The following is a 57,671-nucleotide window of genomic DNA, read 5'->3' as shown; positions in this document are numbered from 1 at the left end:
CGGCTTGGCGGTCTTCAACGCCACCGGCACCACCCGCTCCAGCACCTTGAAGGCGTCGAACGAGTGCGCGGCGAACTGGCTGCGGCTGTTCGGGCCATACTTGGCTTCATAAGCCGAGTTGAGCTCGAGGCCGGGCTTCTTGGTCAGCGCGCTGGCATCCTGACCTTCCGGATCCATCACCGGACCCGACGCCATCAGCACGCCCTCCGCCGCCTTGCCGGCAATACGGATGAAGTCCATCGAGGCCGCACCGTGGGTCTGGTAGATCAGGCCCTTGTAGCCGCGCTCGCGCAGCGTGGTCTGCGGCAACGCCGCGGCGGTGCCGGAGGCGCCGACCAGGATCGCATCGGGATTGGCGGCGACCAGCTTCAGCACTTGCCCGGCGACCGACGTATCCGGACGGGCAAAGCGCTCTTCGGCGACGATCTTCAGACCCATCGCCTCGCCCTGCTTCTTCAGGTCGTTGAACCACAGGTCGCCATAGGAGTCCGAATAGCCGATGTAGCCGACGGTCTTGATGTTGTTCTTCTTCATGTGCTCGTAGAGCACCTTGCCCATGATCGGGATCGGCTGCGGCATCGCCACCGACCACTTGGCGCGCTCCGGCGTGATCGGCAGCGGCGCCAGAGCGATGTGCGGCACCTGCGCTTCGTTGGCGACGTTGGAGACCGCCACGGTCGGCGGCGTCACCGACGAGCCCATGATCACGTCGGCCTTGGACTCCGTGACGAAACGCCGCGCGTTGGTGGTGGCGGCAGTCGGGTCGCCGCCGTCGTCGAGCACGATCACCTTGAGCGGATGGCCGCCGATTTCCTTCGCCACGAATTCGAGCGCGTTGCGCTCCGGAATGCCGAGCGCAGCCGCAGGTCCCGTAGTGGTGACGGTGATACCGATGGTGATTTCGTTGGTTTCGGCAAGAGCGGCACCGGACAATCCCGGCAACGCGAGGGCCACGGCGATCGCCGTAGCGGATAGCTTGAACTTGGTCACGTTCTCCTCCTCCCTCTGTTATGGCATCGGCCGTGTTCGGCGCGATCTTGTCGTCTTGTTTACGGCATCACCGGCGGCGAGTCAGCCCCGCATGAATTTCGCCTTCACCTCCTCGGGCACCGGCACCGACTTCAGCCGGCTTGGATCGTCCGGATGGCGGCCGACCATCACCCGCGTCTCGAAGCCTTCGAGCGCCAGCTGTTCGCCCTTGAAGAGCTTGTGCACCACTTCGAAGCTGGAACGACCAAACCGCTCGATCCGGCTTTCGATGCTGATCACGTCGCCATAGGTCGAGGGGATGTAGAACTTGGCGCGGGTGTCCACCATCGGAATCCCGGCCAGACCATAGACCTTGATCAGGTCGCGCTTCGAGCATCCGGCTGCGACAAAAAGCGCCGAGGTGGAATCGTCGAACATCGCAAAGTAACGCGGGTAGTAAACAATATCCGCCGGGTCACAATCGCCCCACTGGATCTGCACCTCACGGCGGTTGGTGAACATGTCGCCTTAATCCCAAACGAGAATATCCAAGTTCGTCATTCCGGGACGCGCCCCTTGGCGCGGGCCCGGAATCCATATCCCCTGACGGTGGTTATGGATTCCAGGCTCGCCGCTGCGCGGCGCCCCGGAATGACGAACGCTGAGTTTTGATCCTACTCCAGCGCGATCACATGCGCGGGCGGCGGGTCTGCGTAGAGGTCGGCGATCAGCGCGGCACGATATTCCAGCACGGCGCGCTGGTTGACCGAACCCTTGTCGGTGATCTCACCCTTATCGATCGACAGCGGCTCGCCGAGCAGCACGGCGCGGGTGACGCGGTTCGACGAGCCGGTCGCCTGCGTCAGCAGCGTGGCGAAGCGCTTGCGGAACGCCTCGCGGATCAGATGATCGGCCGCCATTCCGGCCAGATCCTCCAGCGGCAGCGTGGCGTTGATCAGCTTGCAGCCGTCGGGATCGAGGATCGCCAGCGCGGTGACGTAATCGCGGTCGAGCCCGGCGATCACCACGTCGCGCACCAGCGGTGCGCAGGCAGCGATGAACTTGGCACGCAGCGGACCGACGCTGACCCAGGTGCCCGACGCCAGCTTGAAGTCCTCCGAGATGCGGCCGTCGAAATCGAAGCCTCTCGAAAGATCGTTCGGATCGACCGGCTTCAGCGCGTCGTTGAGCTTGTAGAAGCCCTCCTCGTCGAACGCCTTCTCGCTCAGTTCTGAGGCTCGCCAGTAGCCGGGCGTGATGTTCGGCCCCTTGGCGCGGACTTCGAGCTTGCCGTTGTTCGGCACCAGCTTGGCCTCGTTGCCCGGCACCGGCAGACCGACATGGCCCGACCGCGATGTCTGCGGCGTCACCGACATGAAGAACGGCGCAGTCTCCGTCGCCCCTAGGCCAGTGAGCATCGGCACCCGCGCGCCGGTCTCCGCCACCGCAACCTCGTCGAGCCCGCTCCAGACGTGCGCAGCGAGGCTGGCGCCGGAGAAGAACATCGCGTGCAGGCGGCTGAAGAACAATTTGCGGAGCTGCTGGTCTTCGCGCAGCACCGGCAGCAGCGACTCGTAGCCCTTCGGGACGTTGAAATACACCGTCGGCGCGATCTCGCGCAGATTGCGGATGGTGGCAGCGATCCCGGCCGGCGTCGGCTTGCCGTCGTCAATATACATCGAGCCGCCGTTGAACAGCGTCAGGCCGATATTGTGGTTGCCACCGAAGGTGTGATTCCATGGCAGCCAGTCGACGATCACCGGCGGCTCGTCTTTCAGGAACGCCATCGCCTCGCGGATCATCACCTGATTGGCGCAGATCATCCGCTGGGTGTTGATCACCGCCTTCGGATTACCGGTCGATCCCGAGGTCAGCAGAAACTTCGCAATGGTGTCGTGGCCGATCGCCTCGTGCTTGGCGGCCAGCTCAGGATGCTCCGGCGTCGCCAGCAGTTCGGCGAGCGACGTCACCTTGCGCCCCTTCACCGCGCCACGCGTGGCAGCGAGTTCAACATCCTCCGGCACGGTGGCGAGGATCGCGGGCGCGAAGGCGGTGATGTCGTCGGCGAAGATCAGGCCAGGGGTCAGCAGCCCGACGATGTGGCGCAGCTTGCCGTAATCCTTCGACACCAGCGAATATGGCGGCGACACCGGACACATTGCGACGCCCGCATACAGCGCGCCGAACATCACGATCGCATGGTCGATCGAGTTGCCGGACAGAATCATCACCGGCCGCTCGGCCGACAGTCCGCGCGCGATCAACGCCGAGGCTATGGTCTGCGCGGCGCGCAACATCTCAGCATAGCTGATCTTGCGCCAGCCGCCCTCGCCGTTGCGCTCGGCCATGAACACCCGGTCCGGCGCAATCTCGGCAAAATGATGCAGCCGATCGGTGATCCGCACCGGATAGTCGGTGAGCGTGGTAGTCGAGCGCACGTAGATCGTGCCGTCCGGCTTGCGCTCGGTGGCGATGCCGATCTCGCCGAACGAGATGTCGCGCAGCGGGTGAGCCGCGTCACGCCCGTCGGCAGTAGCGGCGAATGCAATGGGATCGGTCATGGCGTCCATCACGGCTCCGTTCAGCTCGGCCGAACCTTGGCTGTCTTGTGATCGAGGAAAGCGCGTATCCGCGTTTTGGCTTCCTGGTCGCTCTGCGCCACAGTCGCCATCAGCGATTCCATCAACAGACCGGTCTGCGGATTGGCCTCGGCGATCATCGGCAGCGCCTGCAGCACCGCGAAATTGGTCAGCGGCGCGTTCTGCGCGACGCGATTGCCGAGCTCCAGCGCCTTGTCGTAGGCCGAGCCGCTGTCGATCAGATATTGCGAGAAGCCGTGCATGACGCCCTCGGCGGCCGAATACACGCGGCCCGTGAGCATCATGTCGGCCATCCGGGCAACGCCGATCAGCCGCGGCAGCCGCACCGAGCCGCCACCGCCGACGAAGATGCCGCGGCTACCTTCGGGCAGCGCGTAGTAGGCAGACGCCTCGGCGACGCGAATATGCGCCGCGCAGGCGAGTTCGAGCCCGCCGCCGATCACCGCCCCCTTCAGCGCCGCAATCACCGGCACCCGGCAGTACTGGATCTTGTCGAACACCCGGTGCCAGGTCTGCGAATGCACCAGCCCTTCGGTCGCGTCGCGTTCGCGCAGTTCGGAGAGGTCGAGGCCGGCCGAGAAGTGATCGCCGATGCCGTGGATCACCACCGCGCGGATCTCATCCGGAATGTCGGTGAGGCAATCCTTCAGCGCCGCCATCAGCCCGTCATTGAGGGCGTTGCGTTTCTTGGGGCGATTGAGACCGATCGTCAGCACGGGGCCAACGGTGTCGACGACAAGCGTCGACGGGTCCGCGAGGGTCGCGGCCTGAGCGTTTCCTGTGAGCACTTATTACGTCCTGTGCAGAATAGTTATAGATCATAACAATCACTTGAGCCCGGCGTCAATCGGCATTGCGAGCGTCGCTCAGCGATCGGCTCCAATTCTCGCCGGGACTAGCAGCCAAGCATGGCGCGCTTCCTCGCCCCGCCCTTGCGGGGAGAGGGTTGGGGTGAGGGGCAGCTATCCGCGAATCCCTGCGGCTCGGCCGCTTGGAAGCGCCCCCTCACCCGGATCAGCGCTTCGCGCCGATCCGCCCCCCCGCACGCGGGGAGAGGTTAGGAAGGAGGCTTCACAGCACCTGATGCACGTCGATCACGACGCGATCGGCGTGGCGGGCGGCGGAGCCGATGAACAAATGCTGCATCAGCCACTGATAGTTCGGGTGGCCGGTCTCGAATCGCGGTCGGGTGCGGAAATAGATCAGCTTGGGGTCGACCGGCTCGCCGCGCTTCAGCTTCTGCAGCAATTCGACCGGCCCGAACCGGATGCCGATGTTCTCGACATAGACCACCGCACCGTCATCGGTCTCGAACGCATATTTGGCTTCCAGCTCGATCAGCTCGTTCGGCCGGATGATCTGGAAATCGGCGCCGAACGGCAGCACTTGGCCGCTGATCCCCTCGCCCTTCACCTCGCCGCCAAGGATCGGAATGATCCGGCGCACGCCGCTGCCGATCTCGCCGGCCGACGTCACCTCGCCGATCCGCGCCGTGATGGTGAAGGCGTATTTGGTTTCGAGGGTCGGGGTCATCGCATACATCCACGGTGATCACCGGGACGAGCCCGGCCATGACGAGGTCTTCGAACTACCCAATCATCCGCATCGGCAGCCACAGCGCGATGATCGGGAACGCGATCAGGATCACCAGCCGGATCAGATCGGTGACGACGAACGGCAGCACGCCGGCGAACACCGTGGACATGCTGACGTCCTTGATCACACTTTTGATCACGAACACATTCATGCCGACCGGCGGGTGGATCAGGCCGAGCTCGACCGTCATCACGATGATGATGCCGAACCAGATCGGATCGAAGCCGAGTGCTGTGACCACCGGAAACACGATCGGCACGGTCAGGATCACCATCGCCATCGCGTCCATCAGGCAGCCGAGCACCAGATACATCAACAGGATCAGCGCCAGCACGCCGTAAGGTCCGATGCCGAGCCCTGTTAGGAATTCGGTGACGACTTGCGGCGTCTGGGTGATGGTGAGGAAGTAGCCGAAGCACAGCGCGCCGATCAGCACGGTGAACACCGCGGCCGCGGTGCGGGTCGCCTGCAGCAGCGACTGCAGGATGCCCTCGCGGTCGAGCTTGCCACGCAAGATGCCGATCAGGAATGCGCCGACCGCCCCCACTGCGCCCGCCTCGGTCGGAATGAAGAAGCCGCCATACAGCCCGCCGATCACGAACAAGAACAGCAGCAGCGGCGACCACACGTCGCGAAACGCCGCGAGGCGGTCGCCCCACGAACTCTTCGGCCCCGCCGGCAGGAAACCCGGCCGCGCCACGCCGATGATCCAGATCGTGATCATGTGCATCACGATCGCCAGCAGGCCCGGCAGGATGCCGGCGATGAACAGCTTGCCGATGTCCTGCTGGGTGATGATGCCGTACACCGCCAGCACGGTCGATGGCGGCAGCATCGCGCCGAGCGTGCCGCCGACCGCGATCACGCCGGTCGAGAACGACTGCGGATAGCCGAACCGCCGCATCTCCGGATAGGCCACCGCCGAGAAGGTCGCGGCGGTCGCGACCGACGAGCCGGAGATCGCCGCAAAGCCGCCGCAGGCCGCGATGGTGGCGATGCCGAGCCCGCCCTTCCAATGGCCGACGATGGTGTTGCCGGCGCGGAACAGTTCGCGGCTGATGCCCGACGCCGACACGAACGCGCCCATCAGCAGGAACATCGGAATCACACCGAACGAATAGTCGGTGACGGTGCGCATTGTGGTCTGGCCGACGAGCTTCAACGCCGGCTCGAAGCCGGTGAGATAGCCGAAGCCGGTGACACCGACGAGGCCCATCGCCATGCCGACCGGCACGCGCAGCAACATCAGGACGAACAGGCTGACGAAGCCGATCGCGGCCACGGTCTCGTTGGTCAGCATCGCTAGCTACTCCACCGGCTTCATGCGCACTTCGCGCATCTGCTCCGGATGGAAGATCAGCCGGAAGGTTCGAATCGCGATCAGCAGCACGGCGGAAACGTCGCCGATCCACGACACCAGATAGAACGGCCAGATCGGGATCTGCAGGTCCATGGTGACGATGTGGTCGGCCTTGGTGGTCACCACCTTGTCGAACAGCGTGTAGGTCTGCACGCTGACGACGAACAGCAGGACCAGAGTGGCGAAGATATCGATAATCCGCTGCCAGCGCGGCGACGCCGCCGCCCACACCAGATCCACGGTGATGTGCGAGCCGCGGTAGGAAGTGGCGGCAATACCCCAGAAGATCAGCACGCCGAGCATAAACTGACCGAAATTGTAGTAGTCCGGGATCGTCACCGAAAAGAACTTCCGCATGAACACGGCCAGAAAGGTGTTCAGCGCGACGATGCCGACGAAGAACGCCGCGATCCACTCGATCGCGTCGATGAAGCGGTCCATGCCGTTCTTGGAAAAGCGCCGCGTCGTCAGCGCGCCAGGCAGCCGGTCGCGGAGCTTGTCGTCGGGAGGAGAACTCATCGGGGCTCGATCGTTGGTATTGCGTCAATCACACTGAAAAAGTCATTCCGGGGCACTCGCGTAGCGAGCGAACCCGGAATCTCGATCGTGCGGCCGCGAGATTCCGGGTCTGCGCGCGATGCGCGCATCCCGGAATGACACGGAGAGGCTCACAACCCCGCGTCGTACTTCTTCAGGGCGTTCTGCAGATCAGCCTCGACCGCGGCTGGATCACTGCCGGACTTCTTGACCTGCTCGGCCCAGCTGTCACGCAGCGGCTTGGTCGCCTTCTTCCATTCGGCGAGCTGCGCGTCCGTCAGCGGATAGACCTCGTGGTCCTGCAGCGCCTTCATCTTGACGCGGCCGTTGGCTTCGAAATCGGTCCAGGGATCGGTGACCTTGGAGGCCCATTCCGGCGTGCAGTGACCGTCGATGATCTTCTTCTGCGCGTCCGACAGTGCGTTATAGGCCTTCAGCCCGATGTTGTAGGTGAACACCGTGGTGTAGAGCGGTACGTCCATGTGATACTTGACCACCTTGTCGATGCCGAACAGGAACACCGAGCCCCACGGGAAGGTGATCTCATCCGCAACGCCGCGCTCCAGCGCGTCGCGCGATTCCGGCGCCGAGGCTTGCACATTGGTGCCGCCGAACAGCTTCACCATTTCGCCGATCGTCGATTGTGCCGGCCGCACCTTCAGGCCGCTCATGTCGGACGGCAGCAGCACCTTCTTCTTGCCGTGCAGCGCGCCCGGATCATGGATGAAGGCGAAGCACAGCTTGGTGTCCTTCATCTCGGTCGGCGCGTATTTGTGGTACCACTCGTTCAGCGCCAGCGTGCCCTTCTTGCCGTCCTTGAACACGAACGGAAGCTGGCCGGCGGAGACGATCGGGAAGCGGCCGGGCTGATAGCCGGGATTGACGTAGGTGACGTCGGCGATGCCGTCGCGCGCCATGTCGTAATGGTCGAACGCCTTGCCGAGCTGCTCGGAGGGGAACACGGTCATCCGGATGCTGCCGCCGGAAGCCTTCTGAATGTCCTCGGCCCACGCCTTGGTCGCCGGCACCAGCGGATGCGCCGGCGGCACCCACAGCGAGACTTTCCAGTTGACGGTTTTGTCCTGCGCAAGCGCGGGCGTCACGCTGGCGGCAAGCAGCAGCGCGAGCAGAGTCTTCCTCATCGAGCTCTCTCCCTTGGTCGGCTTCAATCGGCCTTTGGGCCGCATTGTTATAGGTTATAACCATCATTGCAAGTGACGGCCGCGTAATAGCTGCTAGACACCGGACGGCGGCTAGACGGCTTCGTGACGGTCCCGTAACGAGGCGACAACATCATCGGGGGAACGACCATGCGGACACAAGTGGCCATCATCGGCGCGGGTCCGTCCGGACTGCTGCTCGGCCAGCTGCTGCACAAATACGGCATCGACGCCGTCATCGTGGAACGCAAGGATCCGGACTACGTGCTGTCGCGGATTCGTGCCGGCGTGCTCGAACAGGGCATGGTCGATCTGCTCGACGAGGCCGGCGTCTCCGCCCGCTTGCATCAGGAAGCGCTGGTGCACGATGGCTTCGAGATCGCGTTCGCCGGCAAGCGGCATCACATCGATCTGAAGGGCGCGACCGGCGGCAAGAGCGTCACCGTGTATGGCCAGACCGAGGTCACCCGCGACCTGATGGAAGCGCGCAATGCCGCCGGCCTACCCACGATCTACGATGCCGCCGACGTCAGCCTGCACGACTTCGAAGGCGCCCACCCCAAGGTGCGCTACGTCAAGGACGGCACCACGCGCGAGATCGTGTGCGATTTCATCGCCGGCTGCGACGGCTTCCACGGCATCAGCCGGCAGAGCGTGCCGGCCAGCGCAGTGCAGTCGTTCGAGCGGGTGTATCCGTTCGGCTGGCTCGGATTGCTGTCCGACACCCCGCCGGTGTCGCCCGAGCTGATCTACGTCAACCACGACCGCGGCTTTGCGCTGTGCTCGATGCGCTCGATGCATCGCAGCCGCTATTACGTGCAATGCCCGCTCACCGACGACGTGGCCGACTGGAGCGACGACCGGTTCTGGGACGAGCTGAAGAACCGGCTCGATCCGGAGACCGCCGGCAAACTGGTCACCGGGCCGTCGATCGAAAAGAGCATTGCGCCGCTGCGCTCGTTCGTCGCCGAGCCGATGCGGTTCGGCCGGCTGTTCCTCGCCGGCGACGCCGCCCATATCGTGCCGCCGACCGGCGCCAAGGGCCTCAACCTCGCCGCCAGCGACGTATACTACCTGTCGCGCGCCATGCGTGAATACTACGCCGAGAAGTCGCAGGCCGGCATCGATGCCTATTCGGCCAACGCGCTGCGCCGGGTGTGGAAGGCCGAGCGGTTCTCCTGGTGGATGACCTCGCAGCTCCACCGCTTCCCCGACAGCGACGCCTTCTCCCAGCGCATCCAGACTGCCGAACTGGACTACCTGGTCACCTCCAAGGCCGCGATCACCTCGCTGGCGGAAAACTACGTCGGCCTGCCGTATTGAGCTCTCTCAGGAAGCCGCCATTGCGAGCCAGCGGGTCGGCGCGTAACGCCCCCCGATGACAGGCGCCGCGAAGCAAACCATAAGCTCCGTCCGCTGAACTGGATTGCTTCGTCGCTTTGCTCCTCGCAATGACGACCACAGTTTGTCATTCCGGGGCGCGCCGTCAGGCGCGAACCCGGAATCTCGAGCTGTGGCGAACGCCTGCAAATGACGTCGAGATTCCGGGTTCGCGAGCTCCGCTCGCGCCCCGGAATGACGAAGCATGGAGTCACGTCGCCCCGTTTCAAACACCCTCTCAAACCACGCTTCAAACTTTGTCGGCGTTGCGGACGATGCTGCGGTGCGGTCTAAAGGTGGTCGATGCAGTAAGGCGACCGACGCGCATGACGACCGAACCGGATCAGAACTCCATCCCAGCGCCTGACAGCATTCCTGACGGCTTCGTGCGCCACAGCCGTTCGAGCCCGCTCACCGCGCCGTGGGAGCCGCTCTACGCCAAGACTACGACGGATGCGGTGATGCTCGGCCTGCGGATTCGCGAATGCCACACCAATTCGCGCGGTCTCGCCCATGGCGGGCTGATCACGGCACTGGCCGACAACGCGATGGGCTACAGCTGCGGACTCAAACTCGGCGGCGGCGCGCGGCTGTTGACGTCGTCGCTGGCCATCGACTTCATCGGTCCCGCCAAGATCGGCCAATGGCTGCAGATCGAGCCGGAGGTGATCAAGGTCGGCGCCAAGCTGTGCGTCGCGCAGTGTTTCGTCACCGCCGACGGCACCCGCTGCGCCCGCGCCAATGGCACGTTCAGCGTGGTGAAGGCGAAGGAGTGAGTTAGCGGCTCGTGGCCGTCTAGCACCGTCGTTCCGGAGCGCGCGGAGCGCGAACCCGGAACCCCGAGCTGTTCTGCGCCGCCAGCCTTCGTCACAACCTCGGGATTCCGGGTTCACGCGCTTCGCGCGCGCCCCGGAATGACGAGCGGTGATGATGTCGCGCTTGCGCCTTGCTCACCCCAGTATCGGCAGCTCCACCACGTCATAGCCATGGCGGATGACGCGGCCGAGCACGGGATCGTCGATCTCGAATTCGAACCGCGACGCCGGGCGGATGCCGCCCTTGGCGGCGAAGGTGCCGCCGAATAGCACGCAGCCATCGGGCAGGCTCGCGCCATCAAAGCCGCGGGCGATCAGCTCGCGCGCCGGCAGCATCGCATCGAGCGTGCCCTCCTGGTACAGCACGCGCGTCCCGCCGATCGTGGCGTAGGAACGCAGCACGATGCGATCCCAATGCGGCTCGACCTCGCCGAACTCCCACAGCTCCGGCGCCACCGGCTTGTCGCACATCTGCTTCGACACCGTGACGCCATAGGCTTCGACCTTGCGGTCGGTGTGATCGGAGCCGACGCCGACCAGGATGCGGCCCTGATGGCCGATCAGCACGAACTCGACCTCGCCGGACGAGTCGCCACCGGACACTTCGATCGCCGGCGCAGTGGTGAGCCGCGCCGCGGCGACACGGTAATAGATCGGCGTCGACGCCGGCCGGGCGATGCCAAGCGCTTCGAGTTCGGCAATGTGGTGGTCGCGCGCCACCGGATCGCGCCCGGTCCAGCCGGCGATCACCGCCGTCGTAATCGGCAGCGTCAGTGGGGTACAGCTGCCGGCAGCGGCGAGCGTGAAGGCAAGATCAACCACGGATCACCGCCTCCATGCCGGCCGCGACTTCGAAGATTTCGCGGTCGGTGCCATTGACGCCCGCCAGCATCAGACCGATCGGCGGCTCGCCGTCCCGATGGCACGGCAGCGAGATCGCGCAGCCGTCGATCATGTTGATCAGCGTGCAATTCCGCAGCGTCAGCAGATTGGCCTTGGTGAACGCCTTGTCGTCGGCCAGCTCCACAATGGTCGGTGCCGCGATCGCGGTGGTCGGCATCGCCACCGCATCGTAGGGCGCGAGCCGCGCCGAGGCGCGCGCGATCAGCGATTTGCGCGCATTCACCAGATCAACGTAGTCGGCAGCGCTCTGGGTCTCGCCGCGCAGGATGCGCTCGCGCACCCGCGGATCGTAAACGTCGCCCTGCGCCACGATCAGATAGCGGTGCCAGGCGTAGCTCTCGGCAGCGGCAAAACCGCCCTTGGCTCCGAGCGGGGCCACCTCGGCGAATTCCGGCACCTCGATCTTCTCGATGATCGCGCCGTGGCTCGACAGCGTTTTCAGCGCGCGGTCGAACGCAGCGGTGACCGCGGCATCGAGATCGTCGAGCGCCACCGTGGTCGGCACCGCGATCCGCATGCCTTTCAGCGGGCGCGCAATCAGCGGCCCGACCGGTTGGTCGGCGAGGATCGCATCGAGCGTGGCGCAGCATTCGACGCTGCGCGCCAACGGGCCGATACTGTCGAGCGAGAACGACAGCGGCACCGCGCCGTCGCGCGGCACGCGGTATTGCGACGGCTTGTAGCCGACGATGCCGTTGAAGGCCGCGGGGATGCGGCACGAGCCGCCGGTGTCGGTACCGAGCCCGGCATGTGCCATGCCGTCCGCCACCGAGACCGCAGCGCCGGATGACGAGCCGCCCGGCACGTGGCCGACGTCGCGGCGATAGGCGGCTTTCGGCGTGCCGTAATGCGGGTTGATGCCGATTCCCGAATAGGCGAACTCGGTCATGTTGCTGCGGCCGATCACCACGAAGCCGGCGCGCCGCAGCCGCGCCACCGCAGGCGCGTCGCTGTCGGCGGGCGGATTGTCGTCGAGCGCGCGCGAGCCGGCGCGGGTCACCTGGCCCTTGATGTCGAACAGATCCTTGATCGAGATCGGAATGCCGGCGAACGGCGACGGCGCCGCCTTGGCGGCGCGCAGCTTGTCCATAGCGTCCGCCGCCTGCAGTGCCGCGTCGCGGTCGACGTGAATGAAGACGCGCGCGCCCTCGCCGGCCGGATCGGCGATCCGCGCCAGACAGTCTTCCACCAGCTTGCGGGCGGTGGTTCGGCCGGCTTCGAGATCGGCCGCGAGCGCGGCGAGTGTAGGATGTCGGGTCATGCTGTCCATTCCGATGGGAAGCCGATCGTCACGCACGTGGGCGGCGCGTCTCGATCACGCAGGAAACATCATCGGCTTATTCAGTAGCGCGGAAAGTGACCCTTTGCCATCCGCCGCCGCGGCTGCTCCGGCCCCGCGCTGAGCGCATCGCTCGGGCTCCGCGATTGTCCGCTTTGCGGAATACAATTCCTGCACATGGCTCCGCGCCCTGCGCGTGTTGACGCTGGCGGGCCGATATCGCATCAAGACCGCACAACCGATGGGCCCACGAGCCAGCTCAGGGAGAAAACTAAGACATGGCTGAACCCGCACGCGCACGTCCCAAGATCACTCCGGAAACCCAGCACTACTGGGACGGCGCCAAGCAAGGCGAACTGCGGCTTCAGCGCTGCGATTCCTGCGCCCACGCGTACTTCCCGCCCCGCCCGTTCTGCCCGAAATGCGGCTCGCGCGAGGTCAGCGTGTTCAAGGCCTCCGGCAACGGCACCCTGTATTCCTACGTGATCAATCACCGCCCGCTGGCGGCCGGCTTCACCGAGCCCTACGCGATCGCGGTAGTCGAGCTCGAAGAGGGCCCGCGGATGATGAGCAACATCCTGGAGTGCCCGCAGACGCCCGAGGCGCTCGAGCTCGATATGAAGCTGGAAGTCACCTTCCAGAAGATCGACGACACCCTCACCCTTCCGCAATTCCGTCCGGCGAAGGGGTAAGCATCATGCGTCGTAATCAGGTTGCTATCGTCGGCGCCGCCGAAACCACCAAGCTCGGCGTCATTCCCGACATGTCGCAGATCCAGCTCCACGCCGACGCCGCGCTCAACGCGATCGCCGACGCCGGGCTGAAGCTGTCGGACATCGACGGCATCGCCACCGCGGTCGAGACGCCGCAGCAGATCGCCCACTATCTCGGCATCACGCCGACGTGGGTCGACGGCACCTCCGTCGGCGGCTGCTCGTTCATGCTGCACGTCCGCCACGCCGCCGCGGCGATCGAGGCCGGCCTCTGCAAGACCGTGCTGATCACTCACGCCGAGAGCGGCAAGTCGATGATCGGCAAACTGCCGCGCTCGATTCCCGCCGACAGCCTGCAGGGCCAGTTCGAAGCGCCCTACGGCATCTACGGGCCGCCGAGCCAATTCCCGATCCCGGTGCTGCGGTTCATGAAGACCTACGGCATCACCCACGAGCAGATCGCCTCGGTAGCGGTGGTGCAGCGCGAATGGGCGGCGAAGAATCCGCGCGCGATGATGAAGGACCCGATCACCGTCGAGGACGTACTGAACTCGCGGATGATCGCCTATCCGTTCCGGCTGCTGCAGTGCTGCCTCGTCACCGACGGTGGCGGCGCGCTGATCATGACCTCGGCCGATCGCGCCAAGGACTTCCCGCACAAGCCGGTCTATGTACTCGGCACCGGCGAGAGCGTGGAAACGCCGATGGTCAGCCAGATGGAGACCTTCAACTCCTCGCGCGCCTTCAAGGTGGCGGGCCCGACCGCGTTCCGCGAGGCTGGTATCAAGCACAGCGACGTCGATCATTTGATGATCTACGATGCGTTCGCGCACCTGCCTCTGTTCGGCCTCGGCGACCTCGGCTTCATGCCCTATGAGGAGACCGGCCAATTCATCGCCGACGGCAACACCCGCCCCGGCGGGAAGCTGCCGCTCAACACCAACGGCGGCGGCCTGTCCTACATGCACTCGGGCATGTACGGCATGTACGCGTTGCAGGAAAGCGTCCGGCAAATGCGCGGCATCGCGCCCGCGCAGGTGCCGAACGCGAAGATCTCGGTCTGCCACGGCGTCGGCGGCATGTTCGCCGCAAGCGGCACGATCATCTTCACCAACGAGAAGTAACGTCGACGTCGCATCGTTGTTGTCGTCATTGCCGGGCTTGACCCGGCAATCCATCTTCTTCGCGAAGAGGATGGATGCGCGGGTCGAGCCCGCGCATGACGCTGAAGTAAGTGGCATCGCCTCAGTTAAACAAAGAAGGAAGAAACAATGGCCAAGGCACTGGACGGCAAAGTCATCATCGTCACCGGCGCAGGACGCGGCATCGGCCGCGAGATCGCACTGCTCGCGGCGCGCGAAGGCGCCAAGGTGGTCGTCAACGATCCGGGCGTCGCGTCCGACGGCTCGGGCACCGACGCCGCGCCGGCCGAGCAGGTCGTCGAGGAAATCAAGAAGGAAGGCGGCACCGCGGTCGCGAATTTCGAGACCGTCGCCGAGGCGATTCCCGCCAGCAAGATCGTCAAGCAGGCGGTCGATACCTACGGCAAGCTCGACGGCGTGGTGAACAACGCCGGCATCCTGCGCGACGCGATCTTCCACCGCATGAGCATCGACGCCTTCGAGCAGGTGATCAAGGTGCACCTGATGGGCACGTTCTACGTCTCGCACGCTGCCGCCCGGCTGTTCCGCGAGCAGGAGAGCGGCTCATTCGTGCACTTCACCTCGACCTCGGGGCTGATCGGCAATTTCGGCCAGGCCAACTATGCGGCCGCCAAGCTCGGCATCGTCGGCCTGTCGAAGTCGATCGCGCTCGACATGCAGCGCTTCAACGTCCGCTCCAACTGCGTGTCGCCGTTCGCCTGGTCGCGCCTGATCGGCACCATCCCGACCGAGACCGAGGCCGAGAAGGCCCGCGTCGCGCGGATGCAGCAGATGGGCCCGGAGAAGATCGCGCCGCTGTCGGTGTATCTGCTCGGCGACGCCGCCAAGGACGTCAGCGGCCAGATCTTCGCCGTGCGCATGAACGAGATCTTCCTGATGGGCCAGTCGCGTCCGATCCGCTCGGTGCACCGCGACGGCGGCTGGACCTGCGAAAGCCTCGCCGAGCACGGCATGCCGGCGCTGAAGGGCTCGTTCTACAAGCTCGACCGCTCCGCCGACATCTTCAACTGGGATCCGGTGTAAACTCGGTCAGCTCCACGACGACGATCGGTTAAACACCAGCACGTCATTCCGGGGCGCGCCGCCAGGCGCGAACCCGGAATCCGGAGCTGTAGAGCCCCCGGCCGTCGCTACCAATTCGGGATTCCGGGTTCGCGAGCTACGCTCGCGCCCCGGAATGACTCGAATAACTAACAGCCCCCGCAGTTTACACACACAGAAAAGCCCGCCTTGCAGCGGGCTTTTCCGTCGGGTGAAGCACCTTGGAGGGGGAGTTACTTCACCACGAATTCGATCCGCCGATTCTGCGCCCGGCCTTCGGCGGTGTCGTTGCTGGCGATCGGCTTGGCCGAGCCGTAGCCTTCCGCCACCAGCTTGACCGAGCCGATCCCAGACTTGGTCAGGCTTGCCACCACCGCTTCGGCGCGGCGCTTCGACAGCGCGATGTTGGCGGACTTCTTGCCGGCGCCATCGGTGTAGCCGGCGACCTCGATGGTCACCGCCGGGCACTGCTTGATCGCGGCGGCAAGCTTGTCGAGCAGCGGCTGCGATGCCTTGTCGATCACAGCGCTGCGGCGTTCGAAGTTGATCTTCTCGGCAGAAGCCAGAGCCGACACCCGCCCCTGGCAATCCTGCGCCGGGCTCGCCGGCAGCGCGCCGGTGGCGTTCGCAGTCTTGATCTCCGCGGGCGCAGCGGCCGGCTTGGCGGCTGCCTGCTTGGCCGCGTCATCAGCCGCCTTCTTCGCCGCCTCATCGGCAGCAGCCTGCTTGGCGGCCGCTTCCGCCGCGGATTTGGCTGCGGCTTCCTTGGCGGCGGCTTCCTTTGCAGCAGCTTCCTTGGCGGCTGCTTCAGCGGCGGCCTTCGCAGCTGCTTCCTTCGCCTCGGCGTCAGCCTTGGCCTTGGCGGCAGCATGCTTCTGCGCCGCATCCTTGGCGGCCTTGGCGGCAGCCTCCTTGGCGGCGGCTTCCTTCGCGGCCGCCTCGGCCTTGGCCTTCGCCTCGGCTTCAGCCTGCAGCTTCGCCACCGTCTTGGCGGCCAGCGCCGCGCCACTCAGGTCGTCGACATCGGCAACGCGGCGCACGCCCGGCACCTTCAGGATCTGCTCGCCGAGTGCGGCCCGCACCTTGTCGCTGCCGAGATCGGCCGGCAGCAACACGTCGCGCCCGGCGACGTCGAAGTTCAACGGATCGGCGCCGGCTTCCTTCACCACGTCGGCGACGCGCTCGCGCAGATCCGGCTCCAGCTTCGGCAGCGTGGTGATGCCGAACACCGCCAGGATCAGCCCGGTCGCGAACAGGCCGACCCACCAGCCTTCGAACCGCACCGGCAGCAGGCCCGGCGCGATGCCGCCGGCCAGCCCGCCGACGAAGTAAGCAATCACCAGCCCGACGCCGGCTTCGAGCAGCAGCTCGGCCTTGCCGGAGGCGAGCTGCGCGGCGACCAGCACCAGCGCCACGGCGAGCACGACGCCGACCCGGCTCACCCAGTAATTCTCGAGGTCGGCCGCCCAGCCGAATTTCTGCGCGAGCAGCGGCGTGACGGCGCCGACGACGAAGACCGCCGCCAGCCAGATCCAATAATGAGTGACAAGATACAGCATCGGACGCCCCTTCTCCGCCGCGATCGGGCCGCGCGCCGGGGCATTCAATCAACGAAGCCGAGCCGGCATGGCACAGCGAACGCGCGTTCGCATTGTCGAACCGTCCCCGCGATCGCCTGATCCGTCGGCGGGGTCGGTCGTCAACCAGTTAGCGCCATCGGTGCGCCGGCCACCATCCTGACAAAAGTTTGACCTGTCGCGTGATGTGCTTACTAACTAAGCAGCCACGCCGTCATTTTTGGCACGCAACTAACTACCCCTCTACCGGACTGTAGCAGGATACAGCACCCGCGGTATCGGGATGCAAAGTCGGAGGATCGATTCGGCTCGGCTTGAAGCGACGCGGCAGATCGCAGTGCCGAAATTATCCGCGCGCGTTTCAGCGAACCCGCGCCAGCGAAGCTGGCGCTCTAATGCGCCGACACGTTCGAGAAGAAATTGATGATGCCGACGCCGGCGATGATGAACGCGATGCCGACCATCGCTGCGGCGTCCAAGGCCTGGCCGAACCATAGCCAGCCGACCGCCGAGATCAGCACGATCCCAATCCCGGACCACAGCGCATAGGCAACGCCGACCGAAATGCTGCTCAGCGTCAGCGACAGGAAATAGAACGCCGCGCCGTAACCGACGACGACCAGCACCGACGGCAACAGCACCGTAAACCCCTGCGACGCCTTCAGCGCCGACGTGCCGGCGACTTCAGCCACGATCGCGATCAGAAGATAGAGCCACTGCATGGTGGACGTCCTCGGTGTCTGCGGCTGCTCGCCCGCTTCAGCATCGCCGCCAATCTAACAGGCGCGTCTTTCCACCGGCTAAATGAGCCCAGACCAATCCAGCTGCAGCCGCCCTCACCCGCTATTCCGCAGCCCCGCCGAAATCCCGTTGATCGTCAGTTGCACGCCGCGGAGCACCTGTTCGTCTGGGTCGTGGGTGCGGTGTTCGCGCAGCAGCTGGACCTGGACGTGGTTCAGGGGGTCGAGATACGGGAAGCGGTGGCGGATCGAGCGTTCGAGCAGCGGGTTGCTCTGCAGCAGGCGGTCCTGCTGCATGATCGCGAACAGATACTCGATCGAAGAATCCCATTCGGCGCGGATGCGGCCGAAGATGCGCTCACGAACATCGACATCCTCGACCAGCTCGGCATAGCGCGAGGCGATGCCGATCGAGCTCTTCGACAGCACCATGTCCATGTTCGACAGCAGCGTCCGGAAGAACGGCCACTCCTGATACATCTTTTGCAGGAAGGCGATGCCCTTCTCGGGATGCGCGGTGACCCAGGCCGACACCGCGCTGCCGAAACCGTACCAGCCCGGCAGCATCAGCCGGCACTGCGCCCATGAGAATACCCACGGAATCGCGCGCAGGTCCTCGATCGCGCGCGTTTTCTTGCGCGAGGCCGGACGGCTGCCGATGTTCAGCGTCGAGATCTCGTTGATCACCGTTGAGGCCCAGAAGTAGTCGACGAAACCGTCGGTCTCGTACACCAAGCCACGATACGCCTTGAAGGCCAATGCGGAGAGCTGCTCCATCGCTTCGAGATAGTCGCGATGCGGCGCCACCCGCTTCGGCTGCAGCAGGCTTGCTTCCAACGTCGCGGCGGCGAGGATCTCCAGGTTGTTGCGGCCGACTTCGACGTTGGAATATTTGCTGGTGATGATCTCGCCCTGCTCGGTGATGCGGATCTGGCCGTTCACGGCGCCGCCCGGCTGCGCCACGATCGCGTCGTAGCTCGGGCCGCCGCCACGGCCGACCGAGCCGCCGCGGCCGTGGAACAGCCGCAACCGCACGCCATGGTGCTCGAAGATCTCGATCAGGCCGATCTCGGCCTTGTACAGCTCCCAGCCCGAGGTGACGAAGCCGCCGTCCTTGTTGCTGTCGGAGTAGCCGAGCATCACCTCCTGCACCGACCCGCGACTGTCGACCAGCCGGCGATATTCCGGGATCGACAGCAGCCGGTCCATGATCTTGGCGCAGGCCTGCAGGTCCTCGATGGTCTCGAACAGCGGCACCACGTTGATGGCGCTGCGCCCGGACGGATCGATCAGCCCGACCTCCTTGAGCAGCACCGCGACTTCGAGCAGATCGGAAACGCCCTTAGTCATCGAGATGATGCATTGGGGGATCGCCGCCGCCCCGCAGGTCGCGTGCGCCTTTGCGGCTTCGCGGAACACTGCAAGCTCGCCGACCGTCTCGTCGCTGTATTTGACGAACATCGACGTCAGAGGCCGGGTGCTGCGCAGCTCGCTGATCAAGAGCGCGATCCGCGCTTCCTCGTCGAGCATCGCATAGGAGGTGCCGGGCCGCGCGGCGTCCATCAGCTCGGTAATGGTGCGCTCGTGCACCGCCGAGTTCTGCCGCATGTCCAGACTGGCGAGATGGAAGCCGAAACAGTCGATTGCGCGGCGGAGCTGACGCAGCCGGCCGCGCGCGATCACGCCGGAATTGTGCTTGGTGAGCGACAGATGGATGGCGTCGAGATCGGCCTTGAAGTCCTGCGCGCTAGCGTAAGGCTCGGCCTCACCGACCGGTGCGCGGAGGTTCTCGACCTCGAGCTTGAGCGCAGTGGCGGCGAGCCGCGCGTAGATGCCGGACACCGCGAGGCGATAAGGCTCGTATTTGCGATGCGGCGAGGTGTCGGGCGAGGTCTCGGCCAGCGCCTTGACGGTGTCGGTGGTGCCGGCGAGATGCGAGGCCAGCGACAACTCCGAGCCAAGCTCGTGCAACTCGTCGAGATAGTAGCGCAGCACGCGGGTGCTCTGCAGCTTCAAGGTGCCGTGCAGCACCTCGGCGGTGACGAACGGATTGCCGTCGCGGTCGCCGCCGATCCAGCTTCCCATCCGCAGGAAGCTCGCCAGCTCGCCTTCGCTGTTGACGCCTTCGGCCTTCGCCGCATCGGCAAGCCGGTCTTCCAGCGCACTGTGCAGCCGCGGCACCTCGCGCAGGAAGGTGTAGTCGTAGAACGACAGGCCGTTTGTGACTTCGTCCAGCACCGTCAGCTTGGTCCGGCGCAGCAGGTTGGTCTTCCACAGCGTTTCGACCGCGCGGCGCAGCCGTTCCTCGTTGTCGGCCCATTCGTCGGCGGTGAGCTGAACGCGGTCGCGCTGATCGAGCAGCGAAGCGATCTGCATCTCGCGGTCCATCGTGCTCTTGCGGCGCACTTCGGTCGGGTGCGCGGTCAGCACCGGGCTGACCAGCGCGGTGGCAAAGAACTTGCGCAGCTCCGCCGCGTCGATCCCCTCCTGCCGTGCGTGCGCCAGCGTCTTGGCGAGCAGTCCGGCGCGCGGCGCCGAGCCCGCGGTCGAACCGGCGCGCATCTGGCGGATGTTGTTTTGGTCCTCGGCGATATTGGCGAGGTGCGAGAAATAGCTGAAGGCGCGCACGATCCGCATCGTGTCGGGGATCGACATCCCGTCCAGGATGGCTTCGAGCTCGGCGCGCGCGGTCTTGTCGTCGTCGCGGTGGAATCGGATCGAGGTCTGGCGGATGTTCTCGACCAGATCGAACACGGTCTGGCCTTCCTGCTCGCGCACAGTGTCGCCGAGGATCCGGCCGAGCAGCCGGATGTCGTTGCGCAGCCGGGTCTCGGCCTCGATCGCGGCCGCGTCGTCAGGACGTTCGGAAACCGGCTCGGCACCGGCGGACAGGTTCAACGACGACATCGCAGCACTCCAGGATCAGATCGGTATCCTGAAGGATTTTGTGCACCGCACGCAAGATCAAGAATCGGCGGTGCACGTCTGGGGGCGGTCGAAGCGTAGTTAGCGCGCGCCCGAGATGTTGCGGACGTTGTCCGGCGGCGTGTCGCTGTCGGGCGGCGGCGGCGAGGCCGGCTCGGCAGCGCTGGGCGTCGGGGCCGGCGGCGGCGCGACCGGCATCGGGGCCGCGACCGGCGTTTCGTACAGCGGCGGCTGCGGCACCGGCCGCGCGCTGGCCGAGGTCGGCGGCGTGGTGGTGCGGGTGAACGGCGGCTGGAATAACGGCTCCGAAGCTGGTGCAGGCCGGCGCTTGGCCCAGACGAACGGCACCACGATGGCGATGATCAGGCCGATCACCAGCAGGATCAGCAGCGCCGATTGCTGCAGAAAGGCAATCGCCGGGACGCTGACGCCGAGGATGACACCGACCACCGCGATCTTCCAGGCGCGGATATGCAAACCGGCCGTAAAGGTGCCGAGCGCCAGCAGGGTCAGCACGCCGAGCGCGGCGGCAAGGCCGCTGAGCTGGCGCGTCACCTGCAGCGACATCAATTCCATGGTCAGCAGCACGGCGCCCCAATGCAGCACCTGCGACACCACCAGATAGACGTGCTGATCGGCGGCGCGGGCTTCACGCCAGCGCGATACCACGCAGACCAGGCCGATGAACGGGGCCAGGATCACCCAGTAGATGCTGGTTTCGGAGAAGCTGGTGTAAGCGACGCCGAACAGCGCCAACAGCAGCATCAAGAGATACGGCCACTCGGTGGCAACGAAGCCGCCAATGCCGGAATGCCATTTCGCACGCGACGGGTCTGAATGCAGGTCTGTCATGATCGATCCCCTTCAGCGTGCCCCTGTGTAGCATGGAACCCGCGGACGCGCTGTGACGTCCTGTGCGGATCTCCTGCTTTGGTAAGCAAGCTGCCAACCGGCGTCCGCACGCGTCGGACCTTGGCAACGATCCGGTGCAGCGGCGGTTCCAGAGAGAAGGGACCCTGGGTGGAGGCCGCCAACAGATTAATCGATTAAATCGATTGCTTTGAAAATAACAATCTGTTTGATTGATTGATCTGGAACCGCAATGGATTGGCCAACAAGGAGCCGATCCATGAGCCTGATCACAGATGCCCAACCGAATCCGCACCCCCGCCATCCTCGCGCCGCCCACCTCGGGCGACATCTTGCGGCGATTGCCCCAGGGGTGGCGGTGACCGCCGCAATCGCAACCGCCGCCGTCGGCCTGCATGCCATTCCGGGTATGCCCGGTATCAGCCCGATGCTGCTGGCAATCCTGATCGGGATCGTCGGCCACAATGCCATCGGCACGCCGTCCTGGGCGGTGCCGGGAGTCACGTTCAGCCTGCGACGGGTGCTGCGCTTCGCCATCATCCTGCTCGGCCTGCAGCTCACCACCGCTCAGCTGATCGAGGTCGGCGGCGCAGGCCTTGCGATCATCGCCGCGACGCTGCTCGCCACCTTCTGGTTCACGGTGTGGTTCGGTCGCGTGCTCGGCGTCGACCGCAAGCTCGCCGAACTGATCGCCGCCGGCACGTCGATCTGCGGCGCCTCTGCGATCATCGCCACCAACACCGTGACCCGCGCCGATGACGAGGACGTCGCCTATGGAGTCGCCTGTGTCACCGTGTTCGGCTCCTTGGCGATAGTCGGCTATCCGCTGCTGCAGGCGACGTTCAATCTCGATGCTCACGGCTTCGGGCTATGGAGCGGCGCCTCCATCCACGAGATCGCCCAGGTGGTGGCGACGAGCTTCCAGGGCGGCCAGCGCGCCGGTGAATTCGGCACCATCGCCAAGCTGGCTCGGGTGATGATGCTGGCGCCGCTGGTGATCGCGCTTGGCATGCTGGCCCGCTTCCGCGCCAAGCATCAGCCCGCCGGCGACCACGCCGCAACGCCACCGATGCCATGGTTTGTGCTCGGCTTCGTGGCGATGATCGGCGTCAACCAGTTCGTCGCCATCCCGCACGAGGTCAAGAGCTGGATCGTGGCGATCACCGGTTTCCTTTTGTCGATGGCGCTGGCGGCAATGGGACTGGAGACCGATTTGCGCAAACTTGCCGCGCGCGGCCTGCGGCCCGCCCTGCTCGGCCTCACCGCGTCGCTGTTCATCGCCGGCTTCTCGCTGGCGCTGATCAAACTCACAGGATGGCACGGATGACACTGGAACAACTCCGCATTTTCATCGCGGTCGCAGAACAACAGCACATGACCCGCGCCGCGAGCGGACTGAACCTCACCCAATCGGCCACCAGCGCGGCAATCGCCGCGCTGGAAGCACGTCACGGGGTCAAGCTGTTCGACCGCATCGGCCGCGGCATCGTGCTCACGCAAGCCGGTCGCGACTTCCTCGGCGAAGCCCGCGCCGTGCTTGCCCGCGCCCGCGCCGCCGCACAGGCGCTCGACGACATCGCCGGGCTGAAGCGAGGTTCGCTCAGCGTCGCCGCCAGCCAAACCGTCGCTAACTACTGGCTGCCGCAGCGGCTGCTGCGCTTCCGGCAGCGTTATCCCGGCATCACGCAGCAGCTCACGATCGCCAACACCGAACAGGTCGCCGCGGCGGTGCGCGAAGGCCGCGCCGATCTCGGCCTGGTCGAAGGCGAGGTCGCCGATCCGCTGCTGAATGTCACGCCGATCGGCGGCGACGATCTGGTGATCGTGGTCGGACGCGACCATCCGTGGCGCACACTGCCGCGGCTGACGACCGCCAAGCTCACCACCACCGGCTGGGTGCTGCGCGAACGCGGCTCGGGCACGCGCGCGATGTTTGAAGCTGCGCTGCAGCGCGGCGGACTGGCGCTGTCCGATCTCGATGTGCGGCTGGAATTGCCCTCTAACGAAGCGGTCCGCGCCGCAGTCGAAAGTTCTGACTGCGCCACCGCGATCTCTGCGCTCGTCGCCGCGCCATCACTGGCCGCCGGCACGTTGCACAGCCAGCGATTCGATCTGCCGCATCGCGCGTTTCATCTCTTGCGTCACAAGGAACACAGCCCCAGTCAGGCCGAGAACGCACTACTTGCTGAATTGTCCGATCCGCCCGCGAGCTGATCTGGATTTGGATACCAAAATCGCCGCTGCTAATTCCCGGTTCCCGCCACATGAACTCACAACTCTGTAACTATCCAAAGAAAACTTAGCTTATTTGCCTCGCATCGTTGCGGCGCTGCCGAAGCCATGCCTAGGGTTACAACCTAGGAGGGTGGCACGTTGCGCAAGGGGCTGACGCTTTCGACCAGACTGGCGATCTTGGTGATGTCGACGGCAATGCTGACCGCAATCGGGGTCGGCTATCTCGGCTATCGCAATATCGCGCCGGTGGCGATTGAGCGGACGCTGGCCGGACTCAATGCCAATGCGAGCTGGCAGGCGCGAGAGCTGTCCCATCTCGTCAACGGCGCCACCGCCGACCTGATGGGCTTCCGCCACATTATTGGCATTGACGAGCTGATCGAACTCAGCCTCGACCCGTCGAAGACCGTTGCCGGCGGCGAGAACCTGCCACAATGGCGCGAACGCATCGGCCGCCGCCTCGCGCTAGAACTGGAGAACAAGCCGGACTTCGCACGCTACCGCCTGATCGGCGTCGCCAACCAGAGCCGCGACATCGTCCGTGTCGAACGTCTGGCCAACGGCAAGATTCGTATCGTTCCCGACGACCAGTTAGCATTCGCCGGCGGCCGCGAGATTATCGAGCTCGGCATGTCGGCCAAAGACGGCGAGATGCTGATCTCCACTGTCGAGTTCGAGCTTATCGAGGAGCCGTCCGCCAAAGCTCCACAGCAGGACGCACCGGCGCTGCGTCCCATCATTCGCGTCGTCACCCCGGTGTTCAGTGACGAAGGCGCGCGGTTCGGCGTTCTGGCCGCGACGATCGACCTGAGCAGGCCGTTCGAGCGGCTGAAAGACCCGGTACTGGCGGCGTCGAAGATCTATGTCGTCGACGACAAGGGACACTACTTGTTCCACCCGGACGCTTCTCGGGGCGGCCTAGCGATCGGCTTCTCCTCCACCTTGGAGCAGGATTTTCCCGCGCTGGCCGAGGCGCTGGCGACCGACCGCTGGACTCCGGCCGTGATCGAGAGCCGCGACGGCCGTCGGTTCGGCGTCGCCTATCAGCATGTGAACGCCGGCACCGAGACGCCTTTGGCGCTGGTTGAAGCGATCGCCGAGCACGACATGATCCGCGGCCCGATGCTGGCGTGGGGGAAGTCCACCCTTGTCGGTGGCAGCTTCGCCGTGCTGGTGGCGATCGTGCTGGCGGTGACGTTCGCCCGCAGCTTGGCGCGGCCGCTCTCGGAGATGACCCGTGCGGTCGAAAGCCTCAGTGGCGGCGGGCCGCTCACGCTGCCGCGCAACGCCGGCGGTGAGATCGGAGTGCTGGCCCAGGCGTTCTCTTCGACGATGCAGGAGTCGCGCGAGAAGACCGCGGCGCTCCGCCGCGAGAAGGAGATTTTCGAATCGATCATGAATGCGATGGCCGAGGCCGTGCTGCTGGTCGATACCGAAGGGGTGATCGTCTATGAGAACCCCGCCGCGGTAGCGCTGCGCACCTCGCCCACCGGGATCACGGGCCCGACCTGGGAGACTTCGGTCGAGTCGTTCCTCGCCGACGGCGTCACGCCGCTCGAGGTGGATCAGCGTCCCGGGCGGCGGGCGATGCGCGGCGAGCCGATCGATCGCTTCGAGTTCGTCGTCCATGTGCTCGGCAGCGACAAGATTGTCGATGTCTCCGGCAACGCGCGGCCGATCCGCGAAGCCGACGGCACGATCAGCGGCGCGGTCGTGGTGTTCAGCGACGTCTCCGAATTGAAGGAGACCGAACGGCGGCTGCACCAATCGCAGAAGCTGGAGGCGATCGGTCAGCTCACCGGTGGCGTTGCGCACGACTTCAACAATATGCTGACGGTGATCAGCGGCACCGCCGAGATCTTGCTCGAAGAGCTGGCCGACCGGCCCGACCTCGTCACCATCGCCAAAATGATCGACCAGGCCGCCGAGCGCGGCGCAGACCTCACCCGTCAGCTGCTCGCCTTCGCCCGCAAGCAGCCGCTGCAGCCGCGCAACATTGACGTCAATACCGTGGTGTCGAACATCAAGCAGCTGCTGCGGCCGACCATCGGCGAGCACATCGACATCGACGTTCGGCTCGATCCGGCGGTCGATCCGGCGCTGATCGATCCGTCGCAGCTATCGTCGGCACTGCTCAACCTCGCCGTCAACGCCCGCGACGCGATGCCGGGCGGCGGCAAGCTGCTGTTCGAGACTGCCAACGTGATGCTCGACGACGACTACGCCGAACATCACCCCGAGGTGAAGCCGGGCCGCTATGTGATGATCGCAGTCAGCGACTCCGGCGCCGGCATGACGCCCGACGTTCTGGAGAAAGCATTCGAGCCGTTCTTCACCACCAAGAGCGTCGGCAAGGGCACCGGCCTCGGGCTGAGCATGGTGTACGGCTTCGTCAAACAGTCGAACGGCCACATCCAGATCTACAGCGAGGAACAGCACGGCACCACGATCCGGCTGTACCTGCCCCGCGCCGATTCCGACGTCGATGCCCTGCCGTCGATCACGCCGATCGAAGGCGGCACCGAAACCATCCTGCTGGTCGAAGACGACGAACTGGTGCGCAACTTCGCACTCGCGCAGCTTCGCGGCCTCGGCTATCGCACCATCCCGGCCGCGGACGGCACCGCAGCGCTGGCGGAAGTGCGGCGCGGTACGCCGTTCGATTTGCTGCTCACCGACATCATCATGCCGGGCGGCATGAACGGCCGGCAGCTCGCCGACGCGGTGGCGCGGCTGCGGCCGGTGAAGGTGCTGTACACATCAGGCTACACCGAGAATGCCATCATGCATCACGGCCGGCTCGACCCCGGCGTGCTGCTGCTATCGAAGCCGTTCCGCCGAGCCGATCTGGCTCGCCTGGTCCGCGCCGCCCTCGGCCGCGCCGATCATCAGCCGGCCGAAGACGAGGCCGGCCCTGAACGCAAGAGCGCCGCGAGCTAGACTCGTCTCATGTCGGTGAACTTGGAGCTCCGCCGCCAAGGCGCAACACGGCGGAGCCTCATGGCATGGCGGCGCAACGCGCCGGCCGGATTCCGTCAGAGACAGAACTGCTGCTAGATCACCCGGCCGGCGTTCGCCCAATACGGATCGCGCAGGCGGCGCTTGAAGATCTTGCCGGAATCCTCGCGCGGCAGCTCCGGCATGATCTTGATGTGCTTGGGCACCTTGTAGTCGGCCAGCGCCAGCTTGAGCTGCGAGCGGATGAAGCCTTCGTCGAGCGTCACGCCAGGCTGCGGCTCGAGCATCGCCATCAGCGCTTCGCCGAACTCAGCATCCGGAATGCCGAACACCGCGCAATCGTGCACACCCTGCACGGCGTGCAGCGCCGCCTCGATCTCGGCCGGGTAGATGTTGACGCCGCCGGAGATCACCATGTCGCGCTTGCGATCGCAGATGAAGACGTAGCCGTCGTCGTCGAGATAGCCGACGTCGCCGGAGGTGATGAAGCCGCCACGGTCGATCTCGGCGCGCTTCTCAGGCTTGTTGTGATAGGTGAAGTCCGGATTGCCGGCGATCCGCGAGAAGATCTCGCCGATCTCGCCCTGCGGCACTTCGTTGCCGTCATCGTCGATGAATTTCAGTTCAGCGCCGTGCGCAATCTTGCCGACGGTGCCGGGCTTGTTCAGCGCGTCTTCGGACGTCGCAAACGTCACCGCACCGGATTCAGTCGAGCCGTAGAACTCATAGATCACCGGCCCCCACCACTCGATCATCGCGCGCTTGACGTCGGCGGGGCATGGCGCGGCGGCGTGGATGACATGGCGCAGCGACGAGACGTCGTACTTGGCACGCACCTCCGCCGGCAGCTTCATCAGCCGAATGAACATCGTCGGCACCATGAATACGGTGTCGATCTTGTGCTCCTGCACCAGCGCCAAGAACTCTTCGGGGTGGAAGCGCGGCATCAGCACCAGCACGCCGCCGAGCTTGCCGGCACGGATGCCAAACGAGTTCGGGGCGGAGTGATACAGCGGGCCGGGGCACAGCGCCCGCACCTGCGGCTTGAGGCCGTAGATCGTCGCACGCATCTTTTCAGCATGCGCCGCCTGCTCCGGCGTCGGCGCGAACCGCTTGACGCCCTTCGGATGGCCGGTGGTGCCGGAGGTGTAGATCATGTTCTGGGGTTGCGGCAGCGCCGGGCCGTCATACGGCTTCTGCTGCGCCAGCCAGCCGTCGAGATCGATTGCATTGGTCGGCGGCGATAGATGATCCGGCGCGATCTTGTAGTTGGCGATCACTTCCGGCGGCGTCGGCACGCTGAGAACCGTGAGGTCGGCCGGAATCGCGGAGGCGACGCTATGCAACAGGTCGGCGTGGCCGATCAGCACCCGCGTGGCGGAATCGCCGATGATGTAGCCGACTTCCTCCGGCTTGAAATGCCAGTTCACCGGCACCGCATAGGCGCCGAGCGTCATCACGCCATACACCGCTTCCATGAAGGCGATGTCGTTGCGCATCAGCACGCAGACGCAGTCGCCGGGCTTGACCCGAGCGCCTGCAGGCCACCGGCGATGGTTGCGACGCGCGCGTTCACTTCGTCGAAGCTGCGGCGGCGGTCGCCGGAAATGATGCCGTGATAAAGCTGGTTCTCGGACATTGTTACTCTCCGATTCTCGAGTCGGGGTTGGCCGCAGCGTGCGATGATGACCGCACGCTGCAGCGCGATGATGCGGCGCTTATACGCGAAGACGCCGCGCGATGCGCGCGGCGTCCCCTCGATAAGTTATGTATTTGCCGCGTAGCGCTATGCGTCGATGAAGTTGGGCGCGCGCTTTTCCATATTCGCGCGCACCGCTTCGGTCTGGTTCGGCGAACCGATCAGCTTCTGCTGTTCGACGCTTTCGGCGAGCAGCGCCGGCCCGGGATCGACCGAGAGCTTGTTCATCATCCGCTTGGCGGCACGCACCGCGTCCGGATTCTTGCCGGCGATCTCGCGCGCCATCTCCAGCGCGGCTTGGTACGGGTCGTCGACGATCTTGGTGGCGAGGCCGATGCTCACTGCCTCCTGTGCCGCCACGATCCGTCCGGTGTAGGTCAGTTCGCGGAGCACGTCGTCGCGCAGCAGCGTCGCCAGGATCGGCGTGCCGGCCATGTCGGGTACCAGGCCCCATTTGATTTCCATGATCGACATCTTGGCCTCCGGCGCCATCAGCCGGATGTCGGCACCGAGCGCGAGCTGACAGCCGCCGCCGAACGCGACACCGTGCACCGCAGCAATCACCGGCACCGGCAGCATCCGCCAACCCCACACCGCCTGCTGCGCGGCGTTGGCCTGGCCGTGCGTGCGCTTGGTCAGGTCGCGAAATTCGCCTCCCGGAATTCCGTTGCCACCGCTTTCCTTCATCGCGGCGAAACGTCCCATGTCGAGGCCGGCGCAGAACGCCTTACCCTCGCCGGATAGCACCACGGCGCGCACGCCCTTCTCGTTCGCCAAGCGCTCGGTGGTCTTCACCAAAGCCTCGAACATTGCGGCGTCGAGCGCATTCATCTTGTCCGCGCGCACCAGGCGGACATCGGCGACACCGTCCGTGATCGTCACCGAAACGCGGTCGCTCATCGGGACATTCTCCATTTTGTTTTGCGTTGCGGCGCTACAGAAAAGCGTTGTCGGGATTTAGTCAATCGCCTAATTAACGATCAGCTTCAACTTTTCCGGGCGGTTTTCTTCATGTTCACAGATCAGCTTCTCGCCGGCCGTCGCATCCTCGTCACCGGTGGCGGCACCGGCCTCGGCAAGGCGATGGCGGCGCGCTTCCTGCAGCTCGGCGCCGAAGTGCACATCTGCGGCCGTCGCAAGGGCGTGTGCGACGAGACCGCGACCGAACTGATGGATCAGTACGGCGGCAAGGTGATGACCTATGGCGTCGATATCCGCGACGCCGCGGCGGTCGACCATATGGTCGAGACCATCTTCGAGAGCGGGCCGCTCACCGACCTGATCAACAACGCGGCCGGAAATTTCATCTCGCGGAGTGAGGATCTCAGCCCGCGCGGCTTCGACGCCGTCGCCAACATCGTGATGCACGGCACGTTCTACGTCACCCATGCGGTCGGCAAGCGCTGGATCGCCGGCGGCCACCGCGGCAACGTGGTGTCGATCACCACCACCTGGGTGCGCAACGGCAGCCCCTATGTGGTGCCGTCGGCGATGAGCAAGTCGGCGATCCACGCCATGACGATGTCGCTCGCCACCGAATGGGGCAAATACGGCATCCGCCTCAACACCATTGCGCCGGGCGAAATTCCGACCGAAGGCATGAGCAAGCGGATCAAACCGGGCGACGAAGCCGGCGCCCGCACCATCAAGATGAACCCGATGGGCCGCGTCGGCACCATGGAAGAGCTGCAGAACCTCGCGACCTTCCTGATCTCCGGCGGTTGCGACTGGATCAGCGGCGAAACCATCGCCATGGACGGCGCGCAGGGCCTCGCGATGGGCGGCAACTTCTACCAGCTCCGCGACTGGAGCAACGACGATTGGGAAAACGCCAAGGCCTCGATCAAGGCCCAAAACGAGAAGGACCGCGCGCAGCGGGGGTAGAAAGCTCGGATCGCACGCACGAACCAACTAACGACGACGTCATCCCCCGCTTATGCGGGGGATCCAGTATTTCAGGGCGTCAGCGGCTAACCACGAACGCCCTGCAATACTGGGGCGCCCGCACAAGCCGGGCGATGACCATCTTGTGCTGCGCAGCTCTTGTGCTTTGCAAGCGGCGCCATTGGCCTCCCAGGCCGCACGTTCATCATCCCCGGGACATTCCCTCCCGCTTGTGTTTGCAGCCGAAGCGCGGCAGACTTCGTGTAAACAACAAGCAACGAACTAACAATATCCAAGGGAGAGACAATGTCCGAGGCAGCCGAGCCGGCCACGCTGGCCGACGTCATCCGTGCGCAGGCCAAGACCCGCGGCAACGAGATCGCCTACGAGTTCGAAGGCCGCATCAGCACCTTTGCCGACTTCGATCGCCACACCAACCAGGTCGCCCGCGCACTGCAGGCCTCCGGTGTGCAGCCGAACGAGCGCATCGCCTATCTCGGCAAGAACAGCGACATCTATTTCGAACTGTGGAGTGGCGCGATCAAGGCCAAGGCGGTGATGGCGCCGGTGAACTGGCGCCTCGCAGGGCCGGAGATCGCCTACATCGTCGAAGACTGCAAGGCGGCGATCCTCTTCGTCGGCCCGGAATTCGTCGATCAGGTCCGCGGCCTCAAGGACCAGATCCCGAGCGTGCGCCATATCATTACCACCGAAGGCGGCGCGCCGGAGTGGCAGGACTTCACCAAATGGCGCGACGCGCAACCGGGCGATGATCCGCAGGTCGCGATCGCGCCGTCAGACATCGCGATCCAGCTCTACACCTCCGGCACCACCGGCAAGCCGAAAGGCGCGATGCTCAGTCACGCCAACTTCCTGTCACTGGTCCGCGCCGGCCAGGACAACAAGCCGGAGTGGAACACCTGGACGCCCGACGACGTGTCGCTGGTGGCGATGCCGGCGTTCCACATCGGCGGCTCCGGCTGGGGCATGATGGGGGTCTATCACGGCGCAAAGGGTGTGATCGCGCGTGAATTCGATCCGACCAAAGTGCTCGATTTCTTCGAGCAGTCCGGCATCACCAAGCTGTTCATGGTGCCGGCCGCGATGCAATTCGTGGTACGGCAGCCGCGCGCCCGCGAGGTCGATTTCTCGCGGCTGAAATACATGCTGTACGGCGCTTCCCCGATCCCGGCGGCGCTGCTGAAGGAGTGCATCGAGGTCTTCAAATGCGGCTTCGTGCAGATGTACGGCATGACCGAGACCACCGGCACCATCGTGGCGCTGCCGCCGGAGGATCACGTCGAGGGCCTGGAGCGGATGCGCTCGGCCGGCAAGGCGCTGCCCGGCGTCGAGATCGCGATCCTCGATCCTGACGGCAAGCCGCTGCCGCCGCGGCAGGTCGGCGAGATCGCCACCCGCTCCGGCTCCAACATGGTGGGCTACTGGAATCTCCCCGACGCCACCAAGAAGACGATCGACGACGACAACTGGCTGCGCACCGGCGATGCCGGCTACATGGACGAGGACGGCTACGTCTATATCCATGACCGCATCAAGGACATGATCATCTCCGGCGGCGAGAACATATATCCGGCCGAGGTCGAGAGCGCGATCTGCGATCACCCGGACGTCGCCGAAGTCGCGGTGGTCGGCGTGCCCGACGATCAGTGGGGCGAGTCGGTCAAGGCCGTGGTGGTGATGAAGCCCGGCAAGGAAGCGACCGCGCAGGACATCATCGGCTTCACCCGCACCCGCATCGCCGGCTACAAGACGCCGAAGTCGATCGACTTCATCCCGGCCCTGCCCCGCAACGCATCCGGCAAGATACTCCGCCGCCAGCTCCGCGATCCGTATTGGAGCGGCAAGGACCGGCAGGTGAACTGAGCGCAGCCACATCGGACGGCGACGCTACGTCGCCAAAGCCCGGCGCACATCCCTCACGTTCGTCATTCCGGGGCGCGAGCGAAGCTCGCGAACCCGGAATCCATAACCACAGTGGTCGCGTTAGGCCACCGCGTGGCAAACACCTACTGACACGGCAAAGCCAGGGAATATGGATTCCGGGCTCGCGCTTCGCGCGCCCCGGAATGACGACGGAGAGGTTCTGCGTGTAGCGCCGGAGGGTGGGCAACGCGAAGCGTGCCCACTCTACAGATATCTATCGCTTGTTCGCGCCCATGTAGCCGAACAGGAAGCCCGCCACCTTCCGCATCTGGATTTCCTCGCTGCCTTCGGTGATGCGATAGCGGCGGTGGTGGCGGTAGATGTGCTCGAACTGTTTGTGGCGCGAATAGCCGATGCCGCCGTGGACCTGAATGGCGCGATCGGCCGCCTGGCCGCACAGCCGGTTCGCCCAATAGTTACACATCGACACCTTGTCGGACAGCGTGTGCTCGACCTGGGCCTGGGTCATCTGATCCATCTCCCACGCGGTCTTGCGGATCAAGAGGCGCAGCATCTCGGCCTGGGTGGCGAGCTCGACCAGCGGGAATTGAATCGCCTGGTTGCGCGCCAGCTCCTCGCCGAACGGCTTGCGCTCACGCGCGTATTTGACGCTCTCGTTGATGCAGAACACCGCAGCGCCGAGCGACGAGGCTGCCTGGCGGATGCGGTTCTCGTGCACGAAGCACTGCGCCAGCGACAGGCCGCGGCCGACCTCGCCAAACACCGCATCCTCGGTGACGAATACATCCTTGAACGACACCCGCGGATGGTCGGTCGGCATGTTGAAGGTCCACAAATACTCTTCGACCTTCACGCCTGGCGCATCGGCCGGCACCAGGAAGCAGGTGATGCCGCGCGCGTCACCGTCCTTGCCGGCGGTGCGGGCAAACAGCGCGCAATGCGTGGCGACGTGCATACCGGTCGTCCACATCTTCTCGCCGTTGATCACCCAGCCCTTCTTGCCGTCGCGCGTCGCCTCCTCCGCACGCGTCTCCATATGGGTCGCGTCCGAGCCGTGGTCTGGCTCGGTCAAGCCGAACGTGATGCGATACTTGCCGGTGATCGAGCCGTCGATCATCGCCTTCTGGTCCGGCGTACCGTACAGATCCAACATCTTGACGATCGGGAAATTGCCGACGATCGAATGTTCGTTCTGCAGATCGTTGTGCAGGCCGAGCCCCTTGGCGGCGAAGTGTTCACGGATCACTGCCATCCAGAGATTGGTGCCGTCCTGGCCGCCATAGCGCTTCGGAACCGCGAAGCGAAGATGGCCGGCGTCGTCGGCGAGGTTCTTCGCCTTGCGTAGCAGCTCTTCCCATTCGTGACGCGGCAGCCCGCCATGTTCGAAATCGGTACGCGCCCATTCGCGGCGATGATCGAAGAAGCGGATGTTGTCGTCCGCCTGCTCCAGCGGCTTGATCTTGGACTCGATGAAGCGATCGAGCTCGGCGAGATAGGCGACCAGATCGGGCGGCAGAGAAAAATCCAAGGCGTGCTCCCACAGTCTTCGTGTTGTTGTTGATCTTGTTAAGCGACCGATTAACATGCGCCGCACACGACAAGTCAAGCGCGCTTCAGCCGCACCAATTCTGTCCAACGAAAAAAGGAAACGCCGATGGCGCTGCAATTCTCCACCGTTACCCGCAAAGGCCCGATTACCATCGTCACGCTGTCACGGCCGGAAGTTTACAACGCGCTGCATACCGACGCGCACTACGAACTCGAAGGCGTGTTCAACGAGTTCGCCGCCGATCCCGAGCAGTGGGTGGCGATCGTCACCGGCGCCGGCGACAAGGCGTTCTGCGCCGGCAACGATCTGAAGTGGCAGGCGAGTGGCGGCAAGCGCGGCTGGGGCGAGAGCGGCTTCGGCGGACTGACCTCCCGGTTCGATTGCGACAAGCCGATCATCGCCGCGGTCAACGGCGTGGCGATGGGCGGCGGCTTCGAGATCGCGCTCGCCTGCGATCTGATCATCGCGGCGGAGAACGCCACCTTTGCGCTGCCTGAGCCGCGCGTCGGCCTCGCCGCCCTCGCCGGCGGTCTGCACCGCCTCCCCCGCCAGATCGGGCTCAAGCGCGCGATGGGCATGATCCTCACCGCCCGTCACGTCCCCGCCCGCGAGGGCCTGGAACTCGGTTTCGTCAACGAAGTCGTGCCACAAGGCGAAGCGCTCGCCGCCGCCGAGCGCTGGGCCGAGACGATCTGCAAAAACTCGCCGATGTCGATCCGCGCCTCGAAGCAAACCCTGATGCGCGGCCTCGACGTGTCGCTGCCCCAAGCCATCGCCGAACAGCGCGACTACCCGGCAGTCAAGGCGATGGTGGCGTCGCAGGACTACATCGAAGGCCCGAAAGCGTTTTCGGAAAAGCGCGCGCCGAACTGGCAAGGGAAGTAGGTCGTTCGCCGCGCATCCTCTTTCGTCATTGCGAGGAGCGCAGCGACGAAGCAATCCAGCCCCGTGCACGACGCTGGATTGCTTCGCTTCGCTCGCAATGACGAAGGATCACCTCTCGTTCGTCATTCCGGGGCGCGAGCGCAGCTCGCGAACCCGGAATCCCTACGCCGCAGCATTGGTGGCACTGGCGCGGCGGGAGATCGACGCCGTTAGTAAGACGATGGCACAGGGGTTATGGATTCCGGGCTCGCGCTACGCGCGCCCCGGAATGACGAACGATGGGCGTCGGCCGTAGCAACTCCGTGGCCGTTGCACCACGTCATCCGCTACTTCTGTTCCAACTCCCGCCGATAGCTCGCATAGTTCGGCTGGTCGACGGCCAGCTTGGCCAGCGTGGTGCGCCACAGATGGTCCTTGACGCCGGGCGTCGACAGGTCGACCGAGCCGGTGGCGATACGGTCGGCGAGCTCGGCGTTGAGGTTGAACAGCGAGCCGTCGTGGCCGAGCAGCGCGCGCAGGCTGGCGTGTTCTTCGGCGTCGCTTTCGTCCGATAGCGCCAGTTGCCGCGTCACCAGATCGAGCGCGTTGATGCCGACCCGCAGCTTGAATGCGGCATGGCCTGAAATCTGCGGAACGATCTGCTCGCGCAGAAAGTCCGCCACCGCCTTGATCAGTTCGTCCGGCCTCGGTTCGTCCTGCATCGCTGCCTCGCTGAATGATTAGTTGCGCGGCGCCAGCAGCCGCAGCAGATCGATCTCGGTTTCGGACGAGCGTCGACCGATCATCGCGCGCTCCATCGAATGATCCGGGTCTTCCCGGAACCGCCGCATCATGCCGCAGCACATGATGCCCCAGCGCAGCGTGCCCATCACTTCCCAGAACTTGACCCGCGCCTCGTCGACATGGCCGCCCCCGGCTTCGTAGCCGGCGAACATCTCCTCGCGCGAGCCGAGCCCGCCGACCGGTTTGTCGATCTCGCCGAACCGCCAGGAATTCACGCAGATCCAGCCGAGATCCTCCATCGGATCGCCGCGATGCGCCAGCTCCCAATCCAGCACGGCGCGCACGCCGTCGGGACCGATGATCAGATTGCCGTGGCGAAAATCGCCATGCACCAAGGTGATCGCTTTCGACACGCCGGGATCATGATCGGCGAGCCAGCGCAGCGCCAGTTCAAACACCGGCCGCGGCCAATCGTACGAGCGATAGTCGTCGCGCAACAGGCCGATCTCTTCGGTCGAGCTGATCGTCCGCAGCGGCGGCAGCGCGGCGCTGTCGATCCCGTGCAGACCGGCGAGGATCGAACCGATCTGGCGCGCCAGCTTCGGGCGTGCTGCGGCAAACTCCGCATCCCGCAGGATCTTGCGGGGGATGGTTTCGCCATGGACACGCCGCATCACGAAGCCGGCGCCGAGGGCGTCGGCTTCGGTGAGGACGTGCAGCACCTGCGGCGACGGCACGCCGGCCTCATAGGCGAGCCGCATCAGTTCGGCTTCGACATCGAGACCCGCGGCACGTCCGGAAACGCTGCCATAGCCCGGCGGCGAGCGGCGCAGGACCGCCGCGACGTCGCCGTCCGGCCGCTCGATCACGAACGACCAAGTCTCCTGACTCGCGCCGCCCGAGAGCTGCGCGAGATCGCGAATGCCGGTCGCGCCAGCGCACCAACCGATCACGCTTTGCGTCAGCGCGTCGGCAATAGCTGCAGATGCCATGTCGGGCTTATTTGCCCTTGAACTGCGCCGGACGCTTTTCGAGGAACGCACCGACGCCTTCCTTGAAGTCGTCGGTGGAGCCGGCGACGCGCTGGCATTCGAATTCGAGGTTGAGCTGCTCCTCGAACGAGTTCTCCGGCGAGTCCCAGTACATCTTGCGGATCAGCGACAGCGCCACGGTCGGGCCGTTGGCGAGATCCTGGGCGAGCTTCATGGTTTCGGTCCACAGCTCGGCGTCCTCATAGACGCGATTGACGAGGCCCCATTCCTGCGCCTTGTCGGCCGGCAGCTTCTCGCCAAGCAGCGACAGCTCGACCGAGCGCGCCTTACCGACGAGCCGCGGCAGCAGCCAGGTCGAGCCGCAATCCGGTACCAGGCCGATACGGCGGAACGCCTGCAGGAAGTACGACGACTTGGCGCACAGGATCATGTCGCCCATCAGCGCGAAGCTCATGCCGGCGCCCGCGGCCGGACCGTTCACCGAGGTGACGATCGGGCAATGCAGCTTGCGCAGCCGGCGCAGGAACGGATGGAAGGCGGTCTCCAGCGCGGCGCCGGCACCCTTGCCGCTCTGGCTCATGTTGTTGCCGGAGTTGCGGCCCTGCAGATTCGCGCCGGTGCAGAACGCCCGGCCGGCACCGGTGATCACCAGGCAGCGCACTTCCGCGCGCTTGTCTTCGATCGCGTCGAGCGCTTCGCCGAGTCCGCCGAGCATGTCGATCGACACCGCGTTCATCAATTCCTGATGATCGAGTTTCAGGATCGCAACGGGACCGTCGAAATCGAGCGTGACGTGTTTGAACTGCATTGTTTCCTCGCGCTATCGGTTCGCGGTTATTCCGCGCTGTGGAAGGGCTTCACGACGTGAGGCCATATTTGATTTTTGCGACGCGCTTGTCCATGGTCCTGCATCGATCACAGCGCGTGCCCGGCCCGCACGGTGTAGCGCGCAACAAACAAAAATGGAAACGCTGGATGAGCATTTTCGATCTGAGCGGCCGCGTCGCGGTCGTCACCGGGGGCAACGGTGGTATCGGCCTCGGCATGGCCCAGGCGCTGGCCGCGGCGGGCTGCAACGTCTCGATTTGGGGTCGTAACGCGGTCAAGAATCACGCTGCCCTCGCCACCATGGCGAACGCGCCCGGCAAGGTCGAAGCTCAGATCTGCGACGTTACCGATCCGGCTTCGGTGAAGGCCGCGATGGATGCGACGCTGAAGGCGTTCGGCCGTGTCGATGGTTGCTTCGCCAATGCCGGCATCGGCGGCGGCGGCCGGCAGGCTTTCATCGACCGCACCGAGGAGCAGTGGCGCTCGATGTTCGCCACCAATCTCGACGGCGTCTTCCACGCCTTCCAGGCAGCAGCGCGGCACATGACCGAGCGCGCTGCCGACGGCGATCCGTTCGGCCGGCTGGTGGCAACCTCGAGCCTCGCCTCGATCTTCGGCACCGCGCGCAACGAGCACTACGCAGCCACCAAGGCGGCGATCAATGCGCTGGTGCGCGCGCTGGCGGTCGAACTCGCGCGCTATGGCGTCACCGCCAATGCGATCCTGCCGGGCTGGATCAAGAGCGATATGACCGCGGGCATCATGGGCAACGACAAGTTCGTCGCCAATGTGATGCCGCGGATTCCGGTGCGGCGGTTCGGCGAGCCGGAAGACTTCGGCGGCATCGCCGTGTATCTGATGAGCAAGGCGTCGTCGTATCACACCGCCGATACTTTCGTGATCGACGGCGGCTACACCGCGTTCTAACGACACCCTCACCAACCTTCGATCAATAAGAAGCAAGAAATGCCGACCACGCTCCCGCCCGAACGCATTCCCGTCATCGCCGGTGTCGGCGAAATCGCCGACCACCCCAAGGACATCGCGCAAGGGCTGGAGCCGCTGGCGCTGCTCGAAGCCGCCATGCAACGCGCCGGCAACGACAGCGCCGCGAGCCTGCTGCCACAGATCGACTCGCTCGACATCGTCAACTTCCTGAGCTGGCGCTATCACGCGCCGGCCGAACAACTCGCGACGCGGCTCGGCATCGCGCCGCGTCACTGTTTCTACGGACCGGTCGGCGGCGAGAGCCCGATCCGTTTCATCCATGAAGCCGCACTGCGGATCGCCCGCGGCGAAGCTCAGGTCGCCGTAGTCTGCGGCGCCGAGGCGCAGTCAACCGCGACCAAGGCCGCAAGGGCAAAGATCGACCTGCCGTGGACGCCGTTCGCCCACGATGCGCCCGAGCCGAAGCGCGGCGCGGCGTTCCAGCAGCCGATCGCCTCGACCCTCGGGGTCGCTCGGCCGATCACGGTGTATCCGTTGTATGAGGCCGCCACTGCGGCGCATTGGGGGCAGACACCGCAGCAGGCGCTCGACGAATCCGGCGTGCTATGGTCGCGCTACGCGGCCGCAGCGGCGCGCAATCCGAACGCCTGGATCAAACGCGGCTTCGCACCGAACGAGATCACCACGCCTTCGTCCGACAATCGGCTGATCGCCTGGCCCTACACCAAGCTGATGGTCGCCAATCCGAGCGTCAATCTCGGCGCCGCGGTGCTGCTGACCTCGCTGGCCAAGGCGCGCGAAGCCGGCATTCCCGAGGACAAGCTGATCTACATCCACGGCGGCGCATCCGCCGAAGAGCCGCGTGATTATCTCGCCCGCGATCAGTTCGTGCAGAGCCACGCTCAGAACGCGGTGCTGGAGACCATCAAGGCGATGGTGGGCGGCGACGGCCGCGCCTTCGACGCGATCGAGCTGTACTCGTGCTTCCCGGTGGTACCGAAGATGGCGCGGCGCACGCTCGGTCTCGGCGACGACGTCGAGCCGACGGTGACCGGCGGCCTCACCTTCTTCGGAGCGCCGCTCAACACCTATATGACCCATGCCGCCTGCGCGATGGTTCGCCGCCTGCGCGACGGCGCCAAGCTCGGCCTGCTGTACGGCCAGGGCGGTTTCGTCACCAAGCACCACGGTCTGATCGTTTCGCGCACCCCGCCGCAGCAGCCGCTGAGCGAGGACATCAGCGTGCAGGCGAAGGCCGACGCGGCCTATGGCGCCGTGCCACGCTTCGTCACCGAGGCTAGCGGTGACGGCACGGTCGAGACGTTTACGGTGATCTATGACGGTCGCGGCGAGGTCCAGCATGGCGTGGTGATGCTGCGCACCGCTGACGGCGCCCGCGCGCTGGCGCGTGTGCCGGCGCAGGACCAGGCGACGCTGGCGTTCCTGACCGATATGGACCGCAGCCTGGTCGGCACGCGTGGAACGATCGCCACCGCAGCCGATGGCGTACTGGAATGGCGGAACGCCGGTTAGTTCAGGCCTTCAGAGCGACCGAGCCACACCCCATCTACGTCATTGCGAACGAAGCGAAGCAATCCAGGGACGCCGTGCACCGGGCTGGATTGCTTCGTCGCTGCGCTCCTCGCGATGACGGGCAGAGGGCTTGTCCAATCCCAAAAGTGCGGGATGGGACGCAAGCGCCCTACCCCTTCACGTCCTGCTTCTCCGACGCCGTCGGCTTCCCTGCCTTGGCTGCATCGTCGGCCACCACGCGCACCTTCTCACCGTTGGCGATGCCGTCCGGCGGCGCGATGATGATACGGTCGTCGGCGGTGAGACCGGCCGACAGCTCGATCTCGCGGCCAAGGTCGCGGGCGATGGTGACGGGCTTGAGCTGGACACGATCGTCCGGGCCAACCGTCGCAACACGCAGCCCGCTGCGGTTGAAGATCAGCGCAGAAGCCGGAATGTGAAGCGGCGCCTGATCGCGAGCCAGCGCGAGCTTCACATTGGCGAAGCCGCCCGGCAACAGTTCGCCCTTGGCGTTGTCGAGCCCAAGTTGAATCCGCATCGTGCCGGAGGCGACGTCCACCGCCTGCGAGGACGCTTCAACCGTCGCCGGGAAGGTGCGGCCCGGATATTCCGGCAACGCGATCACGGCCTTGCCGCCGATCCGCACCAGCGGCGCGTAGTTCTGTGGCACGTTGACATAGACGCGCAGCTTGGCGATATCCGACACTACGAACATCGCCGGCCCCGAGCTGGAGCCGGCGTTGATCAGCGCACCGACGTCGGTGTTGCGCTCGGTGACGATGCCGTCGAACGGCGCGGTGATCTTCTTATAGCCGGCAAGCGCTTCGAGCCGTTCGACATTGGCCTGGCCGGAGTTCACCGCAGCTTTCTTGGCGGCAAGATCCGCGGTGCGTTCGTCGATCTCCTGCGCCGAGACGAAGTTCGAGGCCACCAGCGTCTTGCGGCGGTTCAGCGTCGCTTCCGACAGCTTCGCGCTTGCCTGCTGGCTGGCGAGATCGGCACGGGCCTGCAGCAATTGCTGATCGAGGTCCGGCGCCTCGATCTCGGCGATCACTTCACCGGCTTTCACCTTGGCGCCGATATCGGCGCTCCAGCTCTTCACGTAGCCGGAGACGCGCGCGTAGATCGGCGCGCGCGAATACGCCTCCAGCCGGCCCGGCAGATCGAGCGTGGTGGTCGGCGCCTTGCCGTCCGGCCGCGTCACCGCCACGCTGGAGATCGCCTGCTCGTCGGTCCAGGTCCGCAGCTCGGCACTGCTCTTCTCGCGAGCGCTGATGCCGGTGACGACGATCGCGACCGCCCCACAGGCCAGCAACACGCCGGCGATGCCAAGACCGCGACGGGATCTGCGCGGCGGTTGATCAGTGGGCATGCGACATCTCCGGAGCGGGCGCGGCATCGGACGCCGGCTGTTTCTTGTGAACCATGCTGAAAACCACCGGCACGAACATCAGCGTCGCGAACGTCGCAAACAGCAGACCGCCGATCACGGCACGGCCGAGCGGCGCGTTCTGCTCGCCGCCCTCACCGAGGCCGAGCGCCATCGGCGCCATGCCGATGATCATCGCCAGCGCCGTCATCAGCACCGGACGGAATCGGACAAAGCCGGACTCCAGCGCGGCCTGCACCGGATCGCCGAGCACCGCATAGCGTTCGCGCGCGAACGAGATCACCAGCACGCTGTTGGCGGTGGCAACGCCCATGCACATGATCGCACCTGTGAGCGCCGGCACCGACAACGTAGTGCCGGTCGCGAACAGCATCCAAACAATGCCGGCAAGCGCCGCCGGCAGCGCGGTGATGATCACGAACGGATCGGCCCAGGACTGGAAGTTGACCACGATCAGCAGATAGATCAGCACGATCGCCCCGAGCAGGCCGAACAGCAGCCCGGCGAACGCGCTGTTCATGGTCTCGACCTGGCCGAGCAAAACGACCGATGAGCCCTTCGGCACCTCGGCCTTGGTCTCGTCGATCACCTTGCGGATATCGGCCGACACTGCGCCGAGGTCGCGCCCCTGAGTGGTAGCGAAGATCTGCACGATCGACTGGATGTCGTATTGCGACACCACGGCATTGCCGGCGGAGCGCTTGATCTCGGCAAGGCCACCGAGAATGGGCGCACTTGCCGTGGCTGCACCGGAAGCCGAGACCGGAATGGTCTCGAGCTTGCTCAGCGAGTCGACGTGATATTGCGGCGTCTGCATCACGATCGAATACGACACACCGTTCTCGGGATTGAGATAATAGGTCGGCGCCACCTGCGACGAACCGGCCAGATTGACGACGAGGCTGTTGGTAACGTCACGCTCGGTCAGACCGACATATTGGGCGCGGGTGCGGTCGACATCGATATTGAAGGTCGGGTTGTTGGGCGATTGCTGGATGCGGGCATCGGCGACACCTGGGATACGTTTGATCTTGGCCAGCAGCTTACCGGCGTAATCGAAGTTCGCCGGCAAATTGGCGCCGCGGATCTGCAGATCGATCGGCGCCGGCGCGCCGAAATTGAGGATCTGGCTGACGATATCGGCGGGCAGGAACGCGAAGGTCATGCCCGGGAACTGCCGTGGCAGCTGCTCCCGCAGGATCTTCACGTACTCCGCGGTCGGCCGGTGCTCACCCTTCAGCTTGATCTGGATGTCTGCATCTTGGGTGCCGATCACGCCGGTGTTGTTGTAGGTGAGGTTGATGCCCGAGGTCGGCATGCCGATGTTGTCGGTCAGGGTCTCGATCTGATCCGGCGGAATGATCTTGCGGACCGCCTTCTGCACCTCGGCGAGCTGATTGGCGGTCTCCTCGATCCGGGTCCCGACCTGGGTGCGGACATGCATCAGAATCTGTCCGGCATCGACCGAGGGAAAGAAGTTGCGGCCGAGATACGGCACCAGCGCGAACGACAGCGCGACCACGCCGAGGAAGCCGGCGACGAACACCCGGCGATGCCCCATCGCCAGCGTCAGCAGATCGCCATAGCCGTGACGGAACCTGGCGAACACGCCTTCGAACGCCTGCTGAAAGCGCACCAGCGGATTGCGCGACGGCTTCCGGCCCGAGAGACTGTCGTGATGGACGTGCGGCTTCAGCAAATACTTGGCCATCGTCGGCACCAGCGTACGCGACAGCAGAAATGACCAGGCCATCGCGAACATCACCGCTTCGGCCATCGGCACGAACAGATAGCGAGCGACGCCCTGCAGGAAGAACATCGGTACGAACACGATGCAGATGCACAGCAGCGAGACGAACGCCGGCGTCACGATCTGATTGGCGCCGTCAAGGATCGCGGGCTCGACCTCCTTGCCCTGCTCCAGGTGCCAATTGATGTTCTCGATCGTCACCGTGGCGTCGTCGACCAGGATGCCGACCGCGAGCGCGAGGCCGCCGAGCGTCATGATGTTCAGCGTCTCGCCGATCGCCGACAGGCAGATGATGGCACCGAGCACCGACAGCGGGATCGACACAGCGATGATGATGGTCGATCGCCAGCTGCCTAGGAACAAGAGGATCATCACGCTGGTCAGCAGCGCCGCGATCACGCCCTCGACGGCGACGCCGGTGATGGCGCCGCGGACGAACACCGACTGGTCGCCGATCAGCGCGATCTTCAGCGACTCCGGCATGGCATCTTTGACGTCGACGATCTTCTGCTTGATGCCGGCAATGATATCGAGCGTCGACACCGCGCCGGCCTTCAGCACCATCATCAGCACCGAGCGGTTTCCGTCGACATGCACGATGTTGGTCTGTGGCGGGTTGCCGTCGCGCACCGAGGCGACGTCGCGGATGTAGACCATCGCGCCGCCGACCGCCTTGATCGGCAGATTGCCGAGTTCCTCGATCTTCAGCGGCGAGTTGTTGAGCTGAATGATGTATTCGAACTCGCCGATCTTCTGGGTGCCGACCGGGGTGATCAGATTCTGCGCGGCAAGCGCGTTGGCGACGTCCTGCCCCGACAGTCCCCGCGCCTGCAGGGCGCTGGGATCGAGGTCGATCTGGATCTGGCGCTGCTTGCCGCCGAACGGCCATGGGATCGCCGCGCCGGGCACGGTCACCAGCGGGGTGCGGAGCTGATTGATCGCGAGGTCGGCAAGGCTCTGTTCCGTCATCCCCTCGCCCGACAGCGCCAACTGCAGGATCGGCACGGTGGAGGCGGAGTAGTTCAGGATCAACGGCGGCGTGGCGCCGGGCGGCATCTGCTTGAGCAGCGTCTGCGAGATCGCAGTGACCTGCGCATTCGCGGTGCGGATGTCGACATTGGGCTGGAAGAAGATCTTGACGATACCGAACCCGCCATAGGAGTTCGCCACGATGTGCTCGATGTCGTTCACCGTAGTGGTGAGCGCGCGCTGAAACGGCGTCGTGATACGTCCGGCCATCTGATCCGGCGGCAGGCCGGTGTACTGCCAGACGACACCGATAACCGGGATACGAATTTCAGGGAAAATGTCGGTCGGCGTGCGCAGCGCCGCCAGCGGACCGACGATCAGCAGCAGAAGCGCCAACACCACGAACGTGTAGGGCCGGCTCAGTGCGATGCGGACCAGCGCGATCATTCGTCGGGTCGTCCCGGTCTTCTTGTTACGGAAAGGCCGCCTGCCCGGCGGGGCCTTTCTGTTGATTTATCGAAAGCCGCGCAATTAGCCAAGCGTCGCGCAGCCCGCAGCAACGCGACAAACCGCGGGGTCGCTCACTGTTGAGGGGTTTCAGCCGAGCAGTCACGACAGATTGATTGCAGTGCAGCAAACCGACGTGCGCTGGCGGTGCCGTCAGGTTCCGGCGCGCTACGGCTTGAACCAGCCGAGGCCATCCTCGGTCTTGCCGCGCGGCCGATATTCGGCGCCGACGAAGCCGGCGTAACCGAGCCGATCGAGCTCGGCGAACAGAAAGGGGTAGTTCAGCTCCTCGTCGTCCGGCTCATGCCGGGACGGCACGCTGGCGACCTGAATATGACCGATGACCGGCAGCATCGCACGCAGCCGCGTGGTGACGTCGCCGTGCAGGATCTGGCAGTGATAGACGTCGAACTGCAGCTTCAGATTGGGAATGGCCATCTCACAGACAAGCGCGTGAGCATGGTCGACATCGTCGAGGAAGTAACCCGGCGCATCCCGATGATTCAGCGGCTCGATCAGCACGTCGATGCCGTGCGGCGCAAAGAAGTGCGCCGCGACCGCCAGCGACCGCCGAAACGCCAGCGCGGCCGCGCCGTCGCGGCGGTCGGCATTGCCGGCGAGCAGATGCAGCCGCTTCACCCCGGTCGCGAGCGCATAAGGCAGCGCGGTGTGCAGGCTACGCTGAAGTTCGTCGAACCTGTCGGGCAGCACCCCAAAGCCCTTCTCGCCGGCAGCCCAATCACCCGGCGGCAGGTTGAACACTGCTTGAGTCAGCTCGAAGCGGCGCAACTGCTCGCCGATGGCATCCGGGTCGTGCTCATACGGAAACAGAAACTCCACGGCCGTGAAGCCGGCTTTGGCAGCCGCCTCGAAGCGATCGAGGAAAGCGTATTCGGTGAACAGCAAACTGAGATTGGCGGCGAAGCGGGGCATGGCGCATTATCACTTCAGGAGCGAGTCATAGTCTGCGTGTGTGCCGATCCAGAACCACAGCATCCCCTCGTCCACAGGAAGCGCAAGGGCACGATAGCGGAGTCCAACTCGGACGGAGAAGAACTGGCCTACCCGCTTGAAGTGCAGCGAGGGATGGTCCGGATCGGCCTTCAGCAGTGCGAAGTTCTTATCGGCGAGCGCGCGGACCGGTTGCGGAAGCGCGCGATAGGTGGCCCAAAATTTGGAGCTCGCCAGATGCCTCACAGCTCGCGCGAGCGACCATGACGATGCTCTGCCAAAGCTTCGGCAGCAAGCTCGTCCAGTTTTCCGGCACTGGCGTCCCGTTCGATGCGCTCATCAAAACGGGCCGCATCGTATTCGGCGAACCAGGCACGAAACCGCGCCAGCTGTTCGACGGACAGCTGCTCTACAGCCCTCTCGATGTCTTCGACGCTGCTCATATCCTTAGTCTAGCAGAACAGCCGCCTGCTGAGAACCGGCCTCTAGAGCCCCAGATACGCCTTCCGGACGTCCGGGTTATCCATCAGCTCAGCGGCCTTGCCCTGCATCAGGACGCGACCGGTCTGTAGAATGTAGGCGCGGTCGGCGATTTCGAGGCATTCGGCCATGCGCTGCTCGACGATCAGCACGGTCATGCCGGCGTCGCGGATCTTCTTCACCGACTGGAAGATCTCGCTGACCAGCTTGGGCATGATGCCCTGCGACGGCTCGTCGAGCATCAACAGGCGCGGCCGTGTCATCAGCGCGCGGCCGATCGCCAGCATCTGCTGCTCGCCGCCGCTTAATGTCTCGGCACGCTGCTCAAGCCGCTCCTGCAGCCGGGGAAACAGGCTGAATACGAATTCCAGCGGCTTCTCACGGTCGGCTTCACCGCGGTAGAGATAGCTTCCGAGCCGCAGATTATCGTGCACCGAGAGGCGCGGAAACAGCCGGCGGTTCTCCGGCACATAGGCAACGCCGCGCTTGGTGATCAAATGCTGCGGGACGCCGTCGAGCCGCTCGCCGTCGAACAGCACTTGGCCGGAGCGGATCCGCTCGGCGCCGGCGATCGATTTCAGCAGCGTCGATTTACCTGCGCCGTTGGCGCCGGCGACGCAAACGATCTCTCCCTTCTCGACCTCGATCGAAACGTTCGAAATCGCGACCAGCCCCTTATAGGCGGTGGTGACCTCACGCACCGACAGCATGACGATCCCCAAGATAAGCAGTGATGACTTTCGGGTCGCGCACCACGTCGGCCGGCTTGCCTTCGGTGAGCACCTTGCCGAGGTCGAGAACGATGGCACGGTCGACCAGCGGCATGACGATTTCCATGACGTGCTCGACCATCAGCACCGTGACGCCGGCGTCGCGGACGCGGCGCACCAGTTCGACGCCCTTCTCCGCCTCGGTGGGCGTCAGGCCGGTAAGCACCTCGTCGAGCAGCAACAGCTTCGGCTCGGTGGCAAGCGCGCGGGCGACCTCGAGCCGGCGCTTTTCCGACGGGATCAGCTGGCTGGCGAGCACGTCGGCTCGCGCATCCAGGCCGCAGAACTTCAGCACCTCATGCGCCTTGCGCCGCGCTTCGCGCATCACGGTGGTACGGATCAACGCGCCGACGATGACGTTGTCGATCACCGTCATCGACTCGAAGCTCTTCACCACCTGGAAGGTCCGGCCGATCCCTCGGGCGCAGCGCGCGGTGGCCGGCAATTTGGTGACATCCTCGCCGTCGAAGATGATCGAGCCTTGGGTCGGCGGCAGCACGCCGGCGATTAGGTTGAACAGCGTCGACTTGCCGGCGCCGTTCGGGCCGATTAGGCCCACGATCTCGCCGCGTCCGACCTTGATTGAGACGTCGCTGTTGGCGACGAGGCCACCGAAGCGCTGCCAGACGCCGCGGGTCTCCAGAAGTGTCTCGCTCATTGCGGCACTCCCTTGGAAGTCGGACGGCGGGAGAACAGCCCGATCAAGCCTTCCGGCCGCGCCAGCGCGATCACCACGATCACGCTGCCGTACAGGATCAGGTCGACGCCGCGTCCCGAGCCACCGACGAACGACCGCGTCAGCTCGGTCAGCGGAATCAGGATCGCAGCGCCGAGCACCGGCCCCCACAGCGTGCCGATGCCACCGAGAACGGCGGGCAGCGCCATCAGCAGCGAGAACTGGAAGGTCATCACGCTTTCAGGATCGATGTAGGACACGAACATCGCGTAGAAGCTGCCGCCCACCGCAGTGAGGAACGCCGACACCGCGGCGGCGCCCATCTTGGAGTTGAACACCACCACGCCGAGGCTTTCGGCGGCATCCGGATTGTCCTTCACGGCGCGCCACCAGTAGCCCCACTTCGAGTCTTCCAGCCACCAGGTGATCAGCCAGGCGAGGCAGCAGAACACAAGAGCGAAGTAATAGTAAGGCAGCTTGCTGCGGGTGAACTGGAATTTGGCCCAGCTGTCGCCGCGCACCGGGATGTCGATGCCGAGCGCCGCACCGGCCCAATCCCAATTGTGGAACAACAGGAAGCCGATCTCGGCGATCACGATCGTGGCGATGACAAAATAGTGCCCGCGCAGCCGGAAGGTCGGATAGCCGAGCGCCAGCGCGATCACCGAGGAGATAATGCCGCCGCCGATCATGCCGAACCAGGGCAGCACGCCGAGCTTGGTGAACAGCAGTGCCGTCGTGTAGGCACCGAGGCCGAAATACAGCGCGTGGCCGAGCGAGATCTGACCGCAATAGCCGCCCAGGATGTTCCAGCCTTGCGATAAGGCCGCATACATCAGGGTCAGCACCATGATGTTCTGGACGTAGACGTCCTTGATGAACAGCGGCGCGCAAGCGGCGGCGGCGGCGAGCAGAGCGGCGACGATCAGGTCGCGGCGGCGGCGTTTGAGATAAGCCTCGTCCATCAGATCGATCCGAACAGGCCACGCGGCCGAATGAACACAACCAGCAGATAAACGGCGTAGATCCCGATCGACTTCAGCGACGGCGGCAGGATCATCGCGGTGGTCGCCTCGACCAGACCGACGATGATGCCGCCGGCAAAGGCGCCGAACACGCTGCCGAAGCCCCCGAGTGCCACCGTGACGTAGGCGATCAGCGCGAACGAGGCGCCGACATCGGGATAGATGTAGAAGAAGATCGCCATCACGGCGCCGGCGAGCCCGATCAGGGCTGAACCCAGCCCCCAGCCCAAGGCGAACACCTTATTCTTGTCGATGCCGACCAGCGCCACCGCGCCGGCGTCCTCGCGGGTCGCTTCCAAAGCTCGGCCAAAGTCGGTCTTCTTCATAAAGAAGTACAGCGCGCCGAACGCGGCAATCGACACCAGTGCGCCGACCAGCTGCGGCACCGGCAGAAACACGCCGCCGATCTCCAGCGTCTTGCCGCCGAGCCAGGAGACGTTGATGCTGCGATAGTCGGGGGTGAAGAAGTACTGCGCCAGGCCGCGCATCAGGATCGCGAGGCCGAAGGTCGTGAAGATCTGCACCATGCCGATATTGGCTCTGGCTCTCATCGCAAATCTGACGACCAATAGGTAGATCACCGCGCCGAATATGAACATCGCCGCCCCAACGAGTGGAGCGGCGAGGATCGGATCGATCGCGAAGAACGCGAACAGGAAGAAGGTGATGTACATCGCCAACATCAGGAATTCGCCGTGGGCGAAGTTGGTGACGTCCATCAGGCCGAAGATCAGAGCCAGGCCGACCGCGACCAAGCCGTACAGAAGTCCCATCAGCAGACCGCTGGCGAGAGACTGGATGATCGTCGCGGTGGTCAAAGTCCTCTCTCCGTCATTGCGAGCGAAGCGAAGCAATCCAAAACAGGAGCCCAGCGCTGGATTGCGTCGTCGCTAGGCTCCTCGCACAAACGGGCGCACCAAGGTGCGCCCGTTTCAACTCTTGCGTTACGGCATCGGCCAGATCGCGTCGGCGACCGCGGCCTGAGTGGGGAAGATGGTGACGAACTTGCCACCGACATATTGCAGCAGCACCGGGTCGGCGAAGGTGTTCTGGCCGGTCTCGTCGAACTTGACGCGGCTCCACGGCATGATGGTCTGCTCGCCCGGCATGTCGGTGGCGGCCAGCGCGTCGCGGATCTTCTCGCCGTCGGTCGATTTGGCGCGGTTGATGGCGTCGGCCATCACGATCAGGCCCATGAACTGCCGCGACGAGTAGTCGTTGAAGTCCTTGCCGGACTTCTCCTTGTACATGTCGTTGATCTTGCCGACCATCGGCCGCTTCTGCGCAAGGTCGATCGAGAACGAGCCGCGCGAGATCACGCCCGGAATCTTGTCACCGACCGCGTCATACAGCGCCTTCTCGGAGAAGCCGGCGTCCTGCGCCACGATGTTTTTGGCCTTGTAGCCGAGCTCACCCATGGTGCGGATCAACAGAATGCCGTCGGTGGTGTAGCTCGACGGCATCAGCACGTCGGCGTCCGCGGCCTTGAGCTGCTGCACCTCGGCGGTGAGCGACGGCGAGTTGGCGCGATACTTGATGTCCGCCGCGATCTTGTAGCCACGCTCCTGCGCCAGCTTGAGCTGCGCGTTCGACGAGTCGGTGCCGAAGATGGTGTCTTCGTGGAACAGCGCCAGGGTCTCGATCTTCTGGCCCTTCTTCTTCAGCGCATCGAAGAAATCGAACATCGCCTGCGAGAACATCTCGTCGTGCGGAGCCGGCCGGAAATAATACTTCAGGCCACGGCGATGCAGGCTCGGCGAGGAGTTGTCGGCCGACAGGAATGGGACCTGATAGCGCTCGCACACCTGGCTGACGGTGACCGCCACGGCGCTCTGGTAAGTGCCGACGATGGCGCAGACCTTCTCCTGAGTGATCAGCCGCTCGGCTTCGGCGCGGCCCTTCTGCGGATCGGCCTGATGGTCGGCAAACACCAGTCGAACCTTGGCACCGCCAAGGCCCGGAAGGCCCTCGCCGCGCGCCAGCGGCAGATCGAAATCGTACTTGTTGTTGATCAGTTCGGCGGCGGTCTGGAACGCCTTCTGCGCGTCAACGCCGATCTGGGCGCTCGATCCCGACAACGGATAGATCACACCGATGACGACTTCCTTGGTCTCGGCCCGTGCCGTCGCGAACGGCAGCAAAGCGGCGCTGGCCGCGCCGCCGAGAACGAGGTTACGGCGATTGATCTTCATGACGTCTTCCTTTGCTACCAGCGTTGGGAGTGAAGCGGTCAGAGGTTCGGTTCGGCGTTACAGCACGGCAAGGTGCTTGTTCTTCAGGTCGGTGACAAGCATCAATCCGGGCGCGTGGGTAATGGCGAACGGGACTTTAGCGGCGGCAATCACCGCCTGGGGAGTGACACCGCAGGCCCAAAACACTGGTAATTCGTCGGAGCCGATTGGCACCGGGTCGCCATAGTCCGGCTTAGCGATGTCTGCGATCCCGATCGACTGCGGCAATCCGATATGCACCGGAGCGCCGTGAACGGAGGGAAAGCGCGAGGTAATCTGGATCGCCCGGATCGCGTCCTTCGGCTTCAGCGGCCGCATCGACACCACCATCGGCCCGGAGAACGGACCGGCCGGCGCGCACGGGATGTTGGTGCGATACATCGGCACCCGCACCTTCTCCTCGATGTGGCGGATCGGAATGTCGTCCGCGAGCAGCGCCTCTTCGAACGAGAACGAGCAGCCGATCACGAAGGCGACCAGGTCGTCACGCCACTGCGCAAGAATGTCGGTCGGCTCTTCGGCCAGCTCGCCATCCCGCCAGACCCGGTAGCGCGGCAGGTCGGTGCGGATGTCGAGGTCGATTCCGAGCGATGGAATCATCGGGTTGCCGACGTCAGACATACCGACGATCGGGCACGGCTTTGGGTTAAGCTGACAGAAGCGGTGGAAGGCGGCGGCGTATTTTTCCGGCAGGATCGCCAAGTTGCCCTGGACGAAACCGGGCGCCACACCGGCCGTCGTTTCGGCGAGTCCGGCGCGGCAGGCAAGCCGGGCCTGATGGGAAGGAAGCGGCCTTTCGGCGTCGTGGAACTGTTGCTCTGCCGCAAAAACAGTCATTCGCTCGTCCTGCCTAGTCTCTCGACAGTAGAGGAGCGGAAGCCTAGTATAATGTCTAATCTTTGTTTCTGATCGGAAACAATAAACCTGTCTTATCGACCAAAGGAGTCGACCGATGGTGGACTTCAAAGCGCTCGAAACATTCATCTGGGTCGTCACGCTCGGCAGCTTCCGCGGCGCAGCGCAGAAGCTGAACACAACCCAGCCGGCGATCTCGCAGCGGATCGCGCAACTGGAGCGGGAGCTCGGGGTCAGGCTGCTACAGCGCGACCACCGGGTCGCCTCACCGACGCCGAGCGGCCGGCAATTGATGCTGTATGCCGAAAAGCTGATCCGGCTGCGGACCGAGATGATGGCGGCGGTGAGCGATCAGTCGAGTATGCGCGGCGTGCTGCGGCTGGGCGTCGCCGAAACGATCGTCCACACCTGGCTGCCGCGGCTGATCGAACAGGTGAACCGGGTCTATCCCAATCTGTCGCTGGAAATCGAAGTCGACATCACGCCCAACCTGCGCGCGCGGCTGCTCGCACAGGAGATCGAGCTGGCGTTCCTGCTCGGCCCGATGACGGCCTCGACCGTGCGCAGCCGGGTGTTGTGCGAATATCCGATCGGCTTCCTCGCCAGCCCGTCCCTCGGCCTCGGCAACGGTCCGCTGACTGTAGGGGATCTGGCGAAATTTCCGATCATCACCTTCCCGCGCAAGACGCAGCCTTATGAGATCGTGCGCTCGCTGTTCAATAAGCCGGAGCTGCCGCCGATCCGCCTGCATGCGTCGGCGTCGCTTGGCACGGTGATCCACATGGCGATCGAAGGCCTCGGCATCGCGGTGATCCCGACCGCGATTGTGGAGAACGAACTCGCCGAAGGCCGGCTGCAGCTGTTGCAGACCAACCTGAAGATCTCGCCGCTGCGGTTCTCCGCCAGCTGGCTCGCTTCGCCCGACACGGTGGCGATCGAGCGCGTTGCCGAGCTCGCAGCCGAGATCGCACACACCGGCGGCTTCATGCCCGATCCTGCAATGCAGCTCCGCGATATTGCCCACGTCGTTGAACCGGCGATTGGTTGACGCGCGCCCAGCCGGCTTGACACACTTTCGTTCTGCCTCGCGCGTCCGCGCTGACTTTCCGGAGTGACTATGACCAAGACTGCCTCGAACCTGCAGATCGATTCCTCGCGGCTGTGGGACACCATCCTCGGCACCGCGCAGTTCGGCGGCACTCCAAAGGGCGGCGTCAAGCGGCTGACGCTGTCGGCGGAAGACAAGCAGGTGCGCGACTGGTTTCGCCAGGCGTGCGAGCAGGCAGGGCTTGAGGTCAGCATCGATTCCCTCGGCAACATGTTCGCGCTGCGCAAGGGCCGCGACATGACCAAGCCGCCGATCGGCCTCGGCTCACATCTCGATACTCAGCCGACCGGCGGCAAGTTTGACGGCATCCTCGGTACCCTCGCTGCCCTCGAAGTGATCCGGACGCTCAACGACGCCGGCATCGAGACCGAACTGCCGCTGTGCATCACCAACTGGACCAACGAAGAAGGCTCGCGGTTCGCCCCGGCAATGATGGGCTCGGCGGCGTTCGTCGGCGACTTCACGGTCGAGGACGTGCTGTCGCGTAAGGATGCAGCCGGCATCAGCGTCGCCGAAGCACTCGACGGCATCGGCTATCGCGGCGACAAGCCGGTCGGCGCCCAGCCGTTTACCGGATTCATCGAACTGCACATCGAGCAGGGCCCGATCCTGGAAGCGGAAGGCAAGACCATCGGCGTGGTCGATCACGGCCAGGGCGTGCTGTGGTACGACGGCAAGATCACCGGCTTCGAAAGCCATGCCGGATCGACGCCGATGCATCTGCGCCGCGATGCGCTGGCGACGCTGTCGGAGATCGTGCTGGCGGTCGAAAAGATCGCAACCGAGCTCGGCCCCAATGCCGTCGGCACCGTCGGCGAAGCGGTGATCGCCTCACCGTCGCGCAACGTCATTCCCGGCGAGATCGCCTTCACCATCGACATGCGTAGCGCCGATGCGGCGATCATGGATCAGCTCGACCAGCGGCTGCGCGCTGCGGTTGCCGAGATCGCGCCCCGGCGCAAGGTCGAGGTCGCGCTCGATCTGGTGTGGCGCAAGGAGCCGACGCACTTCGATCCTGCCCTGGTCGGCAGCGTCGAGAACGCCGCCAACGCCCTCGGCTATCAGAACCGCCGCATCACCTCCGGCGCCGGCCACGATGCCTGCAACCTCAACACTCGAATTCCGACCGCGATGATCTTTGTCCCGTGCAAGGACGGCATCAGCCACAACGAACTCGAAGACGCGACCCAGCCCGACTGTGCAGCCGGTGCCAACGTGCTGCTGCACACCGTGCTGTCGCTCGCCGGCGTCGCCAAGTAATCGCCGGCAACACCAGCAGATTTCGGGGGGAGATCACAATGCACGCGGTGTTCGTCGACGCCAGCGATACGCTTGCCGAGCTGATGGAGCGCATGGCGACGCCCGGCGATCCACCAGTGAAGATCCACCGCGACCCGGACGTCACACCCGAGCAATTGCCGGATGTGCTGGCCGGCGGCGCCATCGCGATGATCGACCACACCTATCTGCCGACCGAAATCGCACGGCGCTGCACCGGGCTGAAGCACGTGGTGTTTCTCGGCACCGGCGCCCGGAGCTACATGAACGTCGAAGAGCTCGCCGAGCTCGGCATCGAGGTTCACCTCATCCGCGGCTACGGCGACACTGCGGTTGCAGAAGGGACCATCGCGCTGATGTGGGCGGCGGCCCGTAATCTTGCGATCATGGATCGCGAGATGCGGCACGGGCAATGGCTGCGTGAGGACGGCATGCAGCTCACCGGCAAGACCCTCGGCCTGATCGGCTTCGGCGGCATCGGCGCCGAAGTAGCGCGGATCGCTTACGGCTCGGGCATGAAGGTGATCGCCTGGAACAGGAGCACGAAGCAGATCGACGGCGTCAGCTTCGTCGATCTCGACACCCTGCTGCGCGACAGCCACGTCGTTTCGATGCATCTGTTGCTCAATGACGAGACCCGCGGGTTCCTGTCGCGCCAGCGGATCGCCGCGATGCGGCCGGGCGCAATCCTGGTCAACACCGCGCGCGGCGCCCTCGTCGATGAGGCCGCGATGATCGACGCGCTGCGCTCCGGACACCTCCGCCATGCCGCGCTCGACGTGTTCGACATCGAGCCGCTGCCCGCCGACCATCCCCTCACCGACCTGCCCAACGTCACGCTCTCGGCGCATTCGGCCTTCCGTACCCCGGAGGCGAGCGACAACCTCATCGCAGCGGCGCGCGCGCATTGCCGGCGGATCGCGGCCGCCAGCTAGGTCCTAACAGCGGCAATTAATTACCGCAGAATGCAGGGATGGGCGGCCCGCTTCCGCGAGAGCCGGCGCCTCTGCCTGATCCGAATCAACGGCACGCGAACTAAGTCTGTGCGATACTTACGAATCGCACGGAGTCATTCCCATGAAGGATTGGTACGCGATCTTCGCCCTCGCTGTGGTCATCATCATCGGTTCTGCCGCCGGCCTCGTCGGCACGCTGGCATTCCTGCTGGCTTTCTTTGTTACGTGGTACTTGCTCTCCGCGCGAGAACTGGGCTTCGCCCAGGCACGCGCCTCGTTCGGCGTTCGGTTCGATCCGCCGATCTGGACCCGCAGCAAATGGCAGTGGCTCGAGCGACTGTTCGACGACAGCGACAAGCTGTTGAAGGCGGCTGCGGTCGCGATGATCGTGATGGCCAGTACGCTGATGGTCGGCGCGCCGATCACCTTGCTCGTGGCTGTCCTAATTGCCGCCTATCTCGCGTTCAGCATCCACCGCGACGGCCCCACGCCGCCGCGACGCGTGGTGCGGATTCACGATGCCGGCGCAGACGTCTCGGCACACGCAAACCGCAATACTCCGCTTCCGCCGCCCAACAACACGCAGAGCTCGGCAGTGCTGGCTCCGGCCGTGACGCCGGTTCAGCCCGTAGCTGAGCCGGCCCCACTCCTGCTGCGGACGTCGACCCGCATCGTCGCGCCGCGGCCGCGGGAGGTCACCAAGCCGCGGCCCTCGCAAAACCGCCGGCCCGTTGCACGCGGCGCCCGTAAGGCGGCAAGCAAGCGTCAGCAGCGTAAAACGACCCACAATCGGGTTCGTCCGCTTCCGCCGCTGCCGAGCCGCAAGCCCGGCTACGCGATCGCGCTGAAGCCGCGCCGCCCGCTCCGGCAGCCGCCGCAGATCCGGCAGCGGCGCCGCGTCCGCAAGCCGATGACGCTGGTCCGGGCCAGCGCAGCAGGGGCGTCACCGACCCGCTGACGCCGGCTTCTGCGTGCTTCCCAGCGGAGCGCTTACTCCACCATCTCGGCCACGCCCTTACCGCAGGCCGAGGTGTCGGCCTGACCGCCGAGATCACGGGTGCGGAGCGTGCGCTCCTCCAAGGTGCGTTCGATCGCCTTGACGATCGAATCCGCCGCCTGCTTCTCGCCGAGGTGCTCCAGCATCATCGCGCCCGACCAGATCATCCCGATCGGATTGGCGATGCCTTGGCCGGCGATGTCCGGCGCCGAGCCATGCACCGGCTCGAACACGCTCGGGAAGTCGCCTTCCGGATTGATGTTACCCGACGGGGCAATTCCGATCGTGCCGGTGCAGGCCGGGCCGAGGTCGGACAGGATGTCGCCGAACAAATTGGAGCCCACCACCACGTCGAACCAGTCCGGATGCAGCACGAAGTGCGCCGTGAGGATGTCGATGTGGTACTTGTCCCACTTCACCTCCGGGTAGCTCTTGGCCACCGCTTCGACCCGCTCGTCCCAATACGGCATCGTGATCGAGATGCCGTTCGACTTGGTCGCCGAGGTGAGATGCCGCTTCGGCCGCGACTGTGCCAGCTCGAACGCGAACTTCAGAATGCGGTCGACGCCGACACGGGTCATCACCGACTGCTGGGTGACGAACTCACGCTCGGTGTCCGGGAACATCCGCCCGCCGACCGAGGAGTATTCGCCCTCGGTGTTCTCGCGCACCACCCAGAAATCGATATCTCCCGGCTTGCGGCCGGCGAGCGGCGACGGCACCCCGGGCATCAGCCGCACGGGACGCAGGTTGACGTACTGATCGAACTCGCGGCGGAACTTGATCAGCGAGCCCCACAGCGAAATGTGGTCCGGAATCTTCGCCGGCCAGCCGACGGCACCGAAGAAGATCGCGTCATGCCCGCCGATCTTCTCCTTCCAGTCGTCCGGCATCATCTGGCCGTGCTTTTCGTAATAATCGTAGCTGGCGAAATCGAAATGGTCGAACGCCAGTTTGACCCGATGCTTCTTCGCGGTCGCTTCGAGCACGCGCAGTCCTTCCGGCATCACTTCCTTGCCGATGCCGTCGCCTGCGATCACGGCGATGCGATACTGATCCTTGCTCTGATTCAACTCGGTTCCCCTTTGTGTCGCGCGTGGCGCGGTTTCATCTGGCCCAAAGTACGTTGGCGTTCAACGCTGCGCTGCACATAGCGAATCCGCGTGAATGCGAAAGCATTGTGCTTGCCTGCGACAAAACGCGCGCTACACTTTTCGTGGCTGATCAACAAGCCGCCGGCCAACGCGCCACCAAACAAAGACAATAAAGAGGAAACGCCATGTCTCCAGCCCCCTCGAATGTCCGTTCGTGGTCGATGCGCGCTATGGTCGCCGCGACTGCGCTCGGATTCGGTGCTTCGTCGGCACTCGCAGCCGACCCGATCAAGATCGGCGTGATCGCCGAAGCGCAGGCGATCGCCGGCGCGTCGATTCCGCAGGCCGCGCAGCTCGCCGCTGAAGAAATCAACGCCAAAGGCGGCATCGACGGCCGCAAGATCGAGATCGTCAGCTACGACAACCACTCTTCGTCCGCCGATTCAGTGCGCGCCTTCCAGCGCGCCGTGAATGAAGACAAGGTCAACGCGGTGATCGCCAGCTACATCTCGGAAGTTGTGCTGGCTCTGATGCCCTGGGCGTCTCGACTCAAAACGCCGTTCGTGACGCCTGGCGCCGCGTCGAACGAGATCACCAAGGCGGTCAACAAGGACTACGAAAAGAACAAATACACCTTCCACGGCTATCTGACCTCGGGCGAACTTGCCCAGTCGGTGTGCGATGCCGCGAAGGATCTGCTGGTCGACGCCCGGCAGATGAAGACCGCCGTGATCATGAGCGAGGACGCCGCCTGGACCAAGCCGCTCGACGTCGGCTACCAGGAGTGCCTGCCAAAGGTTGGGCTCAAGGTGCTCGACCACATCCGGTTCTCGCCCGACACCACGGATTTCACGCCGATCTTCAATA

48 protein-coding genes and 1 pseudogene (2 of these 49 cut by a window edge) are annotated in these 57,671 nt (G+C 64.9%); 18 read left to right on the top strand and 31 right to left on the bottom strand.

The genetic code is table 11. From position 1 onward, the window contains the following. From LRC39_RS08975 to LRC39_RS08940, 8 genes are all read right to left on the bottom strand, one after another. Positions 1-990, bottom strand: the 5' portion of a protein-coding gene (locus LRC39_RS08975) for an ABC transporter substrate-binding protein (protein WP_107343758.1). The gene continues 168 nt to the left of window position 1, outside the view; 990 of the gene's 1,158 nt are visible here — the first part of the coding sequence; its start codon is at positions 988-990; its stop codon lies off the left edge, out of view. Between the two features lie 81 nt (positions 991-1,071). Next, on the bottom strand, positions 1,072-1,491 hold the full coding sequence (locus LRC39_RS08970; RefSeq protein WP_346296998.1) for an acyl-CoA thioesterase: 420 nt from the start codon (positions 1,489-1,491) through the stop codon (positions 1,072-1,074). A 152-nt stretch (positions 1,492-1,643) separates the two neighbouring features. Further along, entirely contained in the window at positions 1,644-3,539 is a 1,896-nt protein-coding gene (locus LRC39_RS08965) for a feruloyl-CoA synthase (RefSeq protein WP_346296997.1), read from the bottom strand. An 11-nt stretch (positions 3,540-3,550) separates the two neighbouring features. Continuing rightward, complete coding sequence (locus LRC39_RS08960; RefSeq protein ID WP_164573293.1) at positions 3,551-4,357, bottom strand: crotonase/enoyl-CoA hydratase family protein; 807 nt, start codon at positions 4,355-4,357, stop codon at positions 3,551-3,553. 283 nt (positions 4,358-4,640) lie between these two features. Further along, positions 4,641-5,102 (bottom strand): DUF3237 domain-containing protein, encoded by a 462-nt coding sequence (locus LRC39_RS08955; RefSeq protein WP_346296996.1) that lies wholly within the window; start codon positions 5,100-5,102, stop codon positions 4,641-4,643. Between the two features lie 55 nt (positions 5,103-5,157). After that, complete coding sequence (locus LRC39_RS08950) at positions 5,158-6,465, bottom strand: TRAP transporter large permease (RefSeq protein WP_408018234.1); 1,308 nt, start codon at positions 6,463-6,465, stop codon at positions 5,158-5,160. 6 nt (positions 6,466-6,471) lie between these two features. Continuing rightward, a complete protein-coding gene (locus LRC39_RS08945; RefSeq protein ID WP_041810326.1) occupies positions 6,472-6,966 on the bottom strand; it encodes a TRAP transporter small permease in 495 nt (164 codons plus the stop codon). 227 nt (positions 6,967-7,193) lie between these two features. Further along, a complete protein-coding gene (locus tag LRC39_RS08940; RefSeq protein ID WP_346296995.1) occupies positions 7,194-8,204 on the bottom strand; it encodes a TRAP transporter substrate-binding protein in 1,011 nt (336 codons plus the stop codon). Positions 8,205-8,372: 168 nt separating this feature from the next. Between LRC39_RS08940 and pobA the strand changes: the two genes are divergently transcribed. Together pobA and LRC39_RS08930 are read left to right on the top strand one after the other, a co-directional pair. Further along, complete coding sequence (pobA, locus tag LRC39_RS08935; protein WP_346296994.1) at positions 8,373-9,545, top strand: 4-hydroxybenzoate 3-monooxygenase; 1,173 nt, start codon at positions 8,373-8,375, stop codon at positions 9,543-9,545. A 383-nt stretch (positions 9,546-9,928) separates the two neighbouring features. Beyond that, on the top strand, positions 9,929-10,378 hold the full coding sequence (locus LRC39_RS08930) for a PaaI family thioesterase (protein WP_346296993.1): 450 nt from the start codon (positions 9,929-9,931) through the stop codon (positions 10,376-10,378). Positions 10,379-10,552: 174 nt separating this feature from the next. On the opposite strand, the gene LRC39_RS08925 is transcribed toward LRC39_RS08930, so the two are convergent. Next, positions 10,553-11,239, bottom strand: a complete 687-nt coding sequence (locus tag LRC39_RS08925; protein ID WP_346296992.1) for a DUF2848 domain-containing protein — start codon at positions 11,237-11,239, stop codon at positions 10,553-10,555. Further along, positions 11,232-12,581, bottom strand: a complete 1,350-nt coding sequence (locus tag LRC39_RS08920) for an amidase (RefSeq protein ID WP_346296991.1) — start codon at positions 12,579-12,581, stop codon at positions 11,232-11,234. Before LRC39_RS08920 ends, LRC39_RS08925 begins: the two co-directional genes overlap by 8 nt. A gap of 296 nt (positions 12,582-12,877) precedes the next feature. Between LRC39_RS08920 and LRC39_RS08915 the strand changes: the two genes are divergently transcribed. The 3 genes from LRC39_RS08915 (at position 12,878) to LRC39_RS08905 (ending at position 15,498) form a co-directional block, all read left to right on the top strand. Beyond that, the gene (locus LRC39_RS08915; protein ID WP_346296990.1) at positions 12,878-13,291 is read left to right on the top strand and encodes a Zn-ribbon domain-containing OB-fold protein; all 414 of its coding nucleotides are present in this window, start codon (positions 12,878-12,880) and stop codon (positions 13,289-13,291) included. A 5-nt stretch (positions 13,292-13,296) separates the two neighbouring features. Continuing rightward, on the top strand, positions 13,297-14,436 hold the full coding sequence (locus LRC39_RS08910) for a thiolase C-terminal domain-containing protein (RefSeq protein WP_107354940.1): 1,140 nt from the start codon (positions 13,297-13,299) through the stop codon (positions 14,434-14,436). Between the two features lie 147 nt (positions 14,437-14,583). Then, positions 14,584-15,498, top strand: a complete 915-nt coding sequence (locus tag LRC39_RS08905) for an SDR family NAD(P)-dependent oxidoreductase (protein ID WP_047309958.1) — start codon at positions 14,584-14,586, stop codon at positions 15,496-15,498. A gap of 251 nt (positions 15,499-15,749) precedes the next feature. On the opposite strand, the gene LRC39_RS08900 is transcribed toward LRC39_RS08905, so the two are convergent. The 4 genes from LRC39_RS08900 to LRC39_RS08885 all read right to left on the bottom strand — a co-directional run bounded on the left by LRC39_RS08900 (position 15,750) and on the right by LRC39_RS08885 (position 21,610). After that, positions 15,750-17,075 carry an OmpA family protein gene (locus tag LRC39_RS08900; protein WP_346296989.1) on the bottom strand — a complete coding sequence of 442 codons (1,326 nt, stop codon included), beginning with the start codon at positions 17,073-17,075 and terminating at the stop codon, positions 15,750-15,752. Positions 17,076-17,485: 410 nt separating this feature from the next. Beyond that, positions 17,486-17,815, bottom strand: a complete 330-nt coding sequence (locus LRC39_RS08895; protein ID WP_346296988.1) for a DMT family transporter — start codon at positions 17,813-17,815, stop codon at positions 17,486-17,488. Between the two features lie 114 nt (positions 17,816-17,929). Further along, complete coding sequence (gene ppc, locus LRC39_RS08890; RefSeq protein WP_346296987.1) at positions 17,930-20,740, bottom strand: phosphoenolpyruvate carboxylase; 2,811 nt, start codon at positions 20,738-20,740, stop codon at positions 17,930-17,932. A gap of 99 nt (positions 20,741-20,839) precedes the next feature. Next, positions 20,840-21,610 (bottom strand): hypothetical protein, encoded by a 771-nt coding sequence (locus LRC39_RS08885; protein ID WP_107343745.1) that lies wholly within the window; start codon positions 21,608-21,610, stop codon positions 20,840-20,842. Positions 21,611-21,887: 277 nt separating this feature from the next. Here LRC39_RS08885 and LRC39_RS08880 point away from each other — a divergent pair, with 277 nt between their 5' ends. From LRC39_RS08880 to LRC39_RS08870, 3 genes are all read left to right on the top strand, one after another. Continuing rightward, positions 21,888-22,955: a YeiH family protein gene (locus LRC39_RS08880; protein WP_346296986.1), complete on the top strand. Its 1,068-nt coding sequence runs from the start codon at positions 21,888-21,890 to the stop codon at positions 22,953-22,955. Then, positions 22,952-23,842 (top strand): LysR family transcriptional regulator, encoded by an 891-nt coding sequence (locus LRC39_RS08875; protein ID WP_346296985.1) that lies wholly within the window; start codon positions 22,952-22,954, stop codon positions 23,840-23,842. The genes LRC39_RS08880 and LRC39_RS08875 overlap by 4 nt, the downstream gene beginning before the upstream one ends. 159 nt (positions 23,843-24,001) lie before the next feature. Then, positions 24,002-26,803 carry an ATP-binding protein gene (locus LRC39_RS08870; RefSeq protein ID WP_346296984.1) on the top strand — a complete coding sequence of 934 codons (2,802 nt, stop codon included), beginning with the start codon at positions 24,002-24,004 and terminating at the stop codon, positions 26,801-26,803. Between the two features lie 113 nt (positions 26,804-26,916). On the opposite strand, the pseudogene LRC39_RS08865 reads toward LRC39_RS08870, so the two are convergent. Together LRC39_RS08865 and LRC39_RS08860 are read right to left on the bottom strand one after the other, a co-directional pair. After that, a pseudogene (locus tag LRC39_RS08865) lies at positions 26,917-28,460 on the bottom strand (acyl-CoA synthetase). A 147-nt stretch (positions 28,461-28,607) separates the two neighbouring features. After that, positions 28,608-29,420, bottom strand: coding sequence for a crotonase/enoyl-CoA hydratase family protein (locus tag LRC39_RS08860; protein WP_346296983.1), 813 nt, complete (start codon positions 29,418-29,420; stop codon positions 28,608-28,610). 111 nt (positions 29,421-29,531) lie between these two features. Here LRC39_RS08860 and LRC39_RS08855 point away from each other — a divergent pair, with 111 nt between their 5' ends. Then, complete coding sequence (locus tag LRC39_RS08855; protein ID WP_107354931.1) at positions 29,532-30,404, top strand: SDR family oxidoreductase; 873 nt, start codon at positions 29,532-29,534, stop codon at positions 30,402-30,404. Between the two features lie 306 nt (positions 30,405-30,710). Beyond that, positions 30,711-32,288, top strand: a complete 1,578-nt coding sequence (locus LRC39_RS08850; protein WP_346296982.1) for a fatty acid--CoA ligase — start codon at positions 30,711-30,713, stop codon at positions 32,286-32,288. 274 nt (positions 32,289-32,562) lie between these two features. Here the strand turns inward: LRC39_RS08850 and LRC39_RS08845 are convergent, their stop codons facing one another. Further along, positions 32,563-33,837 carry an acyl-CoA dehydrogenase family protein gene (locus LRC39_RS08845; protein ID WP_346296981.1) on the bottom strand — a complete coding sequence of 425 codons (1,275 nt, stop codon included), beginning with the start codon at positions 33,835-33,837 and terminating at the stop codon, positions 32,563-32,565. Between the two features lie 126 nt (positions 33,838-33,963). On the opposite strand from LRC39_RS08845, the gene LRC39_RS08840 reads away from it, so the two are divergent. Then, positions 33,964-34,743: an enoyl-CoA hydratase-related protein gene (locus LRC39_RS08840; RefSeq protein WP_107354928.1), complete on the top strand. Its 780-nt coding sequence runs from the start codon at positions 33,964-33,966 to the stop codon at positions 34,741-34,743. Between the two features lie 326 nt (positions 34,744-35,069). Here the strand turns inward: LRC39_RS08840 and LRC39_RS08835 are convergent, their stop codons facing one another. Genes LRC39_RS08835 through LRC39_RS08825 form a run of 3 tightly spaced genes read right to left on the bottom strand, consistent with a single transcriptional unit; the run spans position 35,070 to position 37,266 of the window. Continuing rightward, complete coding sequence (locus LRC39_RS08835) at positions 35,070-35,444, bottom strand: DUF6285 domain-containing protein (RefSeq protein ID WP_346296980.1); 375 nt, start codon at positions 35,442-35,444, stop codon at positions 35,070-35,072. A gap of 18 nt (positions 35,445-35,462) precedes the next feature. Next, complete coding sequence (locus LRC39_RS08830; RefSeq protein WP_346296979.1) at positions 35,463-36,458, bottom strand: phosphotransferase family protein; 996 nt, start codon at positions 36,456-36,458, stop codon at positions 35,463-35,465. 7 nt (positions 36,459-36,465) lie between these two features. After that, positions 36,466-37,266: an enoyl-CoA hydratase/isomerase gene (locus tag LRC39_RS08825; protein ID WP_346296978.1), complete on the bottom strand. Its 801-nt coding sequence runs from the start codon at positions 37,264-37,266 to the stop codon at positions 36,466-36,468. A gap of 167 nt (positions 37,267-37,433) precedes the next feature. On the opposite strand from LRC39_RS08825, the gene LRC39_RS08820 reads away from it, so the two are divergent. Beyond that, entirely contained in the window at positions 37,434-38,213 is a 780-nt protein-coding gene (locus LRC39_RS08820) for an SDR family NAD(P)-dependent oxidoreductase (protein WP_011157263.1), read from the top strand. Positions 38,214-38,252: 39 nt separating this feature from the next. Beyond that, positions 38,253-39,767: an acetyl-CoA acetyltransferase gene (locus LRC39_RS08815; protein WP_346296977.1), complete on the top strand. Its 1,515-nt coding sequence runs from the start codon at positions 38,253-38,255 to the stop codon at positions 39,765-39,767. A gap of 169 nt (positions 39,768-39,936) precedes the next feature. Here the strand turns inward: LRC39_RS08815 and LRC39_RS08810 are convergent, their stop codons facing one another. The 10 genes from LRC39_RS08810 to LRC39_RS08765 form a co-directional block, all read right to left on the bottom strand. After that, on the bottom strand, positions 39,937-41,139 hold the full coding sequence (locus tag LRC39_RS08810; protein WP_346296976.1) for an efflux RND transporter periplasmic adaptor subunit: 1,203 nt from the start codon (positions 41,137-41,139) through the stop codon (positions 39,937-39,939). Further along, complete coding sequence (locus LRC39_RS08805; protein WP_346296975.1) at positions 41,129-44,323, bottom strand: efflux RND transporter permease subunit; 3,195 nt, start codon at positions 44,321-44,323, stop codon at positions 41,129-41,131. Before LRC39_RS08805 ends, LRC39_RS08810 begins: the two co-directional genes overlap by 11 nt. A gap of 228 nt (positions 44,324-44,551) precedes the next feature. Then, on the bottom strand, positions 44,552-45,316 hold the full coding sequence (gene otnI, locus LRC39_RS08800; RefSeq protein ID WP_346296974.1) for a 2-oxo-tetronate isomerase: 765 nt from the start codon (positions 45,314-45,316) through the stop codon (positions 44,552-44,554). A gap of 260 nt (positions 45,317-45,576) precedes the next feature. Beyond that, complete coding sequence (locus LRC39_RS08795) at positions 45,577-45,777, bottom strand: hypothetical protein (protein ID WP_107354920.1); 201 nt, start codon at positions 45,775-45,777, stop codon at positions 45,577-45,579. A gap of 42 nt (positions 45,778-45,819) precedes the next feature. Next, a complete protein-coding gene (locus LRC39_RS08790) occupies positions 45,820-46,524 on the bottom strand; it encodes an ABC transporter ATP-binding protein (RefSeq protein ID WP_107343729.1) in 705 nt (234 codons plus the stop codon). Further along, positions 46,508-47,242, bottom strand: coding sequence for an ABC transporter ATP-binding protein (locus tag LRC39_RS08785; protein WP_107354918.1), 735 nt, complete (start codon positions 47,240-47,242; stop codon positions 46,508-46,510). Before LRC39_RS08785 ends, LRC39_RS08790 begins: the two co-directional genes overlap by 17 nt. Further along, positions 47,239-48,225 carry a branched-chain amino acid ABC transporter permease gene (locus tag LRC39_RS08780; RefSeq protein WP_346296973.1) on the bottom strand — a complete coding sequence of 329 codons (987 nt, stop codon included), beginning with the start codon at positions 48,223-48,225 and terminating at the stop codon, positions 47,239-47,241. The genes LRC39_RS08785 and LRC39_RS08780 overlap by 4 nt, the downstream gene beginning before the upstream one ends. Next, a complete protein-coding gene (locus LRC39_RS08775; RefSeq protein ID WP_107354916.1) occupies positions 48,225-49,103 on the bottom strand; it encodes a branched-chain amino acid ABC transporter permease in 879 nt (292 codons plus the stop codon). The genes LRC39_RS08780 and LRC39_RS08775 overlap by 1 nt, the downstream gene beginning before the upstream one ends. 126 nt (positions 49,104-49,229) lie before the next feature. Next, entirely contained in the window at positions 49,230-50,477 is a 1,248-nt protein-coding gene (locus LRC39_RS08770) for an ABC transporter substrate-binding protein (protein WP_011157474.1), read from the bottom strand. A gap of 57 nt (positions 50,478-50,534) precedes the next feature. Then, positions 50,535-51,353 carry a putative hydro-lyase gene (locus tag LRC39_RS08765; protein WP_346296972.1) on the bottom strand — a complete coding sequence of 273 codons (819 nt, stop codon included), beginning with the start codon at positions 51,351-51,353 and terminating at the stop codon, positions 50,535-50,537. 115 nt (positions 51,354-51,468) lie between these two features. On the opposite strand from LRC39_RS08765, the gene LRC39_RS08760 reads away from it, so the two are divergent. The 4 genes from LRC39_RS08760 to LRC39_RS08745 all read left to right on the top strand — a co-directional run bounded on the left by LRC39_RS08760 (position 51,469) and on the right by LRC39_RS08745 (position 55,671). Continuing rightward, positions 51,469-52,419, top strand: coding sequence for a LysR family transcriptional regulator (locus LRC39_RS08760; protein ID WP_107343723.1), 951 nt, complete (start codon positions 51,469-51,471; stop codon positions 52,417-52,419). A 69-nt stretch (positions 52,420-52,488) separates the two neighbouring features. Continuing rightward, positions 52,489-53,739 (top strand): Zn-dependent hydrolase, encoded by a 1,251-nt coding sequence (locus LRC39_RS08755; RefSeq protein WP_107343722.1) that lies wholly within the window; start codon positions 52,489-52,491, stop codon positions 53,737-53,739. A 38-nt stretch (positions 53,740-53,777) separates the two neighbouring features. Further along, on the top strand, positions 53,778-54,692 hold the full coding sequence (locus LRC39_RS08750; RefSeq protein ID WP_346296971.1) for an NAD(P)-dependent oxidoreductase: 915 nt from the start codon (positions 53,778-53,780) through the stop codon (positions 54,690-54,692). A gap of 142 nt (positions 54,693-54,834) precedes the next feature. Continuing rightward, positions 54,835-55,671 carry a hypothetical protein gene (locus LRC39_RS08745; protein ID WP_346296970.1) on the top strand — a complete coding sequence of 279 codons (837 nt, stop codon included), beginning with the start codon at positions 54,835-54,837 and terminating at the stop codon, positions 55,669-55,671. 32 nt (positions 55,672-55,703) lie between these two features. Here the strand turns inward: LRC39_RS08745 and LRC39_RS08740 are convergent, their stop codons facing one another. Then, positions 55,704-56,717 (bottom strand): tartrate dehydrogenase, encoded by a 1,014-nt coding sequence (locus LRC39_RS08740; protein WP_263991700.1) that lies wholly within the window; start codon positions 56,715-56,717, stop codon positions 55,704-55,706. A gap of 308 nt (positions 56,718-57,025) precedes the next feature. Between LRC39_RS08740 and LRC39_RS08735 the strand changes: the two genes are divergently transcribed. Then, positions 57,026-57,671, top strand: the 5' portion of a protein-coding gene (locus LRC39_RS08735) for an ABC transporter substrate-binding protein (RefSeq protein ID WP_234822401.1). Its footprint extends 569 nt past the window's final position; 646 of the gene's 1,215 nt are visible here — the first part of the coding sequence; the start codon lies at positions 57,026-57,028; its stop codon lies off the right edge, out of view.

It is taken from the genome of Rhodopseudomonas sp. P1, from assembly GCF_039642825.1.
In the GTDB taxonomy this organism is placed as follows: domain Bacteria; phylum Pseudomonadota; class Alphaproteobacteria; order Rhizobiales; family Xanthobacteraceae; genus Rhodopseudomonas; species Rhodopseudomonas palustris_H.
This window is presented reverse-complemented; position numbering and strand designations above follow the sequence as displayed.

Coding starts and splice junctions, on each gene's coding strand:
- LRC39_RS08970 (WP_346296998.1), bottom strand. CDS start 1,491: ATGTTCACCAACCGCCGTGAGGTGCAGATCCAGTGGGGCGATTGTGAC.
- LRC39_RS08965 (WP_346296997.1), bottom strand. CDS start 3,539: ATGGACGCCATGACCGATCCCATTGCATTCGCCGCTACTGCCGACGGG.
- LRC39_RS08955 (WP_346296996.1), bottom strand. CDS start 5,102: ATGACCCCGACCCTCGAAACCAAATACGCCTTCACCATCACGGCGCGG.
- LRC39_RS08950 (WP_408018234.1), bottom strand. CDS start 6,465: ATGCTGACCAACGAGACCGTGGCCGCGATCGGCTTCGTCAGCCTGTTC.
- LRC39_RS08945 (WP_041810326.1), bottom strand. CDS start 6,966: ATGGACCGCTTCATCGACGCGATCGAGTGGATCGCGGCGTTCTTCGTC.
- LRC39_RS08940 (WP_346296995.1), bottom strand. CDS start 8,204: ATGAGGAAGACTCTGCTCGCGCTGCTGCTTGCCGCCAGCGTGACGCCC.
- pobA (WP_346296994.1), top strand. CDS start 8,373: ATGCGGACACAAGTGGCCATCATCGGCGCGGGTCCGTCCGGACTGCTG.
- LRC39_RS08930 (WP_346296993.1), top strand. CDS start 9,929: ATGACGACCGAACCGGATCAGAACTCCATCCCAGCGCCTGACAGCATT.
- LRC39_RS08920 (WP_346296991.1), bottom strand. CDS start 12,581: ATGACCCGACATCCTACACTCGCCGCGCTCGCGGCCGATCTCGAAGCC.
- LRC39_RS08915 (WP_346296990.1), top strand. CDS start 12,878: ATGGCTGAACCCGCACGCGCACGTCCCAAGATCACTCCGGAAACCCAG.
- LRC39_RS08910 (WP_107354940.1), top strand. CDS start 13,297: ATGCGTCGTAATCAGGTTGCTATCGTCGGCGCCGCCGAAACCACCAAG.
- LRC39_RS08905 (WP_047309958.1), top strand. CDS start 14,584: ATGGCCAAGGCACTGGACGGCAAAGTCATCATCGTCACCGGCGCAGGA.
- LRC39_RS08900 (WP_346296989.1), bottom strand. CDS start 17,075: ATGCTGTATCTTGTCACTCATTATTGGATCTGGCTGGCGGCGGTCTTC.
- LRC39_RS08895 (WP_346296988.1), bottom strand. CDS start 17,815: ATGCAGTGGCTCTATCTTCTGATCGCGATCGTGGCTGAAGTCGCCGGC.
- ppc (WP_346296987.1), bottom strand. CDS start 20,740: ATGTCGTCGTTGAACCTGTCCGCCGGTGCCGAGCCGGTTTCCGAACGT.
- LRC39_RS08885 (WP_107343745.1), bottom strand. CDS start 21,610: ATGACAGACCTGCATTCAGACCCGTCGCGTGCGAAATGGCATTCCGGC.
- LRC39_RS08880 (WP_346296986.1), top strand. CDS start 21,888: ATGAGCCTGATCACAGATGCCCAACCGAATCCGCACCCCCGCCATCCT.
- LRC39_RS08875 (WP_346296985.1), top strand. CDS start 22,952: ATGACACTGGAACAACTCCGCATTTTCATCGCGGTCGCAGAACAACAG.
- LRC39_RS08860 (WP_346296983.1), bottom strand. CDS start 29,420: ATGAGCGACCGCGTTTCGGTGACGATCACGGACGGTGTCGCCGATGTC.
- LRC39_RS08855 (WP_107354931.1), top strand. CDS start 29,532: ATGTTCACAGATCAGCTTCTCGCCGGCCGTCGCATCCTCGTCACCGGT.
- LRC39_RS08850 (WP_346296982.1), top strand. CDS start 30,711: ATGTCCGAGGCAGCCGAGCCGGCCACGCTGGCCGACGTCATCCGTGCG.
- LRC39_RS08840 (WP_107354928.1), top strand. CDS start 33,964: ATGGCGCTGCAATTCTCCACCGTTACCCGCAAAGGCCCGATTACCATC.
- LRC39_RS08835 (WP_346296980.1), bottom strand. CDS start 35,444: ATGCAGGACGAACCGAGGCCGGACGAACTGATCAAGGCGGTGGCGGAC.
- LRC39_RS08830 (WP_346296979.1), bottom strand. CDS start 36,458: ATGGCATCTGCAGCTATTGCCGACGCGCTGACGCAAAGCGTGATCGGT.
- LRC39_RS08825 (WP_346296978.1), bottom strand. CDS start 37,266: ATGCAGTTCAAACACGTCACGCTCGATTTCGACGGTCCCGTTGCGATC.
- LRC39_RS08820 (WP_011157263.1), top strand. CDS start 37,434: ATGAGCATTTTCGATCTGAGCGGCCGCGTCGCGGTCGTCACCGGGGGC.
- LRC39_RS08815 (WP_346296977.1), top strand. CDS start 38,253: ATGCCGACCACGCTCCCGCCCGAACGCATTCCCGTCATCGCCGGTGTC.
- LRC39_RS08810 (WP_346296976.1), bottom strand. CDS start 41,139: ATGCCCACTGATCAACCGCCGCGCAGATCCCGTCGCGGTCTTGGCATC.
- LRC39_RS08805 (WP_346296975.1), bottom strand. CDS start 44,323: ATGATCGCGCTGGTCCGCATCGCACTGAGCCGGCCCTACACGTTCGTG.
- otnI (WP_346296974.1), bottom strand. CDS start 45,316: ATGCCCCGCTTCGCCGCCAATCTCAGTTTGCTGTTCACCGAATACGCT.
- LRC39_RS08795 (WP_107354920.1), bottom strand. CDS start 45,777: ATGAGCAGCGTCGAAGACATCGAGAGGGCTGTAGAGCAGCTGTCCGTC.
- LRC39_RS08790 (WP_107343729.1), bottom strand. CDS start 46,524: ATGCTGTCGGTGCGTGAGGTCACCACCGCCTATAAGGGGCTGGTCGCG.
- LRC39_RS08785 (WP_107354918.1), bottom strand. CDS start 47,242: ATGAGCGAGACACTTCTGGAGACCCGCGGCGTCTGGCAGCGCTTCGGT.
- LRC39_RS08780 (WP_346296973.1), bottom strand. CDS start 48,225: ATGGACGAGGCTTATCTCAAACGCCGCCGCCGCGACCTGATCGTCGCC.
- LRC39_RS08770 (WP_011157474.1), bottom strand. CDS start 50,477: ATGAAGATCAATCGCCGTAACCTCGTTCTCGGCGGCGCGGCCAGCGCC.
- LRC39_RS08765 (WP_346296972.1), bottom strand. CDS start 51,353: ATGACTGTTTTTGCGGCAGAGCAACAGTTCCACGACGCCGAAAGGCCG.
- LRC39_RS08760 (WP_107343723.1), top strand. CDS start 51,469: ATGGTGGACTTCAAAGCGCTCGAAACATTCATCTGGGTCGTCACGCTC.
- LRC39_RS08755 (WP_107343722.1), top strand. CDS start 52,489: ATGACCAAGACTGCCTCGAACCTGCAGATCGATTCCTCGCGGCTGTGG.
- LRC39_RS08750 (WP_346296971.1), top strand. CDS start 53,778: ATGCACGCGGTGTTCGTCGACGCCAGCGATACGCTTGCCGAGCTGATG.
- LRC39_RS08745 (WP_346296970.1), top strand. CDS start 54,835: ATGAAGGATTGGTACGCGATCTTCGCCCTCGCTGTGGTCATCATCATC.
- LRC39_RS08740 (WP_263991700.1), bottom strand. CDS start 56,717: ATGCCGGAAGGACTGCGCGTGCTCGAAGCGACCGCGAAGAAGCATCGG.